Annotated in this window: 49 protein-coding genes and 1 pseudogene (2 of these 50 running past the window's edge); 37 read left to right on the top strand and 13 right to left on the bottom strand. The window is 66.9% G+C overall.

Translation table 11 applies throughout. The annotated features are described in order from the left end of the window. The 4 genes in view from AC5P7F_RS16210 to AC5P7F_RS16195 are tightly spaced (at most 10 nt apart) and all read left to right on the top strand, a layout consistent with a single transcriptional unit that may run on beyond the window. Window positions 1-298, top strand: partial view of a LysR substrate-binding domain-containing protein gene (locus AC5P7F_RS16210; RefSeq protein WP_014647243.1) — the final stretch only. 629 nt of this gene lie to the left of the window's left edge; the window shows 298 of its 927 coding nt (coding positions 630-927); its start codon lies off the left edge, out of view; it ends in the stop codon at window positions 296-298. Beyond that, window positions 295-756 carry a helix-turn-helix domain-containing protein gene (locus tag AC5P7F_RS16205; RefSeq protein ID WP_014647242.1) on the top strand — a complete coding sequence of 154 codons (462 nt, stop codon included), beginning with the start codon at window positions 295-297 and terminating at the stop codon, window positions 754-756. The genes AC5P7F_RS16210 and AC5P7F_RS16205 overlap by 4 nt, the downstream gene beginning before the upstream one ends. A 10-nt stretch (window positions 757-766) precedes the next feature. Continuing rightward, window positions 767-1192: a VOC family protein gene (locus AC5P7F_RS16200; protein WP_164076917.1), complete on the top strand. Its 426-nt coding sequence runs from the start codon at window positions 767-769 to the stop codon at window positions 1190-1192. Beyond that, the gene (locus tag AC5P7F_RS16195; RefSeq protein ID WP_032957563.1) at window positions 1189-1419 is read left to right on the top strand and encodes a hypothetical protein; all 231 of its coding nucleotides are present in this window, start codon (window positions 1189-1191) and stop codon (window positions 1417-1419) included. Before AC5P7F_RS16200 ends, AC5P7F_RS16195 begins: the two co-directional genes overlap by 4 nt. Window positions 1420-1426: 7 nt before the next feature. Here the strand turns inward: AC5P7F_RS16195 and AC5P7F_RS16190 are convergent, their stop codons facing one another. Further along, entirely contained in the window at window positions 1427-2122 is a 696-nt protein-coding gene (locus AC5P7F_RS16190; protein WP_014647239.1) for an HAD family hydrolase, read from the bottom strand. Between the two features lie 179 nt (window positions 2123-2301). Here AC5P7F_RS16190 and AC5P7F_RS16185 point away from each other — a divergent pair, with 179 nt between their 5' ends. Then, a complete protein-coding gene (locus tag AC5P7F_RS16185; protein ID WP_239510464.1) occupies window positions 2302-3159 on the top strand; it encodes a hypothetical protein in 858 nt (285 codons plus the stop codon). Window positions 3160-3177: 18 nt separating this feature from the next. On the opposite strand, the gene AC5P7F_RS16180 is transcribed toward AC5P7F_RS16185, so the two are convergent. Beyond that, window positions 3178-3918 carry a DNA/RNA non-specific endonuclease gene (locus AC5P7F_RS16180; protein WP_164076916.1) on the bottom strand — a complete coding sequence of 247 codons (741 nt, stop codon included), beginning with the start codon at window positions 3916-3918 and terminating at the stop codon, window positions 3178-3180. Between the two features lie 335 nt (window positions 3919-4253). After that, entirely contained in the window at window positions 4254-5267 is a 1014-nt protein-coding gene (locus AC5P7F_RS16175; RefSeq protein WP_495204175.1) for a hypothetical protein, read from the bottom strand. A 160-nt stretch (window positions 5268-5427) separates the two neighbouring features. Between AC5P7F_RS16175 and AC5P7F_RS16170 the strand changes: the two genes are divergently transcribed. Further along, window positions 5428-7002 carry a CocE/NonD family hydrolase gene (locus AC5P7F_RS16170; RefSeq protein ID WP_164076915.1) on the top strand — a complete coding sequence of 525 codons (1575 nt, stop codon included), beginning with the start codon at window positions 5428-5430 and terminating at the stop codon, window positions 7000-7002. 270 nt (window positions 7003-7272) lie between these two features. Next, window positions 7273-7458: pseudogene (locus AC5P7F_RS16165) on the top strand (S41 family peptidase); the annotation flags it as partial. Between the two features lie 45 nt (window positions 7459-7503). Here AC5P7F_RS16165 and AC5P7F_RS16160 read toward each other — a convergent pair. Together AC5P7F_RS16160 and AC5P7F_RS16155 are read right to left on the bottom strand one after the other, a co-directional pair. Beyond that, complete coding sequence (locus AC5P7F_RS16160; RefSeq protein WP_164076914.1) at window positions 7504-9351, bottom strand: hypothetical protein; 1848 nt, start codon at window positions 9349-9351, stop codon at window positions 7504-7506. A 51-nt stretch (window positions 9352-9402) separates the two neighbouring features. Next, a complete protein-coding gene (locus AC5P7F_RS16155; RefSeq protein ID WP_046430775.1) occupies window positions 9403-10404 on the bottom strand; it encodes an NUDIX hydrolase in 1002 nt (333 codons plus the stop codon). Window positions 10405-10887: 483 nt separating this feature from the next. On the opposite strand from AC5P7F_RS16155, the gene AC5P7F_RS16150 reads away from it, so the two are divergent. From AC5P7F_RS16150 to AC5P7F_RS16140, 3 genes are all read left to right on the top strand, one after another. Continuing rightward, window positions 10888-11244, top strand: a complete 357-nt coding sequence (locus tag AC5P7F_RS16150; protein WP_088375214.1) for an excalibur calcium-binding domain-containing protein — start codon at window positions 10888-10890, stop codon at window positions 11242-11244. A 135-nt stretch (window positions 11245-11379) separates the two neighbouring features. Next, complete coding sequence (locus AC5P7F_RS16145) at window positions 11380-12195, top strand: trypsin-like serine protease (protein WP_164076913.1); 816 nt, start codon at window positions 11380-11382, stop codon at window positions 12193-12195. 65 nt (window positions 12196-12260) lie between these two features. Next, on the top strand, window positions 12261-12896 hold the full coding sequence (locus tag AC5P7F_RS16140) for a hypothetical protein (RefSeq protein ID WP_164076912.1): 636 nt from the start codon (window positions 12261-12263) through the stop codon (window positions 12894-12896). Here AC5P7F_RS16140 and AC5P7F_RS16135 read toward each other — a convergent pair. From AC5P7F_RS16135 to msuE, 3 genes are read right to left on the bottom strand one after another with little or no spacing between them, the layout of a single operon-like run. Then, window positions 12853-13887 carry a methionine synthase gene (locus AC5P7F_RS16135; RefSeq protein ID WP_014647229.1) on the bottom strand — a complete coding sequence of 345 codons (1035 nt, stop codon included), beginning with the start codon at window positions 13885-13887 and terminating at the stop codon, window positions 12853-12855. The genes AC5P7F_RS16140 and AC5P7F_RS16135 overlap by 44 nt on opposite strands. 38 nt (window positions 13888-13925) lie before the next feature. Further along, window positions 13926-14903: a DUF1852 domain-containing protein gene (locus tag AC5P7F_RS16130; RefSeq protein ID WP_014647228.1), complete on the bottom strand. Its 978-nt coding sequence runs from the start codon at window positions 14901-14903 to the stop codon at window positions 13926-13928. Between the two features lie 56 nt (window positions 14904-14959). Continuing rightward, complete coding sequence (msuE, locus tag AC5P7F_RS16125) at window positions 14960-15544, bottom strand: FMN reductase (protein ID WP_049439650.1); 585 nt, start codon at window positions 15542-15544, stop codon at window positions 14960-14962. Between the two features lie 176 nt (window positions 15545-15720). On the opposite strand from msuE, the gene AC5P7F_RS16120 reads away from it, so the two are divergent. Further along, complete coding sequence (locus tag AC5P7F_RS16120; protein WP_164076911.1) at window positions 15721-16635, top strand: LysR substrate-binding domain-containing protein; 915 nt, start codon at window positions 15721-15723, stop codon at window positions 16633-16635. Then, complete coding sequence (locus AC5P7F_RS16115; protein WP_164076910.1) at window positions 16635-17504, top strand: methylenetetrahydrofolate reductase; 870 nt, start codon at window positions 16635-16637, stop codon at window positions 17502-17504. The genes AC5P7F_RS16120 and AC5P7F_RS16115 overlap by 1 nt, the downstream gene beginning before the upstream one ends. A gap of 6 nt (window positions 17505-17510) precedes the next feature. On the opposite strand, the gene AC5P7F_RS16110 is transcribed toward AC5P7F_RS16115, so the two are convergent. Beyond that, entirely contained in the window at window positions 17511-17789 is a 279-nt protein-coding gene (locus AC5P7F_RS16110) for a hypothetical protein (RefSeq protein ID WP_032958921.1), read from the bottom strand. Between the two features lie 232 nt (window positions 17790-18021). On the opposite strand from AC5P7F_RS16110, the gene AC5P7F_RS16105 reads away from it, so the two are divergent. From AC5P7F_RS16105 to AC5P7F_RS16095, 3 genes are all read left to right on the top strand, one after another. Next, on the top strand, window positions 18022-18549 hold the full coding sequence (locus AC5P7F_RS16105; protein WP_075076936.1) for a DUF6622 family protein: 528 nt from the start codon (window positions 18022-18024) through the stop codon (window positions 18547-18549). A 129-nt stretch (window positions 18550-18678) separates the two neighbouring features. Next, entirely contained in the window at window positions 18679-19206 is a 528-nt protein-coding gene (locus tag AC5P7F_RS16100; RefSeq protein WP_197602785.1) for a hypothetical protein, read from the top strand. Between the two features lie 10 nt (window positions 19207-19216). Then, entirely contained in the window at window positions 19217-19783 is a 567-nt protein-coding gene (locus AC5P7F_RS16095) for a hypothetical protein (RefSeq protein ID WP_032958916.1), read from the top strand. Between the two features lie 13 nt (window positions 19784-19796). Here the strand turns inward: AC5P7F_RS16095 and AC5P7F_RS16090 are convergent, their stop codons facing one another. After that, complete coding sequence (locus AC5P7F_RS16090; RefSeq protein WP_010485668.1) at window positions 19797-20699, bottom strand: LysR family transcriptional regulator; 903 nt, start codon at window positions 20697-20699, stop codon at window positions 19797-19799. A gap of 109 nt (window positions 20700-20808) precedes the next feature. On the opposite strand from AC5P7F_RS16090, the gene AC5P7F_RS16085 reads away from it, so the two are divergent. The 5 genes from AC5P7F_RS16085 (at window position 20809) to AC5P7F_RS16065 (ending at window position 26237) form a co-directional block, all read left to right on the top strand. Continuing rightward, on the top strand, window positions 20809-21930 hold the full coding sequence (locus AC5P7F_RS16085; protein WP_481462509.1) for a 4-oxalomesaconate tautomerase: 1122 nt from the start codon (window positions 20809-20811) through the stop codon (window positions 21928-21930). 75 nt (window positions 21931-22005) lie between these two features. After that, complete coding sequence (locus AC5P7F_RS16080; protein ID WP_197641378.1) at window positions 22006-23064, top strand: ABC transporter substrate-binding protein; 1059 nt, start codon at window positions 22006-22008, stop codon at window positions 23062-23064. A 13-nt stretch (window positions 23065-23077) separates the two neighbouring features. Further along, window positions 23078-23911, top strand: a complete 834-nt coding sequence (locus AC5P7F_RS16075) for an ABC transporter ATP-binding protein (RefSeq protein WP_481462508.1) — start codon at window positions 23078-23080, stop codon at window positions 23909-23911. Then, on the top strand, window positions 23895-24671 hold the full coding sequence (locus tag AC5P7F_RS16070) for an ABC transporter permease (RefSeq protein ID WP_005409726.1): 777 nt from the start codon (window positions 23895-23897) through the stop codon (window positions 24669-24671). The genes AC5P7F_RS16075 and AC5P7F_RS16070 overlap by 17 nt, the downstream gene beginning before the upstream one ends. Window positions 24672-24803: 132 nt before the next feature. Next, window positions 24804-26237, top strand: coding sequence for an OprO/OprP family phosphate-selective porin (locus AC5P7F_RS16065; protein WP_164076907.1), 1434 nt, complete (start codon window positions 24804-24806; stop codon window positions 26235-26237). Between the two features lie 25 nt (window positions 26238-26262). On the opposite strand, the gene AC5P7F_RS16060 is transcribed toward AC5P7F_RS16065, so the two are convergent. Next, window positions 26263-27510: an SLC13 family permease gene (locus AC5P7F_RS16060; RefSeq protein ID WP_164076906.1), complete on the bottom strand. Its 1248-nt coding sequence runs from the start codon at window positions 27508-27510 to the stop codon at window positions 26263-26265. A gap of 275 nt (window positions 27511-27785) precedes the next feature. Here AC5P7F_RS16060 and AC5P7F_RS16055 point away from each other — a divergent pair, with 275 nt between their 5' ends. From AC5P7F_RS16055 to AC5P7F_RS16010, 10 genes are all read left to right on the top strand, one after another. After that, on the top strand, window positions 27786-28985 hold the full coding sequence (locus AC5P7F_RS16055; protein WP_239510462.1) for a serine hydrolase: 1200 nt from the start codon (window positions 27786-27788) through the stop codon (window positions 28983-28985). A gap of 106 nt (window positions 28986-29091) precedes the next feature. Further along, window positions 29092-29304, top strand: coding sequence for a hypothetical protein (locus tag AC5P7F_RS16050; RefSeq protein WP_046430752.1), 213 nt, complete (start codon window positions 29092-29094; stop codon window positions 29302-29304). Between the two features lie 574 nt (window positions 29305-29878). Continuing rightward, window positions 29879-33007, top strand: a complete 3129-nt coding sequence (locus AC5P7F_RS16045) for a TonB-dependent receptor (protein WP_164076905.1) — start codon at window positions 29879-29881, stop codon at window positions 33005-33007. A gap of 130 nt (window positions 33008-33137) precedes the next feature. Beyond that, window positions 33138-33896, top strand: a complete 759-nt coding sequence (locus AC5P7F_RS16040) for a SapC family protein (RefSeq protein WP_164076904.1) — start codon at window positions 33138-33140, stop codon at window positions 33894-33896. Window positions 33897-33899: 3 nt separating this feature from the next. Beyond that, window positions 33900-34922 (top strand): cupin-like domain-containing protein, encoded by a 1023-nt coding sequence (locus AC5P7F_RS16035; RefSeq protein WP_164076903.1) that lies wholly within the window; start codon window positions 33900-33902, stop codon window positions 34920-34922. An 11-nt stretch (window positions 34923-34933) separates the two neighbouring features. Further along, entirely contained in the window at window positions 34934-36466 is a 1533-nt protein-coding gene (locus AC5P7F_RS16030; protein WP_142234755.1) for a tryptophan halogenase family protein, read from the top strand. Window positions 36467-36629: 163 nt separating this feature from the next. Next, entirely contained in the window at window positions 36630-38123 is a 1494-nt protein-coding gene (gene xylB / locus AC5P7F_RS16025) for a xylulokinase (RefSeq protein WP_164076902.1), read from the top strand. Between the two features lie 43 nt (window positions 38124-38166). Beyond that, window positions 38167-39501 (top strand): xylose isomerase, encoded by a 1335-nt coding sequence (xylA, locus tag AC5P7F_RS16020; RefSeq protein WP_043395866.1) that lies wholly within the window; start codon window positions 38167-38169, stop codon window positions 39499-39501. A 31-nt stretch (window positions 39502-39532) separates the two neighbouring features. After that, a complete protein-coding gene (locus AC5P7F_RS16015; RefSeq protein WP_046430740.1) occupies window positions 39533-40942 on the top strand; it encodes a sugar porter family MFS transporter in 1410 nt (469 codons plus the stop codon). After that, window positions 40939-43497 (top strand): glycoside hydrolase family 3 protein, encoded by a 2559-nt coding sequence (locus AC5P7F_RS16010; protein ID WP_197641300.1) that lies wholly within the window; start codon window positions 40939-40941, stop codon window positions 43495-43497. The genes AC5P7F_RS16015 and AC5P7F_RS16010 overlap by 4 nt, the downstream gene beginning before the upstream one ends. A gap of 67 nt (window positions 43498-43564) precedes the next feature. On the opposite strand, the gene AC5P7F_RS16005 is transcribed toward AC5P7F_RS16010, so the two are convergent. Further along, window positions 43565-44623 (bottom strand): LacI family DNA-binding transcriptional regulator, encoded by a 1059-nt coding sequence (locus AC5P7F_RS16005; RefSeq protein WP_014647205.1) that lies wholly within the window; start codon window positions 44621-44623, stop codon window positions 43565-43567. A gap of 92 nt (window positions 44624-44715) precedes the next feature. On the opposite strand from AC5P7F_RS16005, the gene AC5P7F_RS16000 reads away from it, so the two are divergent. The 7 genes from AC5P7F_RS16000 to AC5P7F_RS15970 are packed head-to-tail and all read left to right on the top strand — an operon-like array spanning window position 44716 to window position 56746. Continuing rightward, entirely contained in the window at window positions 44716-46890 is a 2175-nt protein-coding gene (locus AC5P7F_RS16000) for an alpha-glucuronidase family glycosyl hydrolase (protein WP_164076900.1), read from the top strand. After that, window positions 46887-48875, top strand: coding sequence for a sialate O-acetylesterase (locus AC5P7F_RS15995; RefSeq protein ID WP_164076899.1), 1989 nt, complete (start codon window positions 46887-46889; stop codon window positions 48873-48875). The genes AC5P7F_RS16000 and AC5P7F_RS15995 overlap by 4 nt, the downstream gene beginning before the upstream one ends. A 53-nt stretch (window positions 48876-48928) precedes the next feature. Next, window positions 48929-50623, top strand: a complete 1695-nt coding sequence (locus AC5P7F_RS15990; protein ID WP_126412252.1) for a family 43 glycosylhydrolase — start codon at window positions 48929-48931, stop codon at window positions 50621-50623. Beyond that, window positions 50620-53313 (top strand): glycoside hydrolase family 3 C-terminal domain-containing protein, encoded by a 2694-nt coding sequence (locus AC5P7F_RS15985; RefSeq protein ID WP_164076898.1) that lies wholly within the window; start codon window positions 50620-50622, stop codon window positions 53311-53313. Before AC5P7F_RS15990 ends, AC5P7F_RS15985 begins: the two co-directional genes overlap by 4 nt. A gap of 59 nt (window positions 53314-53372) precedes the next feature. Continuing rightward, on the top strand, window positions 53373-54857 hold the full coding sequence (locus AC5P7F_RS15980; protein ID WP_164076897.1) for an MFS transporter: 1485 nt from the start codon (window positions 53373-53375) through the stop codon (window positions 54855-54857). A gap of 16 nt (window positions 54858-54873) precedes the next feature. Next, a complete protein-coding gene (locus tag AC5P7F_RS15975) occupies window positions 54874-55911 on the top strand; it encodes a glycoside hydrolase family 43 protein (protein ID WP_495204174.1) in 1038 nt (345 codons plus the stop codon). Next, window positions 55901-56746 (top strand): aldose epimerase family protein, encoded by an 846-nt coding sequence (locus tag AC5P7F_RS15970; RefSeq protein ID WP_164076896.1) that lies wholly within the window; start codon window positions 55901-55903, stop codon window positions 56744-56746. Before AC5P7F_RS15975 ends, AC5P7F_RS15970 begins: the two co-directional genes overlap by 11 nt. 113 nt (window positions 56747-56859) lie before the next feature. Here the strand turns inward: AC5P7F_RS15970 and AC5P7F_RS15965 are convergent, their stop codons facing one another. Then, window positions 56860-57345, bottom strand: the 3' portion of a protein-coding gene (locus AC5P7F_RS15965; protein ID WP_164076895.1) for a carbohydrate porin. Its footprint extends 768 nt past the window's final position; 486 of the gene's 1254 nt are visible here — the last part of the coding sequence; its start codon lies beyond the right edge, outside the window — the gene reads right to left on this strand; the stop codon is at window positions 56860-56862.

Here is a 57345-nt window from a genome sequence, read left to right as displayed (position 1 = left end):
GGACCCGGAGAGCTTCGTCACCCCCTTTGCGATGGAGCATCTGGATGTCGGTGCTGCCATTGCCGGGCAGGGCATCGCCATCGGCTCGCCGATCCTGTTCCAGGCCGAACTGGACAGTGGGCGCCTGGTGCAGGCACATCCCGGTGTGGCCAGCGACGGGCGCGGTTTCTGGTTCGTGGCACCGACGGCGCGCAGCCGCAGCACCAAGGTCATCGCATTCGGTGACTGGCTGGGCGAGCAGGCCGCGCAGGCCAGGCGTGCGTCGCGACATCATCTGGCACACGCGGTGACGCCATGAACCAGAGCCCGGAACTGTTGCGGCGCCTGCTGCGTGCCAAGGACCGGATGGACCACGCCAGTCACGAGGACTGGCCGGTGGCCCGCCTGGCCGAGGTCAGTGCGGTATCGCCTGCGCATTTCGCGCGTTCGTTCAAGCAGGCATTCGGCCTGCCGCCGCACCGCTACCTGCTCAGCCGCCGCATCGAACGGGCCGTGGCGATGCTGCGTGACACCGAGCTGCCGGTCACCGAGATCGCCGCGCAGACCGGCTGGAGCAGCCTGGGTACCTTCGGGCGCATCTTCCGTGACATCACCGGCGACAGCCCGGGCAATGTGCGCCAGCGCGAGCGCGCCGGCGAGGCGACGCCGGCCAGCGTGCCGGAATGCCACGCACGTGCCGCGCAGCGACCGGACCTGAACATCGCAGTTTTGGAGAAGCGCCGCCGCGAGGCGGTTGCTAACGTGGATCCCACCTGAGGGAGGTCCCATGACAAACACTGTGAACACGGTCGGCCTGTATGTGCGCGACCAGGATGAGGCGCTCGCGTTCTACGTCGGCACGCTCGGCTTCGAAGTGCATACCGACGTGCGCAATGGCAGCTACCGCTGGCTGACGGTGCGCAGCCCCGGCCAGGACGGATTCCAGCTGGGCCTGTTCGTGCCCGGTCCGCCCACCCACGATGCGGCCACCGCGCAGGCGCTGCAGCAGTTGGTGGCCAAGGGCGCAATGCCGCCGCTGGTGCTCGCAGTGGAAGACTGCCACGCGCGCTACGCGGAATGGCTGGCGCAGGGCGTGGAGTTCACCCAGGCGCCGGTCGAACGCTACGGCGCCATCGATGCGGGGTTCCGCGACCCGTCCGGCAATGGCTGGAAGATGATCGAAGCGCGCTCCGAAGCGAGGCGCCGTCAATGAGCCGCGGTGGCTGGGCGCGGCCCGTACATCGCTGGACCTCGATCGTCTTCACCCTGGCGGTGATCGCCAACTTCGTCGTTCGCGGGCTGGGGCAGGGCGAGCCTGCAGCGTGGATCACCTATTCGCCGTTGCCGCCACTGTTCCTGCAGCTGTTCACCGGCCTGTACCTGTTCGTGCTGCATTACGCCGGGAAACGCCGCGGCGCCGCACTGGGCGCTGCGGGCTGAGGCCGCCTCAGGCGGCTGCGTCGGCGGCGTAGGCCGCCAGCACTGCCGGCAGCTGCTCCATGCGCTGGAAGATCACCTTCGCGCCCGCAGCGCGCAGGGCCTCCGGCGTGCTGTGGTGCGGGCCGCCCTCGCTGAAACCAAACACGGTCGCACCTGCCGCGACGCCGGCGGTGGCGCCGGTCACGGTGTCTTCGATCACCGCGCAGCGCTTCGGGTCCACGCCCAGCGCTGCGGCGGCGGCCAGATAGACATCCGGGTGAGGCTTGGTGTTCGGCATGTCCTGGCCACTGAACACATGGGCACCGAAGGCATCAAGGATGCCGACCTTGCCCAGCTGCAGCTTCACCTTGAACAGGTCGGCACCGGAGGCGCAGGCAATCCGCCCGCCGGTGGCCGCGGCAATCGCACGCACGGCCTCGGGCGCCCCCTGGATCGCCTCTAGGTCCTGCTCCAGCGCACGGTTGCGCTGCTGGCGGAATTCCTCCAGCCATTGCTCGGTGAACGGCTTGCCAGTGCGCTCTGCGATCAGCCCGGCCAGATGAGCCACGGACTGGCCGAGGAAGACCTCGCCCGCCTGCGCCGGGGTCAGCGGCCAGCCGCGTGCGGTCAGCATTTCCGAGAGCACACGGGCCACCAGCGGCTCGGAATCGACCAGTACGCCGTCGCAGTCGAACAGCACGGCATCGAAGGGGAAACGGGACATCTACTACTCCGGGAACAGCCAAAGGGGCGACGTGCCCGCCATTTTCCCATAGCGGGTCGGGCGGGGCACGCGGGCCACAGGAACGCTAGACTGCCAGGTCAGCCCGCCCAGCGCCTGCACGGGAATACGCCTTGAACCGATTGCGATCATTCTTCAGTGCGTACCCCATCCAGTTCGCGATGGCCGCCAAGCTTTACGTGCTCTGCCTGTATCTGCCCGTAGCCCTCCGCCTGGTCGAATTCGGGCCCCGTCTGGGCCCGCCCGAGGCCTCACGTGAAATCGGCTACGCGCTGGCGGAGCTCGGTTTCAGGCTGAGTCTCTTCGCCGGAGCGGCGGTACTGGTGTCGATGCTGCTGTTCGGGCGTCGCGGCGCGCTGCGGATCCGCCACCCGGTGATCGCTTCGATCGCCTTTTTCGGGTTGCTCGTCGTGCTGGATCGCGCCATGCGCATTCCACTGGCGCAGGCGCAGTTTCCCGTCTACAGCGTCGCCGCCATCAGTCTGGGCATGCTTGCACATGCACTGCTCCTCACGCTGCTGGCCTTGGTGCCGGCGCTGCTGATGCAGCGGCGCATCCCTGCCGAGGGCGGGCACCATCACCTCATCAGTGCCAGCATCGCCGGCGCGGTGACGCTGGTGGCCGGCAGCTGCCTGCTTCCCATCCTGGTGGCGCAGCTGCCGGTGGGATTCTCGCCCGGCGAGTTCATCATGCCCGTTGCCGACGGCGCCGCGCAGCTGCAGATTGCGAGCCTGATCCTGCTGGTGGCCTGCGCGCTGGCCACGTTTGCCGGCCTATGGGCCGGCGCGCCGTCGCCGGAACCCGCATCGACGGCGCGCACGATGGTGGTGTCGCTGATCCTGCTTGCCACGGCGCTGCTGATCATCCTGGCCAGCATGGCTTATCTTCTGCGAGCGCTGTCCGCTGGGGCGCCGACGACAGGTCGCGGGCTTGTCGTTGCCACCGTCGTCGGCGCCGCAGTGCAGTTCCTGCTGGCCAGAGTGCTGGCGTCACGATGGCTGCGCGCACAGGCATCGTGACGTTCCTCTGCCCACCGATCAGCCCAGGTCACACCCGGCCGGCTGCGGCCAGGTGGTGGCCGGCAGCATGTTTTTCAGCGAGGCCGGCGCGTTGATCGCCACGTAGCTGGCGCCCAGCAGTTCCTCCAGATCCGCAATCGTCACCAGGTAATTGTCCAGGCTGCCCAGGTTGGCCTCGTTGGGGATGATCCAGCTGATCGCCTTGGCGGTTCCGGTGTTCGGGTCGCGGGTGATGATCGTCTTCCAGAAGAACTCCGGCGTCGGAATGCCATGGCTGGCCAGGAAATAATCGTTGGCGGCATCGCCGTAGACCACGCCACCGTAGACGTCCACCGGCGCGATGTCGCGGTAGCACTCGGCCACGTTCTCGGCCTTCACCCAGATGCCCTGGTTGAAGCTGGACACCTGCGGCACGATGTTGGTCATGTAGTTGGCGCGACGGATGTAGGTCGCGTCGTGATCCATGTGGTTGGACGTGACCAGATGGCCACGGTCATAGCCGGATTTGATGCTGGCGTAGGACGCGGTGCTGGTCTGGCCCAGGCAACCGGCCGGCAGGTCCGGGTCCTTGTAGAAGCTGGACGGCCGTGCGGCCGAACCGGTATCGGCGGTGAGCGTGTACTCGTAGCGGGTGGCACTGTGGATGCTGCAGTCGTAGGTGAGCACGAAGCCGCCCTTGTTGAGGGTGACTACCTGGGCCTGGGCTGCGCCGGCAAAGGCGCTGAGGACGAAGGCAAAGACGAAGCTTGCAAGGCGCATTGCGATTCTCCAGCAAAGAGTTCAGGACGCAGCTGCCCGCCACGACCAGGCCCGGCCTGTGTCATGTGAAGGCGTTGCGGATACGGGTGATGCGGAGTGCAGTAGAGCGAGGCCGCGATGAGGAGGGCCCGGAAGGCCGCGCGGTGTCGCAAGCGTCACAAGCTGTCGTCTTTTGGTCAACGACGAGAACGCGAAGCTGTGACCGGGTGCAAGCACTGGTGATGTGTCAGATCACGCGGTCCGTGGCTGACATGCGTACGTGCTAAGCACCCTGCAGGTGTGAAGTGCATGCTGGACCGCGCATCCTCCGTGGCCCGGTTCCGCACCGATTGGCTCTACAAGGAAGCCTCTTGCCCAGCATCCGGCGCCAGGTAGGCGGCCCTGCTTTGCTCGCTCGAGTCCGCAATGACTGCCTCGCTGAAACCACTTCGGCTCAAGTACAGGCGATTCCACCGATCCAGGGCATCGCCGTCACGCGCCCAACAGGCGTAGCGTGTAATGGTCTCCAGATTGTCGATGGTCGGGTAGCGCTGTGCGATTTCGTCCAGCCCCTGGCGCATCAGCGGCCAATCGGGTGTCGCCGCGCGGAAGTGATCGGCCGAATACGCGGTGGCTGACCAGTACAGCCGTGCGTAGCGCATGGCCCGCTTTTTCTTCGGGATACTGGCCATCGAGCGCCGTGCGAAGGCTTCCATCTTCCGTGCGCTGCCGCCCCAGGCCGGCGTGAAGTGCTGCAGGGCAATGAAGTGCAGCGGCTCGTAGTCGGGGAAGGCCTTCGCTGCACGGTCGACGAGCGTCAGTAGTTCTTCGTCATCCGCGCCCTCGCGCAGCGCGATCAGCACGCTCATCTCGTGCCAGAACGGGTCGCCGCCGGCAACGCCCTCATGCGATTGCAGGTAGGCCTGCGAAGCCGCGTTGTACTCATGGAACTGAGCCCAGTCTTCGGCATTGACGGTGTTGGCGTAACCATTTCCGCGGTAGCTCCAGGCCAGGTTGAGCGGAATCCGTGCAGTCATCAGGTGGGCTGCCGGCGACTTTGGCGCATGCTGAACCCAGCGCGCCGCCCAGGCCGACCAGCGGTTCCAGGCCTCCACCTCCTGCCGCGCCGTGCCGATTGCACGCGACATGCAGAGGTAGAAACGGCCCAGCCGGGATTCGCCGGCGGCGTTGAGCTCGCCCGTGCGGAGGCGCGCGGCCATCGCGTCCAGTGCCGGAAAGTCGTCGTTGGACATCAACTGCGCGATTTCGCTGCAGTCATCCGTGACGTCGGGGTCCCGGGCCGCCACGGCTGAAGGGGCGAACAGACTGGCCACGCTCAAGAGCGTGCCGACGAAGAGCGTCCTGCGCATCGGGGGGGCATCCTTGCATTGATGGGAGCCTGCGGAGGACCGCAGTGCCGCGAAGCATACCAAGGTGCGCTTTGCGCCATGCTGCGTCGCAAGGTGCCAGCCACCATTCGCACTGGTACGGTCCGACCCGTTGCACCACCACCGACGGGGAGAGACGACGATGCGCAAGCTTTTGCTGCTGTTGATCCTGCTGACCGGCCTGGCGCCCACCGCCTGGGCCGCCACGGTCAAGACCACCCATCGCACCATTCCCAGCTGGGATGGCACGCCTCTCGGGGCCTTCGTCATCGAACCGCAGGATGCCGGCAGCGGGCGCTATCCGCTGCTGGTCATGCCCAGCAGCTGGGCGGTGCCCAGCGTGGAGTACGTGGGCGTGGCACAGTCGTTGGCGCAGCGCGGCTATGTGGTCATCAGCTACAGCTCGCGCGGCTTCTGGGAGTCAGGTGGCAGCATCGACATCGCCGGGCCCGCCACGGTCGAGGATGTCAGCGCGCTGATCGACTGGGCGCTGGACAACACCCGCGCCGATCCGGCCAGGATCGGGGTCTCGGGCATCTCCTATGGCGCCGGCACCAGCCTGCTGGCGGCGGCGCGCGATCCCCGCATCAAGGCCGTTGCCGCACTCAGTGGCTGGGCCGACCTGCAGGCGTCGCTGTACAGCCATGACACACCCAGCGCCCAGGGCATCGCCCTGCTGGTGGCGGCGGGCCTGGCGACCGGCCGCCCCGGCGCGGAGCTGGCCACCATCAACCGCAATGTGCTGGTCGGCAATTACCAGGGGGCGGTGGACTCGCTGCTGCCGGTGGCCGCACAGCGCAGCCCGGCCAGCGGCCTTGAAGAGATCAACGCCAACCAGCCGGCGGTATTCCTCGCCAATGCCTTCAATGACAGCCTGTTCCCGCCGGGCCAGCTGGTCGATTTCTTCAACCGCCTGAAGGGGCCCAAGCAGCTGCAGTTGCGCCACGGCGACCATGCCCTCAACGAGGCCTTCGGTGCGTTCGGCATTCCCAATGAGGTCTATGCCGCCGTGGGCGACTGGTTCGACCACTACCTGAAGGGCGTGGACAATGGCATCGATCGCCAGGCAGCGGTGCAGCTGAAGTCGCAGAAGGGCAGCTGGAGCCGCTATCCGGACTGGCAGGCCACCAATGCGGGCGCCGTCAGCTACGGCCTGACCGCACCCTCCGGTTTGCTGCTGCCCACCGGCGGCCTGGCGGAGAACGGTGGCGCTACCGGCTGGAGCTACCGCATCGGCAGCGGGCTGCTGACGGCTGCCAATTCCGGCGTGGTGATGGCCTCCGGTGCACTGCAGATGATCAACCTGCCGCCCGGCGCCTATGTACCGTTCGTCGGCCGCAACGCCGCCGGCGTCTGGCAGGGCCCGATCTACTGGAGCGCACGTCGCCTGGATGGCGCACCGGAAGTGCGGGTGACGGTGACGCCCAGCCGCGCCAATACCACGCTGTATGCCTACCTGTATGCCGAAGACGTGCTGGGCAACGGCCAGCTGGTCAGCCACAAGCCCTACACCCTGCGCGGGGCCACGCCCGGCCAGCCGAAGACAATCGATCTCCGCCTGGAAGCCAGCAGCTGGAACCTCCCGGCCGGCAGCCGCCTGACCCTGGTGGTCGATACCGTGGACCTGCGCTATGCAGGCATCAGCCAGCTGGGCGGTGCGGTGACCTTCAGCTCACCGGCCAACGCGCCTTCGGTGCTGAAGGTGCCCCTGCATTGACGTGGCGCCGCGCCCGTTGCGGCGGGCGCGGCACGACAGACCTGAAAGCTGCCAGCCTGGAACGCAATCCAGTAGAGAGGTGAATCGATGGCGCTCGCATCGTTGCTGGTCGGTGCGGTACTGGCAGCAGGCACCCAAGGCTCTGCCACAGATTGGCCGAGCACGCTGTTGATGGATCTGGAGGCTGCTGACGCGGCCCTGCGCGTCAGCCATCCCGGGGTGGTTGACCCGCACAATCCCGGCTTCGTCGCCCAGATGGACGGCGCCCTCAGTGTCTACATGGATATCAGGCCTCAGCCATTGCCCAGTGGGCTGAGCCGGATTTCGGTGCCCATGAAGGTCTACCGCGGTCGCGGGCGCGGTTCGAACGAGCCCTACGTGCCGGATCGCCGCTACGCGGGGGACATGCGGGACACGCAGGCGCTGGAGGCATGGATCCTGGAGGGCAGGGACTGATCGGACCTGATCGGAACCCGCCGCCCGCGCTGCGCTGATGGAGGATCATTCCCCCTGTGGCAACAGCACCCGGATCATCTCGTGCTGCCTGGACAGATTCGCCCGTTGCACGAAACCCTGGACGATCGAGGCTGCCACCTTGCGCTGGTTGTCCATGTCCAGCAACGGTGCGATGGCCTGCCCGGAACCGTCGGGGCTGTCCCGGAACGGGCAACCGACCGGGCCAGCCGTGGTGAATGTCAGGATCGCCTTGGCCACGCGCGCCGACGGCGAACGCGGCGCATCGAAGATCACCAGCGTTCGCTCGTAACTGATACCCGTCGCACGTACGGTCGAGTGCAGGGAATCCTCGATGGTCATGTGCGCGCCAAGATCCTGGGCAAGCGCATTCAAGCAGTTGGCCGCCGTCGCCCTGCGCAGCGTTGCAGGGTCGGTGCGGATGATCATCGCGCAGTCGACGTCGGAGATCGGTACCTGGGTGACATCCAGGTAGGGGTTCTGTGCCAGCGTCCCGATCAACGCCAGATCGTCGCTGTAGCCACAGGATGCGGCAGATGTCTGCAGGCGTTGCAGCAGCGTTGCGACCCGCTGCGCGACCCACTGCCGCCCCTGCCGCAGGCGATGCGTGTGGGTGGCCGACAGGGCGCCGTGATCGAATCCCGAAGATGACGCCTGCATGCGCATTTTGACCTCACGCATGCAGGCATCGACCTGCTGCATGCAGTCCCTGTCATCGGCGAACACCGGCGCCGCCGAGATGCCATCGATCACCCTGCCGAACGTCGCCAGGTCGCCCTGCTGGTCGCGGTACCAGTCGTGGATGCGCTGCACATTGCGGCGACGCTTCTCCAGCTTGTCCGCACCCGGCCAGCCGGGATAGGCGGCGATCTCGCACAGCATGGTCAGGCCTTCCCACAGGTGGTACTCCATGCTGGGCAGGGGCAGCCGCCAGCGCTCTTCCGCGCCGGCATCCTCGGCAATCACCAGATGGTTGCGGATGATGTCCGACCACACTGTCACGGCCTCCACGGTATCGCGGCGCGGCGTGGTCACATCGATCAGTTCCATCAGGATCGGCCGCGGCGTCACCGGGTCGTCGCCGGCAGGCGCCTTCGGATCCTTCACCCATCGCGCGTGCCAGGTGTAGCCCATGCGGTACAGCACGAACGGCTTGATGCCGTCGTTGAGGATGATGCCGGGTGGCGGCGGAGGGGCAGGTGGCGGCTGCACGGGCAGTGGCGGCTGCGGCGGGGGCAGCACGGACGGGCTTGTCACCGGCGCGGGCGTGCCGATGCCCTTCAATGGCTCGCTGGTGAACAGATGCAGGCCCGCGCGGTCACGCTGGTAGACCTTCCGGAACGTCTGCTGAGTGTCACAGATCACCAGGCACTGCTGGCCGGGCGGCACATGGATGTCCACCGGTGCAAGATCCACCACTTGGCCGGCCAGCGGATTCTGGTTGGGTGGGAAGACGCTGATCTCCAATGCGATATTGAGGCCGGCGCCGAGCATCACCTCGATCACGATGTCCTCCACGCCGCCGTGCAGGGCGTCCTGGGCCGGGATCGGAATCCAGGGATTGATCACCACCTGCGTATCCCAGTCGGACCGGCCGAAATCGAACAGCGTCGGTGGCGGCTGGGCCGGGCGTTCAAGCAGTGCGTCCAGTGCGTTGCCGCCCTTGACGTAGAAGAACATCAGCGGCTCGTCAGGCTTCAGGCTGTAGTCGCGCCGTACCTTGCTGGACAGGCTGCGCAGCTGGTCCTTGATGTCCGACAGGGCCTTGACCACGACCGAGCGGACGTCGGGATACGCCTGCGCGTTGTTGATCTGCGCGGTGAGCTGCTTGCTGATGTGGCGCCGGGCCTCGCGCTCGGGCGTGCTCTCTTTCATGGAGGGGCCTCGCTGGGGTTGCAGGGGATCACACGGGTTCGCGCTGGAGGCTCAGGCGGGTGACAGCAGAGCGGCGATCTCCCGGTACCAGTCGATCTCCTGGCTACCGGGCCTGGCGCTGGCCAGGGCCTCGTCAACCTCCAGTGTTCCTTCGCCCGGAACCTCCACACGTGCCCCGAGGACATTGCGCAGATTGGCCACCGGCACCCGTCCGATGCTCGCCACCTCCCAGTCGGTCACCAGGCAGGACTGGGGGCGCACAGGGCTGCTGGCACTGGCCTGGACGTTGTTCTCGGCCTCCTGCGCCATCCGCAGGAGCTCCTCGGCCGTGGTGCGGAAGCGAACCAGGGAGAAGCTGCCTCCCCCATCCGGAAACAGCCGGGCACGCAGATCGCATGCGGCGCGTCCCTGCCCAAGCCAGATGCCAAGCTCCTCCTCGAACTCGCGGCGCGCGGCGCGCTCCTTGCGTTCGTTGTTCAGGCGGCCGCCGCCGGGCAGGGCCCATTGCCCCGCCTGGTTCACCAGCGCCGGGGGCAGGCCATCCGACCACGCTCCGACTTCCGCCACCAGGCGTTGTGCCAGTATCAACGCAGCGGCCCAGTTCGGCGCACCCCGGGTGGGCGGCGGCAACGCGATGGAGAGCTCCCGCAAGGTCGTACGCGCAGCGCTGAACGGGGGAGGGGTTCTTGCGTCCTCGCGGAACAGGCTCTGCAGAGCGGCCAGCGTCTCCATGGCGATGTCATCGGTTTGCGGATGCGCGCGTTCGGCGCTTTCAAGCGCCCGGTCCAGTGCGTCCATGGTGCGGGGCAGCGTGCGTTCGCCGCGGTAGGCGACTGACCCAGCGGCGCGCCAGGCGCCGGAAAGCAGCTTCTTCACCAGATCCCAGTCCTGCTCTGTGCCACCACCGGACGCGTTGCGGATGGCCAGCACAGCGGCCATCGCCTCGGCAGAAAGTACGACAACGGAATTGCTGCCCCACCAGCTGTTGAGCACCCGTTTGCGGACGACCAGATAGTGGGCTCCATCCCAGACTGCGACGTAGACCTGGTTCATGGTGCACCCCTCCGTTCAACCTGCGTGGAGGGGGCTGGGCGCATTGCCGCTGTGCCAGCGATAGTCCGGGAAAGGCGTGCCATGTCTCGCTCCTGTGGGCTCGAAAAGTGGGGGTTTGGCGGCGTTGCCATCGGGGCGCAGGCCGTGCGTCGCCGCGAATCCACTGTAGGAGCGAGGGGCGAGGGAGGATCGGCGCCAGCCACGATGTATGCGGCGGAACCGACGGAACAGGAGCGCGGGTGCATTGATTTCCCCGCATTGGCGCAGAGCCCGTGGCCGCCCAGGGATCAGCGACTGCCGGCGCCTGCCTCCGGGGCGTGCAGCACGCGCAGCTTCTTCTTGTTGATCTTGCCGACGCTGATCACCTGGCTGTTCCTGAAGCACTACCTGCGTTGAGTGGCAGCCGCTGCAGCGTCAAGCCTGGCGGTCGAGACACCATGCTAGCCTTCCCCTTGGCAGAGGAGTGCCTGACAGGGGGAAGGCATGGACACACGACGCCGCGTTTGCAGCGTATTGACTGCATCCGGCATGCTCGCACTGGCACTGTCCGCCAATGCGCTCGCGCATCCGGGCGGGCTCGACAAGCAGGGGTGCCACACCAACCGGAAAACGGGTGAGTATCACTGTCATCGAGGCGCTCCAGCGGCACCTCGATACGTCGACACTCCGCGCAGCAGTTTCGCCCCCGCGCCCGCGCGCGGTTCCCGGGTGTTTGCCAACTGCGCGGAGGCCCGCGCCGCCGGGGCGGCGCCGGTACGGCGTGGTGATCCGGGCTATGGCCCGCACCTCGATCGCGACAATGATGGCGTGGGCTGCGAACCCTATCGGGGCCGCAGGTAGGGCATGGCCCGCCTGGCTTCAACTCCCGTTTCCCCGCGTTCGTCGGCCATCGCCGGGGATTGGTCGCACGATCTCCCCGTATGGCAGGGCCATGCCCTAGGCTGTTGGGATTGAACTGCTGGGATGCAAGCAACCATGAACCGCTGGATTTTCCTGGTATTGGCCACGCTCCCGTTCGCCGCCGGCGCCGTGGTCATCCGCGATGATGTTGACGATGCCAGGTACCAGATCGACGCATCGGTGTTCCCGGCACTGGCAGACATGCCGGGCGAGGGGCACGGCGTCCTGATCGCGCCGCGCTGGGTGCTTACCGCCGCGCATGCCGCGCCGATGGAAGGGAGGGGCGCCACCATCACCATCAATGGGAACGGCTACGGCGTCGAGCGTGTCTTCCTGCACCCCGGCTACCGGAGGATGCCCGAGGCGCTGGGCAAGGAAGCGATGGCAACCGGGAGCGCGTCGAAAATCCACGCGTTCCTGGCAGCATCGGATGACATTGCACTGATCAGACTTGCCGCACCGGTGGGCGATGTGCCGCCGGTCGCACTCTACCGTGGCGCCGACGAGGTCACGCAGGTTGCCGCCCTGATAGGGAGAGGCGCCACCGGCAATGGTGCGACTGGCCTGGTGCCCGGCGGGCCGCATCGTACGACGCTGCGGCGGGCCTGCAACGCGATCACAGGCGGCAACACGCGCTATCTCTGGTACCGGTTTGATCCGCCTCCGCAGGGCCTTCCCCTTGAAGGCGTGCTCGGCAACGGCGACAGCGGCGGCCCGCTGGTGATCGAGAAAGATGGGGCCTGGCAGCTGGTGGGCCTCGGTTCCTGGATCACCGCCGTACCCGAGCATGCGCTGGAAGCGGGTTTCTATGGGCAGGTGGTCTACAACGTGCGTGTGTCCCGCTACATCGACTGGATCGAAAGCATCATCGAGCGTGACGCGTCACTTTAATTCTTGTTCCCGTAGCCCGGCGGTGCGGAGCAGGCGTAGCGGAAGCAAGCGCGCCTTAACGATTCATGGTCTCGAACAAGCGCACGGTGCGGATCTCAGCCGGTGCGACGGGCGCTCGTATCCTTCCCGGCATGAGTCCTCCCTTCGATCTTCCAGAGTTCATGACGGTCACCCGGCCCTCCGGCTGGGTACGGAGCGGCGAGCGCTGGGACCTGTGGTGGAACGGGCGCTCGGTGGCCAACATCGTGCCGCATGCCGAACTTGGCTTCCGGGTCTACCTGGATGCACGCAGGATGTCCCAGACCAAGGTGGTGGCCGCCACGAATGTGCGGCAGGCCAAGCGCTACGCCGAGCGCTGGTGTGCTGCGCGGCTCTGCCCACAGCTGCGGCTGCGCGAGGCAGTGGCACGCCTGGTGGACGTAGCGCCGGAAACATGCGCTGCGCCGTTGCCCGCGCTTTCGCGGGAACAACGGCAGCAGGCCCGCCGCCTGGCCGAGGCCGGGGCGGGGGAGGTGGTACGGATCAAGCAGGCACTGGCGCCGCGACAGCCCGCGATGAAGACCCGACCGGAAGTGCAGGGGCGGGGTGGAGCCTGGTCGATACCCGGCCAGGCTCCGTCAAACCGACATTCGAACAACAATTCCTCCCCAGCCAGGGTTATGCCGAGAGTTCTTCGCGAACGATCCTCGCTCCCGCGCTGAGTGCGCGCAGCTTGCCCCTGGCCACGTCGCGCGCCAGTGGCGCCATGCCACAGTTGGTGCTCGGGTAGAGCTTGTCGGCGTCCACGAACTGCAGCGCCCTGCGCAGGGTGTTGGCCACGTCCTCCGGGGTTTCCACCGTGGTGGAGGCCACGTCGATGGCACCGACCATCACCTTCTTGCCGCGCACCAGCTCGATCAGGTCGATCGGCACATGGGAGTTGTGGCATTCCAGCGAGATGATGTCGAGGCTGGAGGTCTGCAGCTTCGGGAACGACTCCTCGTACTGGCGCCATTCCGAACCCAGCGTCTGCTTCCAGTCGGTGTTGGCCTTGATGCCGTAGCCGTAGCAGATGTGCACCGCCGTCTCGCACTTCAGCCCTTCGATCGCACGCTCCAGGGCGGCCACGCCCCAGTCGTTCACCTCGTCGAAGAACACATTGAAGGCCGGCTCATCGAACTGGATGATGTCAACGCCGGCGGCCTCCAGTTCCTTCGCTTCCTCATTGAGGATCTTCGCGAACTCCCAGGCCAGCTTTTCGCGGCTCCTGTAGTGCGCGTCGTACAGCGTGTCGATCATCGTCATCGGGCCCGGCAGCGCCCACTTGATCGGCTGCGTGGTCTGGCGGCGCAGGAACTTCGCATCCTCCACGAACACCGGCTTCGGGCGGCTCACCGCGCCAACCACGGTCGGCACGCTGGCGTCGTAGCGGTTGCGGATGCGCACGGTTTCGCGCTTCTCGAAGTCGACGCCGCTGAGATGCTCGATGAAGGTGGTGACGAAATGCTGCCGGGTCTGCTCGCCGTCGCTGACGATATCAATGCCGGCGTGCTGCTGTTCCTGCAGGGACAGGCGAAGGGCGTCCTGCTTGCCTTCAAGCAGCGCTTCGTCCTGCAGCTTCCAGGGTGACCAGAGTGTTTCGGGCTCTGCCAGCCAGGAGGGTTTGGGCAGGCTGCCTGCGGTGGAGGTGGGGAGCAGCGTCTTCGTCGGCATTGTGTCGTGTGTCCTGGGGCGGTTGGTAAATCGATGGATCAGCGGGCGGCCCACTGCTCAAGCACGGCGCGGTACGGCTTGATGAAGTGCTCTTCGGTGAACCTGCCCTGCTTGACCGCCAGCTGGCTGCGCTCTTCGCGGTCGTAGACGATGCGGGTGGAGGAGTAGTCCTGGTGCTTCAGGCTGGGCTGGTAGACCTTGCCGGCCACGGAATTGGCGTTGTAGATCTCCGGGCGGTAGATCTTCTGGAAGGCTTCCATGGTGCTGATGGTGCCGATCAGTTCCAGGTTCGAGTAATCGCCCAGCAGGTCGCCCTGGAAGTAGAACGCCAGCGGCGCGACGCTGCCCGGTGGCATGAAATAGCGCACCTGCAGGCCCATCTTGTCGAAGTACTGGTCGGTGGGGGAGAACTCACCCTGGCGGTATTCCACGCCCAGGATCGGGTGATGGTTCTCGGTGCGGTGGTAGGTCCTGCTGCTGGAAACACTGATGCAGATCACCGGCCCCTTGCTGAAGTTGGCGCGGTAGGCGTCCGAGCGCAGGAAGTGCTGGAACAGCTTGCCGTGCAGGTCGCCAAAGCCCTCCGGAATGCCGAAGGTGTCCTTGCCCTCGTTGCTGGCCGGCAGCACGACGCTGAAGTCGTAGTCGCGCACGTAGGACGAGAAGTTGTTGCCAACGATGCCCTCGCTACGCACGCCGGTCTGCGTATCGACGATGGTCGGCCGCAGCACTTCGATCAACGGGAACGGATCGCTGCCGTCGGCGCCGTCGATGTGCATCTCCACGGTGATGATGTCCAGCTCGACCGCATAGCGGTCCGCATTCGGGTTGTCCCAATGTGCCAGGTCGTTGAAGCGGTTGTTGATCATGCTGATCGTGTTGCGCAGGTTCTCCCGCCGCGACGCGCCACGGGCCAGGTTGGCGAAGTTGGTGGTGATGCGCGTGCCCTCGGCCGGCTGGTAATCCTCGTTGAAGGGGATGTGCGTGATGCTGAAGGTGAAGGTATCGGTCGTCATGGCGGCGTTCCGGGTTGCGGGGTGACATCCAGATGCAGGTCGGCGGCGTCTGGCATTCAAAGCGTTGCGGTGGCCTCTGCGGTAGCGGGAGGCGCGGCGCGATGGGACAGCGCCAGCAGGGGCATCGCCCGCTGCACGGCCAGTCGCGCACGCTGGATCAGTGCGTCGTTGTTCACGCGGCCCTCGGCGAAATCGCGGTCGGTGGCGTAGACGCCCAGGGGCAGGGTGCGGGCCTGGAAGAAGCTGAAGAGCGGGCGCAGCTGGTGGTCGATCACAAGGGCATGGCGCTCGCTGCCGCCGGTGGCGGCCAGCAGGATCGGGGTATCGACCAGCGCATCCTGGTCGATGAAGTCGAAGAAGTGCTTGAACAGGCCGGTGTAGGAGCCGCGGTAGACCGGCGTGGCCACCACCAGGACGTCGGCCTGTTCAACCGCAACCAGCTGCCGCTCCACGGCCTCGGGCAGCTGCGAGCGCCACAGCGCACCGGCCAGCTGCGGTGCCAGCTCACCGAGTTCGATCAGCTGCTGTTCGCTGTGGATGTCTTCGCCGATCAGGTCCAGCAGATGCTCGGCCAGGGCGGCGGCCCTGGAGGGGCGTTGCAGTCCGCCGGAAACGGCGACGATACGGAGGGGGCGGGTCATCTGTTCGCTATCAGCGGGGGAGGGGAGCGCCTTCGGGCATCTGCAGGTGCGCAGCCCCGCAGGCCGGCTGGGTCAGCAGGCTGGCAGGCAACCGAAGGCATGACCCGATCCTAGCCATGCCCTTCCATGACGTAAAATGGTATTACTTCACCAATCCATGAATGAGATTCATCGTCATGTTGGAACGGATCCACCTCAGCATCGTGCAGCAGGTCGAACAGCAGGGCTCGCTCACCGCGGCCGCCGGCGTGCTCAACCTGACCCAGTCGGCGCTCAGCCACAGCATGAAAAAGCTGGAGCAGCAGCTGGGCACCGATGTCTGGCTGCGCGAGGGCCGCAGCCTGCGCCTGACCCAGGCCGGGCAGTACCTGCTGGCGGTCGCCAACCGGGTACTGCCGCAGTTGGACCTGGCCGAGGAGCGGTTGGGCCAGTTCGCGCAGGGCGAGCGCGGCGCGCTGCGCATCGGCATGGAATGCCATCCGTGCTACCAGTGGCTGCTGAAGATCGTCTCTCCCTACCTGGCGGCGTGGCCGGACGTGGATGTGGACGTCAAGCAGAAGTTCCAGTTCGGTGGCATCGGCGCATTGTTCGGTTACGAGATCGACCTGCTGGTCACGCCCGATCCACTGCTGAAGCCGGGCCTGAAGTTCATCCCCGTGTTCGATTACGAGCAGGTGCTGGTGGTGGCCAGCAACCACGCCCTGGCCAAGGTGGACCACGTAAAGCCGCGCCAGCTCGGCCAGGAAGTGCTGATCAGCTACCCGGTGCCGTTCGAGCGCCTGGACATCTACAACCAGTTCCTGCTGCCGGCCGGCATCACCCCGCGGCGCCACAAGGCCATCGAAACCACCGACATCTTGATGCAGATGGTGGCCAGCGGCCGCGGCGTGGCTGCCATGCCGCGCTGGCTGGTGGAGGAGTACGCCACGCGCATGGACGTGGTGCCCGTACGGCTGGGCGCCAAGGGCATCCCCAAGCAGATCTACCTGGGTGCGCGCGAGGCCGATACCGGTATCGACTACCTGCAGGCCTTCATCGAACTGGCCCGCAACAGCTCGCCGCTTGCCGGCAATGCACGCGAGGCGCGCTGATGCCGGCCGGTACCTCAGCGCACGCGGAAGCCTTCATCAACGCTTTTTCACTGGAAGTCAGCGCGAAGGCCATGCCTGCGCTGCGCGCCGAGGCGGATCGGATCCCGCGCGGTACGGTCATCTCCATTCCCTGGCTGGCCAGCGAGGATGACGACGCCCGTCTGGCCGCCGTGCGCACCGTGCGCGCGCTCGGATTCGAGCCGATGCCGCATCTCTCTGCCCGCCGCATCCGGTCAGCCGCATCGCTTGCGCGCTTCCTGGAGCGTGCGGCCGGCGACGCCGGGGTCGCGCGTTGCCTGCTGATCGCGGGCGACCTGGCCACGCCCGCTGGGCCGTTTGCCGACAGTGCTTCGATCATCCAGACCGGTCTTCTGGAGCGCTCCGGGATCAAGGTCGTTGGTATCGGCGGACACCCGGAAGGGCATCCGGTAATGAGCAGTGACGAACGCTGGCAGGCGCTTGAGCGTAAATGCCAGAGCATCGAAGCGCGCGGCATGGCCCCCTTGATCGTCACCCAGTTCGCCTTCGATGCCGATGCCGTGCTGGCCTGGCTGGATGCACTGCGCGCGCGTGGCATCAGCGTCCCGGTGCTGGTCGGCGTGCCGGGCCCGGCCAGCGTCTCTCGCCTGCTGCGCTACGCCGCGATGTGCGGCGTGGGCGCCAGTGCATCGATGCTGGCCCGGTATGGCATCTCGATCGGCCGGCTGCTCGGCACGGCAGGGCCGGAGGTGTTCGTCGATTGCCTGGTGAAGGGGCTGACCCGCGCCCATGGCCAGGTCAGCCCGCATTTCTTCCCGTTCGGCGGTATTGCGCCGTCGCTGGAGTGGGTGGCGCAGTACCGGCGGCGCATTTCCGGCACCGATGGTTGAATCGCCTCAGCCCGGCAGGTCGCACTTCATCTTTCCGTCCACGTAGTAGGGCTTGGGCACGCTCGGGTTCGGGTTGGTCTTCTCGAAGACCACCTCGAACGAGGCGGTGTCGGGCGAGCCCTTGCGCTCGGTACACGCGTCCTGCAGCTTCTTCTTGACCGCAGTGATGCCGGCATCGCGGTTGGCACCCTCGGCACTGTTGGTCAGATTCACGGTCTCTGCCGAGGCCAGCGGGCTCAGCACAAGCAGGCCGCCGGTCAGTATCAGGGTGTGCAGCTTCGTCATGGTTCGTACCTGGCAGGTCTCCAATGAGGCCCCCAGCATAGGGCAGGGCCGTCAACAGCATGTGCCCGGCCTGGCCCGCCCCAGCCGGGTCAGGCCAGGGCGTGCTCGCCACGGCGTAACCGGCGATGGCTGACAGCTGTCACTGGCTGCAACCCGGGCGGAAGCGAATAGTGAGCGCCAAGGCGAGGACACCTCGCCACCACTCAGCCACCACTCACCAGGGGGACCGCTCATGAACATGCTCCAGCAACTCGCCTCGCAGACGCCGATCTGGGTCTGGCTGCTGCTGGCCTTCCTGGTCACCCGTGGCATTGCCGCCATGAAGCCGGCCCAGACCTCGCTGCAGAAGCTGGCGATCGTGCCCGGCCTGTTTGCCGTCTGGGGTGCGTGGTCGATCAGCCATCGTTTCGGCGCGTCGCTGATCGCCTGGAGCGAGTGGCTGGCCGGCATCGCCACGGGGGCCGCGCTTGCCTGGCTGCTGTTGAGTCGATTGAAGCTGACGCTGGACCGCAGCACCGGCAAGCTCTGGCGCAGCGCGGACTTCAGCCTGCTGCCGCTGCTGCTGGTCACCTTCCTGGTGAAGTACGGCTTCGAGGTCGCATTTGCGGTGTCGCCGACGCTGACCGCCAGTGCCGGCTTCAGCGCCGCCTACCTGCTGCTGACCGGCGGGTTCACTGGCGTCTTCGTGGGCAAGTACTGTCGCTACCTGGCCTCGCTGCGGATGGATGCGGCGGGGAAGGGACTGGAAACCGCAGGTTGATTGACCTGGTAGTGCCGGTCGCTGGAGGCTCCGCAGGTCATCGGCAATCGAGTTTGGCGTTACCATCGGAGCGGCTGCACCTCCCGTGAGAGCCCGGGATGGATGGAACCATCTGAGCAGGAATCGATAGTGGAAGCGATATATCCGGTCGGCGTTGCAGGGGGAATGCGGATCATCTGGTTTGCCTGGGTATCAGGTGACCATGATCGGGTGATGTCCAGCAATGGAAGGCCTGTCTGCGATAGCAGCAAGGAAGGGCTGGAGGGTCAGGTTGCCGCGCGCGGCCGAGTCCTGGACTGGGAAGGAGAGTCCGTCATTGACCTCGACTCGCTGATCTCGTCTGTAGATTCAGGGCGGGAGGTCGACCCCGGGGAGGTCGTGGATGCATGGAATTTCATGACGGACCTCTCCAGGGTGATCGACAACGCCCCCAATCAGCTGTTTCATGCCGAGTTGATGAAGACCTATGACATCTTCTTTTCGCAGTGCGAGGTCGCTCAATCGCTTGGTCTGAGATCGATTTCCATTGCAAGGCGCGATCTGGATCGAGCCCTTGTTGTCCTGCGCGACGGAAGGCGAATGGTGCAGGGCATCCAGTTGAACATTGAAAGTCCTATGCCGTCGCCAACCGTCGGGCGCACGCATGAGATCCATTGATCTGTGGACAATGAAACGGAACGCCAGGAAGGCTGGGTTGCGGGTGGTTGGCAACTTTCTGATTGTTTCGTACACGCGCGATGTGATCTCCGGGTTTGCCATGGACCCAGCGCCGTCCTCCATCTATGTATGGACCTTCGCACTTCCGGTCTATGACGGCCTGCCACACCTGCATATGTCTCTCGGCCAGAGGGTCGCTTGCCCGGAAGATCCAAAGGACTTTTTCCGCGGCACGCACGAGGCTCACCTCGCAATGCTCGAAGGGGTGAGAACAGCTGCGGACCTTCTGATGTATGTTGAAGAGGCCGGTTTCGAGGGCGATTACTGCCAATGGGTGAAGTACCTGTCCACCATTCGCCTGGGCGATTTCCCGGCCGCAGACGCTGCACTGAAGAATCTGCTCGCACTGCCGGTGTCCAGCGCGATCCGCGGAAGACTGGACAGGATGCTGGAGGCAATCGGGCGAGGTGGCGAATCAGGCGCGCGGCAGCTTCTGCAGGAATGGTCGATGCAGACGGCCCGATTGATGGGTGGCAGCAGCACATTCGCCTGGAGTCAGGACAGCACAAGCGCGTGAACCGTGCGGTTGCTCACGCCTCCCCACGCCACTGGCTCATCAGCATCTGAAGGAATCGCTCTGCGGTGGGCGAGAGCAGGGCACCCCGTCGGCGGACGATGCCGATCGTGCGCGACACCACCGGGTTGCCGATCGCGCGCGTCACCAGGGTGGGGTGATCCCCGTCCGGCGTGGCCATCTTCGGTAGCACCGACACGCCGATGCCGGCCTCGACCATGCCCAGTGACGTCGACAGGTGCGTCACCTCGTAGTGCCAGCTCAACTTGAGGTTCTCGCGCGCCAGCGCGCCGTCCAGCAGCGTGCGGTTACCGCTGGTGCGATGCACGGTGATCAGCTGGTGCTCGGCCAGATCAGCCCATTCCACTTTGCGCTTGCGGGCCAGCGGATGATCGCGCCGGCAGGCGAGGACGAAGGGGTCCTCGGCCAGCACGTCGAAGTCGAGATTCGGATCGTTGGCGCCCATGAAGTTGATGCCGAACTCGACTTCACCACGTTCCACTGCCTGCAGACCCTCCGTGGCCGGGATATCCAGAATGCGGAAGCGCACGTTCGGGTGTGCTTCGTGGAAACGCGCCATCACGCTGGGCAGGAAGTAGAACGCCGCCGTCGGCAGGCACGCGATGGTCACGGTGGCGCCGCGGGTGTCTTCGCGGCCGCGCAGCGAGAACAGCGAGCCATCGAATTCCTCCAGCATGCGGCGCACCAGTGGCAGCAGGTTCTCGCCGACAGCGGTGGTACTGACGCTGCGCGTGGTGCGCTCCAGCAGCGGCGAACCCACGGCCTGCTCCAGCTTCTGTATCCGTCGGCTGAGCGCCGGCTGGGAGACGTGCAGGATTTCAGCGGCGCGATGGAAGCTGCGTGTCTCCGATACCAGCAGGAACGCGCGTAGATCCAGGATTTCGCAATTGATGCTCATTGGGTATCAATCATCCAAAAATCAGCAATTCACAGATCAATTAGGGTCATGCCAGTATCGAATCACAGAGGGGTCATTCATCCCCTATACGCATCAATCTAGCACACGTATGTCCAACGATCTGCACAGCATTCCCTGCGTGCTCATGCGCGGCGGCACCTCCAAGGGCCCGTTCTTCCTGGCCAGCGACCTGCCGGCGGACACCGCCGAACGGGATCGCCTGCTGCTGGAAGTGATGGGCTCGGGCCATCCGTTGCAGATCGACGGCATCGGCGGTGGCAACGCACTGACCAGCAAGGTGGCGATCATCGACCGCTCGAGCCGGGCGGACGCCGACGTGGACTACCTGTTCGCCCAGGTCCGGGTGGAGCAGCAGGTGGTGGATACCTCGCCCAACTGCGGCAACATGCTGGCGGCCGTCGGCCCGTATGCCATCGAGCGTGGGCTGGTGCAGGCGCAGGATCCGCAGACCGAGGTGCGCATCCACAACGTCAATACCGGCAAGCTGATCATCGCCACGGTGGAAACGCCGGGCGGCACTGTGGCCTACCGCGGTGATACGCGCATTGCCGGCGCGCCGGGCTCAGCCGCGCCGGTCAGGCTGTCCTTCCTTGATGGGGCAGGCGCCCGCACCGGCAAGCTGCTGCCCAGCGGGCATGCGCAGGAAACCATCAATGGCGTGCCGGCCAGCCTGGTGGACTGCGCCATGCCGATGATGCTGGTGCGTGCCGAAGACCTGGGCGTGCGCGGTGATGCCTCGCCCGCCGAACTGAACGCGGACGCGGCGTTCATGCGCCGGCTGGAAGCGCTGCGCATCGAAGCGGGCGCCCGCATGGGCATCGCCGACGCCGGCAACAAGGTCATTCCCAAGCCGGTGCTGCTGTCGGCGCCGCAACAGGGCGGCGATCTGCAGGTGCGCTATTTCATGCCGCACCAATGCCACACCGCACTGGCCATTACCGGTGCGGTCGGCCTGGCCACCGCCGCCGTCACGCCGGGCACGCTGGCCCACACTTTGGTCGGATGCCGGTCCGTTCCCGGCAGCATTACCCTCGAACATCCGAGTGGGGCCCTGGAGGTGGGCCTCAGTCGCGGCTCGGGCGATTCGCCGGTGATTGCCAGCGTGGTCCGCACCGCACGCCGCTTGTTCGAGGGGCGCGTGTACGCGACTTCGCCCGCGCCCGCCACGGCCAGTGCCACCCAAGCCCGCCAATGGACGTCAGCGGCATGATCTGAACCCGGACGGGCCTGCGTAGACGCGCATGCCCGCCATTACAACGTAGATGCTTCACTCCTGGGAGGGATGATGTACAAGCAGTTCTTCTTGGCCGCGCTGTGCGCGGCCGGTCTGGCCGCGGCCGGATGCAGCAACAGCGGGCGCAGCGAAGGCGCATCCGCCGGCGGTGGCGACAATGCACCGGTACGCATCAGCGTCGGCTCCTACAACCTCAACAACCTGCCGTTCTTCATCGCCGACGCCAAGGGGTACTTCAAGGACGTCGGCCTGCAGGTGAAGACCGAGAACTTCGCCCAGGGCGGCTCCAAGGTATTGCAGGCGCTGGTGGCCAATTCCACCGACGTGGCCGTCGGCTTCTACGACCACACCATCCAGATGCAGGCCAAGGGCAAGGACGTGGTGGCCTTCGTACTGCTCTCGCGCAACTCCGGCCTGGTGATGGCCGGCCGCGAGGATGCCACCTTCGATCCGGCGCGCCCGGAGACCATCAAGGGCCAGAAGGTCGGGATCACCGCGCCGGGCTCCTCGTCCGACTTCTTCGTCCGTCACTTCCTCGCCCAGCACGATATTCCGGCCGACAGCATCTCGTTGATCGGCGTCGGCTCGGGCGCCGCAGCGGTGGCCGCGCTGGAGCAGGGCAAGATCGACCTGCTCGTCAACTATGATCCTGCCGCCACCCTGATCACCGAGCGCAAGGTCGGCAGGATCATCGTCGACGCGCGCAGCGACGACGGCGCCCGCCAGGTCTATGGCGGCCTGTACCCGACCTCGGTGATGTACGCCAACCAGAGCTTCCTGGACACGCGACCCGAAGCGGCCGAGAAGATCGCCCGCGCCGAGCAGATGGCCTTGAAGTTCATCGCCGACAACAGTGCTGAAGACATCGTGGCCGCGCTGCCGGACAGCTACGTCTCCGGTGACCGCGCCACCTATGCCCGCGCGGTGGAGAACGCGCGCGCGATCTTCACCCGGGACGGTCACTTCACGCCTGCCGATCTGGAAACACCGCTGAAGGTGCTGCGTGAGTTCAACACGGATGTCGCCAAGGCCGATATCGATCTGTCCCGGACCTATACCAATGCCTTCGTCGAGCGTGCCAACGCTGCGGCGCCGGCTGCCCAACCGTAAGCGGAGGTAAACCATGGCCCTCAATGCCACCGTGCGCCAGTTCAATGGCGCGCCGCAGCTGGAGCCTGCACAGACCATGGTCGCCATCAACAAGGTGACCATGTCCTTCGGCGAATTCACCGCCGTACGCGATGTCGACATCCAGGTGGGTGACGGCGAGTTCCTTGCCATCGTCGGACCCACCGGCTGCGGCAAGAGCACCATCCTCAATTCCGTGGCGGGCCTGCTGAAGCCGTCGTCGGGCCAGGTCAGCATCGATGGCCGTGCCGTCAGCGGCGTGCAGGAGTCGGTCGGCTACCTGTTCCAGCAGGACGCGCTGCTGCCGTGGAAGACCGCGTACCAGAATGTTGAACTCGGCCTGCGCTTCCGTGGTGTGCCCGAGGCCGAACGCAAGGCCAAGGCCGACGCGTGGCTGGCCAAGGTCGGCCTGGCCGGCTTCGAGCATCGCTACCCGCACCAGCTGTCCGGTGGCCAGCGCAAGGGTGTGCAGATGGCCCAGGCGTTGATCGTCGAGCCAAAGGTGATCCTGATGGATGAGCCGCTCTCGGCGCTGGACATCCATACCCGCCACCTCATGCAGAACGAGCTGCTGAGGTTGTGGCAGGAAGACCGGCGCTCGGTGATCCTGATCACCCACGATCTGGAAGAAGCGATCGCCCTGGGCGACCGCGTGGTGGTGCTGTCCTCCGGCCCGGCCAGCCGCGTGGTGCGCAGTTTCGATGTGGATCTGGAACGGCCGAGGAACGTGGCCGAAATCAAGCTGGATGACCGTTTCACCGACCTGTACCGCGACATCTGGGCCTGCCTGCGCGGCGAAGTGGAGAAGAGCTATGCACGCCAAGACTGACAAGTTCATCCAGCTCGCGCTGGTGGTCGCCGTGTTCGGTGGCTGGGAAGGCGGCATCGCGCTGGGCGTGATCGATCCGTTCTTCTTCCCATCGCCAACCGCCATCGTGCAGCAGGCCTGGACCTGGCTGTCCGATACGTCGTTCTATCAGCATGTCTACATCACGCTGACCGAAACCGCGCTGGGCTACATCATCGGCACCGGCCTGGGTGTGGCCGGCGGCGTCTGGCTCGGCCTGAGCCGCCGCTCGGCACGCATCCTCGATCCCTTCATCAAGGGCTTCAACGCGATTCCGCGCGTGGTGCTGGCGCCGATTTTCGTGCTGTGGCTGGGCCTGGGGCTGTGGTCGAAGGTGGCGCTGGCGGTCACGCTGGTGTTCTTCACCACGTTCTTCAATGCCATGCAGGGCGTGCGCGAGGTGAATCCGGTGGTGCTGGCCAATGCCCGCATCCTGGGGGCGAGCCGCAGTGACCTGCTGCGCCATGTCTACTTCCCCGCAGCGGCGAGCTGGATCCTGTCTTCGCTGCGTACTTCGGTCGGCTTTGCCGTGGTCGGTGCGATCATCGGCGAATACCTCGGCGCCTCGGCGGGGCTGGGCTACCTGATCGCGCAGGCAGAAGGCAACTTCAACGCTGTGGGCGTGTTCGCCGGCATCATCATCCTGGCCGCCTTCGTGCTGGTCATCGACGCGCTGCTGGACGTGGTCGAGAACAAGCTGATCACCTGGCGTCCCAACGCCCAGGCACAGGCCACCAGCTGACCCGGACGGGCTGAGCCCGCCTGCCGCGCCGCCGGGCCGATCCGGCGGCGCGCGCTTCCTTCCCCGATCTTCCCCCGCACCACCGCAACGGGCCAGCGCCAGGCCAGGGGGCCGGCTGGCCGGAGAGAGCCCATGAACCATTCCAACGTGCTGCCGCTGGCAGCGCTGTCGGTCGCGCTCGGCCTGCTGTTGGCCAGTGGCCATGCCGACGCACAGTCCACGTCGTCGCTGCCCGCGCCGCTGAGCCAGGCCGAGCTGTCACGCCTGGTGCAGCAGCAGGCACTGCAGATCCAGCAACTGGAAGCACGCCTCCGCGCCGTCGAGGGCGGGCAGGGCAGTGCGAGGGCACCGTCAACGCCGCCCGCGCCTGCGCTGGAAACGCGGGTGGCCGCACTGGAAACCAGCCAGTCCAGGCTGCCGAAGGTCTCCTGGGCCAAGGGTGCACCGGAGTTCAGCAGTGCCGACGGCACGACGGTGTTCCGCCCCCGTGGCCGCCTGTTCGTCGATGCCTCGAGCACCGACGGTTCGGCGGTCGCCGACCGCAACGTTTCGGGTACCGAGATCCGTTCGGTGCGCCTGGGGGCCGAGGGGCGCTACGGCACCCTGGGCTGGGTCGTCGAGGGCGACTTCGCCGACAACGCGGTGGCGTGGAAGTCGGTCTACGCCACGCTGGACCACACGCTGTTCGGCCTGCCGGCCGATCTCACGATCGGCAACCGCTTGAACGATCGCGGTATCGATGGCTCAAGCAGCACGTCCAACACGCCGTTCCAGGAACGCAACGTGGTCGGCACGCTGCTGCTGCCGCAGCGCGGCCTGTTTGGTATCGGGCTCACCGAGCGGGTGTATGGAAGGGGCTGGCATGCCAGCCTGTCGGTGGCCGGCAACGACCTCAACAACGCCGGCACCGACAACGACAGCCAGACCTGGGCCACCCGCGTCCACTGGAATCCGCTGGACACCGCCGACGCCACGGTGCATCTGGGCGCATGGGCCTTCCACGAGAAGATTCCCGCCGGGGCCAGCGGCGTGGTGCGCAGTTCGGCCATCGCGGGGCATTTCAACGATCTGGTCAGGATCACACCGGGCACGCTGGTGGGCGCCGAGCGCAGCACCGCCTACGGCGCGGAACTGGCCGGCTTCTTCGGCCCGGCGTGGGCAACCGGCGAGTGGGGTACGCGAAGCCTGCGCGGGGCCGATGCCAGCGGGCGCTATGATCGCGACCACGAAGCGTGGGCGATCTCGGCCGGCTGGTTCCTGGCGGGCGCGCTGCCGTCCTACTCGGGCAAGGCCGGCACGTGGGGCAAGGTGAAGGTGGCCGATCCGGTGACGCGCGGCGGCAGCGGTGCGTGGGAGCTGAAGGGCCGCTATGAGGACGTGGACTATGCCGAACTGCCCAGTGGTGGTACCGCTCACGCGTGGACACTGGGCGCGAACTGGTACCTCAACGATTTCAGCCGGGTGATGTTCGAAGCCGTGCGTTGGCAGACCCGCCACCGCAGCGGCAGTGCTGCGGGCAGGGATGAAGGCACCACCTTCAATACCCGTCTGCAGCTGGTCTTCTAGGGCCGGGCCGCCGCCTGCATTCTGGTCACAGCAGCAACAACGCAGCGATGAGTGCAGGCGGCATCACCAGCGCGCCGACGCGCAGGAAGCCGAGCGCGCTGACATGCTCGCCCTCGCGGCGCAGCGCCACCAGCCACAGCATCGTGGCCAGCGAGCCGGTCACCGACAGGTTCGGGCCCAGGTCCACGCCGATCAGCAGTACGGCACGGGTCTGTGCGGGCAGTTCAGCCATCTGGCCCAGCGAACCGGCGGCCAGGCCGACCGGCAGGTTGTTGGCTACGTTGCTCAGCAGTGCAGAGGCGCCACCGGCCAGCCAGCTGGCCTGGTGGGGAGAAGCCTGCGCCATGGCCTGCAGCGCGCTTGCCGCAGTCTGGATGACGCCGGTCTGCGCCACCGCCTCCACCAGCACGAACAGACCGGCCACCAGCGGCAGCACGCCCCAGGCGACATGCCGCAGCAGCGGCAGCGGGCTATGGCGCTGGCGTATCACCACGACCGCCACGCTCAGCGCGCCGGCGCAGAACGTGGCCAGGCCCAGCGGTCCGTTCAGCGCGGACGTCACCAGCAGTACGCTGCCGGTGAACAGCACGCCCAATGCACTCAGTCGGCCACCCTCGGTCAGCGGGCGATGTTCCGGTGCGGCGACCAGCGGCTGCGCGATTTCGCGCCGGTGTACCCAGCGCAGCACCAGGTAGGTGGCACCGATCGCCGCCGCCGACGGCAGCGCGAACTGCGCCAGCCACTGCAGCAGTGGCGGCATGTGCTGGCCGTACACCACCAGGTTGGCCGGGTTGGAGATGGGCAGCACGAAGCTGGCCGCATTGGCAATGAAGGCGCAGACGAACAGGTAGGGCAGGGGATTGGCGCGCGCCGCCTTGCAGGCCGCGTAGACCGCCGGTGTCAGCACCACGGCCGTTGCATCGTTGGACAGGAACACCGTCACCAGCGTGCCGACCAGGAACACCAGGTCGAACAGGCGTCGCCCCGATCCGCCCGCATGCCGCACCGCGTACAACGCCAGCCAATCGAACAGGCCTTCGCGCCGCGCCAGTTCGGCCAGCACCATCATGCCGACCAGGAACAGGTAGACGTCGCGGCCTTCGGCTACCGCGCCCCATGCGGTCTGCAGCGATACCGCGCCCAGCAGCGGCAACAGGGCGGCAGCGCCCAGCGCCCACACATACTCGGGGATGCGGAAGGGACGGAACAGCAGGCCGATGGTGGCAACGGCGACCGCTGCCCAGATCACGAGGGGGGAATGGGGGGCAAGCATGGAGTGGGGGCTTCAGCGGCACCGGCAGCGACCCCGGCGCAGGTGCTCCTGGCGCACGCGATCAGCGGATGGGCGGCCGCTGCAATCATCGCAGGTTCCGGGATCGCCGCATCATACCGTGCGCACTGGCATGGCGACTGCTGGGGGGCCGGGCGGGTTAGTGACGAACCCGGCGTCCAGTGCGGATGGGCAATCAAGCGCGGCATGACTTCAGGCACTGCGGTGTGACTACATGTGTAGTCACACTGCACGCACACTCACTGGAAGAGAACGCAATGCCAACGTCCTGCTGGTTGTCCTGCGCCCTGGCCCTCGTGATCGGCATCGCGGGGCCCACCCATGCGACGCCGCCTGCCGACGCCCTCGCCACGATCGAGCGCAACGCGCGTGCTTCGCATACCGATGCGGTGCTCGTGATGCACGACCGGGACACGCTGCTTGAGCTGAAGCCCGCCCCAGCGCAGGAATCCGTGCACCTGATGTCGGCAACCAAGTCCGTCGTCGCGCTGGGCATTGCGTTGCTGCTGGACGAAGGAAAGCTGGCTTCGATCGACGTACCGGTCAGCCAGATCTATCCGGAATGGAAACAGGGCAGGAAGAGCCGCATCACCGTGCGCATGCTGCTGGACCACACCTCGGGCCTGCAGAACGTGGCCAACGCGGGCGCCGAACTGGAAGGGGCCCCGGACCTGGTCAAACTGGCACTGGCAGCCGAGCTGAGTGACGACCCGGGCGCCGTGTTTTCCTACAACAACAAGGCCACCAACCTGCTGCCCGGCATTGTCGAGCGCCTGGCGGGCGAGCCGCTGGATGCCTACCTGGATGCGCGCCTGTTCAAGCCGCTGGGCATTGCCCACCACGCCTGGATGAAGGATGAGGCAGGCACTCCGCTGGGAATGGCGGGCCTGTCCCTGCGTGCCGCCGATCTTGCCGCCATCGGGCAACTGTTGCTGGATGGAGGCGTGGCGCCGGATGGCAAACGACTGTTGAGTGAACGGTCAGTGGCATTGATCACTGCTGAAAGTGCCCGTTCGCCTGACGTGGGCCTGTTGTGGTGGCGGATACCAGCGTGGGAACGCTATCAGCTCAAACCCCGGCTGGATGACCTGCTGGCCGGGCACGGCGTTGACGATGACGTGCGCCGCGCCGTGCAGGCCAGCGCGGGGCGCACGTTCGACAGCCGGGGGCAGTTGATCGCATTCCTCACCGAACGGTTGGGTGCGGACGGGCCGCAGCGTTACGCCAGCCAGATCGCCGCGCGCGGCCTGAAGCTCGCCGATCTCTACGACATCACACGGGGACCGGTCGTCGGCTTTGCCGCCAACGGCTACCTGGGCCAATACCTGATGATCGTTCCGGAACAACGCGTCGTCGCAGTGCGCCTGATCCATCGGCGCGAGAGCCACCGCGCCCCACAGGACGACTACGCGTCCTTCTTCGCCGATGTCCTGCAATTGGCGCGGGCACTGCAGTAGGTGCTGCCGTCATCATGTCCACGCGCTCTGAACAACTTCCTGGAGCCTTCTTCACTGTCGTGCCGCCTAAGGTGGGATGACCCCTTGGCCGCCGGGATACTGAAGCATGTTTGATTACCAGGACTGGACCTTCCACGCCAATGGGCGCACGGTGGTGGCGCGCGTGGCGCTGGACGGCGACGGGGGCGGCACCATCAACCGATACCAGCTGATGCCCGGGCCGGCGCAGTCGGGGCTGTGCATCAAGGTCGCCTCCCAGGACGAGGCCGCGCAGAAACTGGAGGCCGAAGTGATGAAGCTGCTGGGACCGGAGTGGTAGCCCCTGCGTAGCGCCACGGTGAGCGGCTCATCTGCTCCGTCCACGATCACGGCGTTGGCGGCGAAAACGGCGGAGCCGGACGGAACGAGTACGGCGAGCCGACTGCGGCGGCGATGCGCTGGAGAGCGTTCACGGTGCGTTCCTTTCTGGATGACCCGCAGGCGCGGGCATCTTTCCTGCGGCGGGTGAGCGGTGACCGGATGCAGCGGCAGCCCGGTCATCGGTAGCGGGGTGATTCCAGCGCCGCTACGCGCGCTGCCGATTTGCTGCGCTGCATGGTGACAAGCGCGAACCCGGGTGATTACTCTCCGCTGCAACGCGATGGTAGCGCTACCAGTCGGACGGGGATCCAGGGTCCAGGGGCTGCCTTCTTTGCCGCGTGTTTGTCCTGGCAGGCTTGAAAAGCAAGTGTAAGTCGCGGCGTGCTCCAGCAGCCGTGCTGTTCGGTTTGGAATGCGGGCCACGCCCGTGCGTGCCCCTGGGAGGGGGCGGTACATCCATTCGATCGTATGTCAGAGGGGACTTTCATGAGCACTTGCAGTTTCCGTGGCACCCCGGGCCCGAGGTCCGGTTCATGAGCCGCGCGTTGGCGAAGTTCCGGTCCCGGGCCATGTTCACCTTCGTGGGTGGCGCCCTGGTCATCAATCCTGCGTTTGCGCAGGACGCAGCACCGGCGACCGGGCAGCAGCCGCAGAGCCAGTCGCAGCCGACCCAGCTCGATGCAGTGCAGGTCACGGGCATACGCAACAGCCTGAGCCAGGCCATGGACATCAAGCGCGACTCGGCGGGCGTGGTCGACGCGATCAGCGCCGAGGACATCGGCAAGTTCCCCGATACCAATCTTGCCGAGTCGTTGCAGCGCATCACCGGCATCTCCATCGAGCGCCGTGACGGCGAGGGCGCGCAGGTGACCGCGCGTGGCTTTGGTCCGCAGTTCAACATGGTCACGCTCAATGGTCGCCAGATGCCCGGCGCCGATGCATTCGGTGCCTCCGGGCAGGTGGCCATCGGCGGTGTCGACGGCGGCACTCGCGCCTTCAATTTCGCGCAGCTGGCCGCCGAGGCCATCAATGGCATCGAGGTCTACAAGACCAGCCAGGCACAGGTGCCCAGCGGTGGCATCGGCGCGACGATCAACATCCTGACCTCGCGCCCGCTCGACCACGCCGGCATCGTGGCCAATGCCGGGGCAAAGCTGGTCTCCGACCAGAGCCAGCCGTTCGACAACGACCTGACGCCGGAGCTGTCGGGCATCTTCAGTTACAGCAATCCGGAAAAGACCTTTGGCGTCAGCCTCAGCGCGAGCCAGCAGAAGCGCAAGGGCGGCTCGGTGCAGGCCACGGAGAACTACTGGAACGTGCAGCCCTGGACGGGGTCGATGCCGGGCAACCCGACCGTGGTGAACGCCCCGGCCGTCGGCCAGCTCTATGCGCGGCCCAACGACCTGCGCTACGCGTTCTCCGAATTCGAGCGCGAGCGAGTCAATGGGCAGGCCGTGCTGCAGTTCGCACCGACGGACAGCCTGACCCTGACGATGGATTACACCTACTCGACCAACGAGATCACCGAGAATCGTGGCGAGCAGGGCATGTGGCTGCAGAACAGCAACTACACCAATGTCCAGTTCGACACCTCCGGTGCGGTCGCCACCCCGGTCTACATCCGCGAGATCGCCGGCACCAAGGACTTCGGGCTGGAACAGCAGCGCAGCATGCAGGAGTACAAGCTGGGCTCGCTGGGCTTCAACGCGGTCTGGAATGTCAGCGACCGTTTCAAGCTCAGCTTCGATGCGCACAATTCGAAGAATGAAAGCCGCCCCAATGACCCACTGACCGGCGGCGGCTCCATCTTCATGAGCATTGCCGGCACCAACAACTGCACCCGTGGCCCGCATTGCGGTGGCTCCTGGGTACAGGAGTTGAACTTCAACAATGGCCTGCCGGTCGGCACCCAGGTCTGGTATCCCAGTACTGCCGATGCGATCGCCGGGACCAATGGCGTGGTCAACCCGGGCTTCCAGGAAGGCGAGATCGGCACCCAGGTGCTGCGCGTCAACGCGCAGACCCAGATCAGCAAGATCAAGCAGGCGCGTGTCGACGGCGAATGGAACTTCGACCACGGCCGCTTCCAGTTCGGCGTGGATACGAACAAGTCCACCACCCACCGCATCCAGGCCGCCGAGGCCTATTCGACACTGGGCGACTGGGGCGTGGCCAACGTGGACCGGGATACCGCCGCCGGCCTGATGGACCTGCTGCAGCCGGTCAGCATCGTCGGCCTGTTCGATGACTACAGTGCCAACAGCTGGCCGGCCTGGCGCGGCAATGCCGGGCAGCTCGCGCAATGGGCGTCGCGCGAGTACGGCGTCGGCCTGGGCGTGGATCCGCAACGCGCAGCCGACAACTTCGTGGAAGAGAAGACCAAGGCGGCGTACTTCCAGGTGGAGCTGGACGGGGAGCTGGGCGGCATGCGCACCAATACCCGCCTGGGCGTGCGCTATGAAACCACCGACGTGGTGTCGACCTCGGTCATTGCCGTTCCCGAGTCCATCGAGTGGCAGGCCAACAACGATTTCCGCATCGTGCTGTCCGACGAGCAGCAGCCCTTCACCGAGAAGGCCAGGTACAGCTACATCCTGCCCAACCTTGATTTCAGCATCGACCTCACCGAGGAACTGAAGGGCCGCGTTTCGTTCGGCAAGAGCATTGCCCGAGCGCCGTACGGCAACCTGTATGCAGGGCCCGGTGCCCAGCAGCCGTTCGGCTCGGTGCTGATCGATCCCTCGTCGCGCGCCAGCGGCAATTCGCAGAACCCGAGCTTGAAGCCGCTGGAATCGGACAACCTCGACCTGGGGCTGGAGTGGTACTTCGCCGACGCCAGCTATGTGTCATTGACCTACTGGAACAAGTCGGTCAGCAACTTCATCGGCAACACGGTCGTCCAGGAAAGCCTGTACGGCCTCACCGACCCGACCTCCGGGCCGGATGCGCGGGCGGCGTTGGACTTCCTGACCAGCGGCGCCTGCGTGGCCCAGGTCGGGCCGGCCAATGCGGCCGCCTGCTCAGCCAACGACACCTCGCTGTTCACCGCACTGGCGCTGCTGCGCAACAATCCAGCTGGCCTGGGCGCCTACAACGGCACCGATGCGCAGGTACTGGCCACCGAAGCGGCCTACGATCTGTATGGGCAGGCCAACGACCCGCTGTACCAGTTCAACGTCAATCGCCCGATCAACCAGAACAAGTCCAAGCTGCATGGCTGGGAACTGGGCGGCCAGTACTTCTTCGGTGACACCGGCTTCGGCGTGCTGGCCAACTACACCGTGGTCAAAGGTGATGTCGGCTACAACAATGGCGGCGATCCGGGTATCGACCAGTTCTCGCTCACCGGCCTGAGCGACACTGCCAACGCCATGCTGATGTACGAGAAGTACGGGTGGTCGGTGCGCCTGGCATGGAACTGGCGCGACCAGTACCTGATCCTGGCCAACCAGGGTTCCAGCCGCAATCCGTACTACGTGGAGCCGTACGAGCAGTGGGATCTCAGCGTCAACTACGCGCTGGATGACCACTGGTCCTTCAGCCTGGAGGCGATCAACCTGACCGGCGAGGATGTGCGGTGGCGCTCGCGCACCTCGCAGATGATCGTCAAGCTGGCAGACCAGAGCCCGCGCTACATGCTGGGCGTCCGTTACAAGTTCTGAGCCTGGTTGCCGATGCGCCCGGCACGGTACCGCTGCCCGCCAGCGGTGCCGTGCCGGGACGGTGTCGCCGCACCTGCCGCGCCTGCGCTACCCTGCTGGCCAGCCACCCCGCACTGGACTGGATACCTCGATGGCCCGCTATGAAATGCTCAACAACATCGCGCATCGGGACCTGAAGGTCGCCATCGGATTCGGGCCGCAGTTCGGCGATGCGGTGGGCATGGTGCCGGCCTATCCCAGCGAGTTCGCCGAACTGCAGCGCGAATATCCGATCTTCCTGCGCCGGGAGGCCGGGACCGGGGCGTGGCAGTCGGTGGCCCTGCTGGGTTTCGAGCAGCACGAGAACCTGTACCTGCAGGACGGACGCTGGAATGCCTCCTACCTGCCCGGCGCGGCCGCAAAAGGGCCGTTCCTGATCGGCTTCCAGGAGCACTACGTGGACGGCCTGCTCACCCAGGACGCGGTGATGCACGTCGACCTGGACCATCCGCGTGTCACCTCCGGCGCCGGTGAGCCGGTGTTCCTGCCGCAGGGTGGAAACACGCCTTACCTGGACCACATCGCCGGCGTGCTGCGCGGCATCCACGAGGGCAGTGCCTTTGCGGCCAGTATGTTCACAATGCTCGACGACTGTGGGCTCATCCAGCCGGTCACGCTTGATGTGCAGCTCGCGCCGCATCACCGCGTGGGCGTGAGCGGATTGCACGGCATCGACCGCGAGCGACTGGCGGCGCTGGACAGTTCACGCCTGGCGGCGTTGAACCGCGCCGGTTACCTGGAAGGTGCGTACCTGATGCTTGCGTCGCTGCATAACATGCGCCGCCTGATCGCCGAGAAGCAGCGCCGTCTCCGCGTCCAGGACGGCACCGCGCAGGCGGTCAGGAACTGACCGGTGCAAGCCCGCCTGCCGATACGGAGCCTGGAAGGCATCGATCCTGCTGCCTTGCCATTGGCCGCCCTGGTGGAGGCCGGTGAGCCGGTCGTACTGCGCGGCATCGCCAGCGGTTGGCCACTGGTCCAGGCCGGACTGGGTGGCGTGCGTGACGCGATGGCGTACCTGTGCAGCGTCGATGCGGGTGCGCCCATCCAGTACTCGTTCGGCGGCGCCGAGATCGTGGGCCGCCCGTTCTACAGCGCGGACTTCACCCGGCTGAATTTCGAAGTGCGGCGTGGCGTGCTCGCCCAGGTGCTGGAAGAGATCGCCGCGGCGCTGCATGCGCCGCGGCCGCCAACCTATTACGTCGCCTCGCTGCCGATCACGCGGGCACTGCTGCCGGCATTCGCGCAGGCCAACGACGCCGGGCTGGCGAAGCAGGGCATCGATGCCGCCGCCAGCATCTGGATCGGCAACCGGGTGACGGCCTCGTGCCATTTCGACACACCCGACAACCTCGCCTGCTGTGCGGTGGGGCAGCGCGAGTTCACGCTGTTCCCGCCCGCCCAGGTCGACAACCTGTATCCGGGCCCGCTCGATCCCACGCCGGGCGGACAGGTGGTCAGCGTGGTGGACTTCGAGCGCCCCGACTTCGATCGGCATCCACGCTTCCGCGAGGCGCTGGCGCATGCACGCGGGGCGGTACTTGGGCCCGGCGATGCGATCTTCATTCCCAGCATGTGGTGGCACCATGTACGCAGCCTGGAACCGTTCAACGTGCTGGTGAACTACTGGTGGCGAAGCTCGCCGGCCTGGCTGGGGTCGCCGCTGGCGGCGCTGCAGCACGCGATGTGGTCCGTGCGCGACCTGCCAGCGCGTGAGAAGCAGGCCTGGGAAGGGCTCTTCCGTTACTACGTATTCGGCCCCGGCGAGCGCGCCGGTCAGCACCTGCCTGAGACGGCGCGCGGGGATCTGGCACCGTTCGACGAGCAGCGCGCCCGCCGCATGCGCGCGATGCTGCTGGGCAGGCTCAACCGTTGAGAGAGGGCACCGTGTTGGATACCCAGAGCACGCCTGCAGGGCGCATCCGCAAGGTGGTCATTGCCGGTGGCGGTACGGCGGGATGGCTGGCCGGCTGCGCGCTGGCGCATCAGTTCCGTGACCAGCTGCAGATCACGCTGGTCGAGTCCGAGCAGATCGGCACGGTCGGCGTCGGTGAGTCCACCGTGCCGCCGATCCGCACCTTCCATCGCTTCCTGCAGATTGACGAGCAGGAGTTCCTGCGCGCGGTGGCCGGCACCTTCAAGCTGTCGATCTCGTTCGAGAACTGGCGCCTGCCGGGGGATCGCTTCTTCCATCCGTTCGGCACCATCGGCCACGGCACCTGGGCGGCACCCTTCCATCACTTCTGGCTGGACAGCCTGCGCCGCGGCATGCCCTCGGAGCTGGGCGACTTCAGCCTGGAGAGCATCGCATCGCATGGCGACCGCTTCTCGCTGCACACCCAGCCGCAGGCCAGCTATGCGTATCATTTCGATGCCAGCCTGTATGCGCGGTTCCTGCGCCGCAGGGCCGAGGCCCACGGCCTGCGCCGGATCGAAGGCAGGATCGCCCAGGTCAGGCAGCACGCGCACGACGGTTCGGTGCAGGCGCTGGTACTGGACGACGGCCAGGTGATCGAGGGCGACCTGTTCATCGACTGCACCGGCTTCCGTGGCCTGCTGATCGAGCAGACGCTGGGCACCGGCTACGAGGACTGGCACGAATGGCTGCCGTGCGACCGCGCCGTGGCGGTGCAGACCGAAGCGGTGGCGCCGCCGGTGCCCTATACCCGGGCGATCGCCCACGAAGCGGGGTGGCGCTGGCACATCGCGCTGCAGCACCGCGTTGGCTGCGGGCTGGTGTATGACAGCCGCCACCTGTCCGATGACGAGGCCGCAGCGAAGCTGCTGCGCGATGCCGGGGCTCCACCTTTGCGCGATCCATGGAAGGTGCCGTTCCGCAGCGGGCGCCGGCTGAAGGCCTGGAACAGGAACGTGGTGTCGCTCGGGCTGGCCAGCGGCTTCATCGAACCGCTGGAGTCGACCAGCATCCATCTGACGATCAGCGCGGTAGTGCGCCTGATCCAGCTGTTCCCGTTCGACGGCATCAGTGCGTCGCTGGTGAAGCTGTACAACGATGTCAGCTGCCAGGAAATGGAGCACGTGCGCGACTTCATCATCCTGCACTACCACGCAACCCAGCGCACCGAACCGATGTGGAAGGCGTGTCGCGAAATGCGCGTGCCCGAATCGCTGCAGCAGCGGCTGAGCGCGTGGCGCGAGCGTGCACATGCGTGGCAGGACCCCGGCGAGGTTTTCCGCGTGGAATCCTGGACCAGCGTGCTGCTCGGGCAGGGCATCGCGCCCGGTCCCGCCCACCCGCTGGCGCGGGCCGTGAGCGACGCCGATCTGCGCACCCTGTTGAAGGGCATCCAGCAGCCCGTGCAGCAGGCTGCCGCGCAGATGCCGGCGCAGGCGGAGTTCATCGCGCAGTACTGCAGGTCCGGCGTGGACGTGTGGCGTTCGACGGCAGCAAGCGCGTAACAGGGTTTTGCGTTGCAGCACGCTTTTTCCGCTGCAGCTGGTTACAGTGCGGCAACACCGCTGGCGATGACGCGCGCGGTGGCAACGAGGGGGCCGGACACCACGCCCCCTTTTTGAGTCCACGGAATGTTAGCGCTACCTTTTTTGATCGGAGGCGGTTTCGATGGGTCTGGTTGCAGGGATCGATGCAGGGACGCAGAGCCTGAAGGTGCTGGTCTATGACCCGCGGACGCAGGTGGTGGTGGCCTCGGCCAGCGTGCCGCTCGCGCTGGACAGCGGTGCCGACGGCAGCCGTGAACAGGCGCCTGCCGACTGGGTGTCGGCCCTGCGCGACTGCTTTGCCAGGATCGACCCCTCGCTGCGCGCTCGCATCGTCGCACTGGCGGTATCGGGGCAGCAGCATGGGTTCGTGCCGGTTGATGATGCCGGCGAGGTACTGGCGCCGGCCAAGCTGTGGTGCGACACCAGCACCTCGGCCGAATGCATCCAGATCATGGACGCCGTGGGCGGGTTCCAACGGACCATCGCGCTGGCGGGCAACCCGATCCTGGCCGGCTACGCAGCGTCCAAGCTGCCCTGGACCCGGATCCACCGTGCCGACGCCTATGCGCGGCTGGCGACCATCCTGCTGCCACACGACTACCTGAATTTCGTGTTGACCGGGCAGCGGTTCTGCGAGCTTGGCGATGCGTCCGGAACCGGCTGGCTGGACGTGCGCACACGCACCTGGTCGCAGGAACTGCTGCGCGCCACCGATCCTGATCGTGATCTTGCCGCCTGCCTGCCGCCGATCGCAGCACCCGATGCCCTGTTTGATATCGCGCCGAGGGCCGCGGCCGCGCTCGGGCTTGCAGCGGCGGTGAAGGTGGCCGTTGGCGGCGGCGACAACATGATGGCGGCGATCGGCACCGGCTGCGTCACGGAAGGTCGGCTGGCGATGAGCCTGGGAACCTCCGGAACGCTGTTTGCGTATTCCGGCTCGCCAATGATCGATCCGGACGGCGCGTGGGCGGCGTTCTGCTCGTCCACCGGTGGCTGGCTGCCGCTGATCTGCACCATGAACTGCACCGTAGCCACCGAACGCGTGGCCAGCGCCTTCGGTTTCAGCACCCGCGACGGCGATGCGCACCTCCACGCGACGCCGCCGGGCGCAGGGGGGGTGGTGATGCTGCCGTTCCTCAATGGCGAACGTACCCCCGACCTGCCGCTCGGCAAGGGCGTGCTGGCAGGCCTGGACATCGCCAATTTCACCCCGGCGCACCTCTACCGCGCCGCCATGGAGGGCGCGACCTACAGCCTGAAGTACGGCTACGACGCCTTCGTCCGCGCGGGCATGCAGTTCGATCGCATCGTGCTCACCGGCGGCGGCAGCAACAGCGCGGCCTGGCGTCAGCTGGTGGCTGATGTGTTCGGCCTGCCGGTGGACGTCCCGGTGCAGGCCGAAGGCGCGGCGTTTGGTGCGGCACTGCAGGCGCTGTGGGCGCTCGCCCGGGCGCAGGGAGACGCCACCTCGATCAGCGACATCACCGCGCGCCACGTCACCGTCGATCCGGCGCTGTCCGCACGGCCGGATCCGGCCCGCAGCGCTGCCTATGCACGGGCCTACGCACGCTTCCTCAGCCATCTTGATGCCATCACGCCGCTGCAGCGCGGCTGATGGCTCCTCCACGACACCTCGTACAACGACAGGAGCACGCACCATGAGCACGCAGCCCTTCATCGGCGCCAAGGAGTACTTCCCCGGCGTCGGCCGCATTCCGTTCGAGGGCAAGGGCTCGGACAATCCGCTTGCCTTCAAGGTCTACGATGCAAACCGGGTCATCGGTGGCAAGACCATGCAGGAGCATCTGCGCTTCGCCGTGTGCTACTGGCACACCTTCTGCAATGCCGGGCACGATCCGTTCGGCCCGGGTACCCGGCAGTTCCCGTGGGAGGCAGCCTCGCCACTGGCCACGGCCGAAGCGAAGGTGGACGCGGCGTTCGAGTTCTTCACCAAGCTGGGCGTGCCGTACTGGTGCTTCCACGATATCGACCTGGCGCCGGATGCCGACGACATCGGCCAGTACCAGAAGAACCTCTCGCACATGGTGGCCCTGGCCAAGGCGCGCCAGGAAGCCACCGGCGTCAAGCTGCTGTGGGGCACGGCCAACCTGTTCTCGCACCCGCGTTACATGAACGGCGCATCGACCAACCCCGACTTCGCGGTGGTCGCGCGCGCAGCGGTGCAGGTCAAGGCCGCGCTGGAGGCCACGGTCGAACTCGGCGGCGAGCACTACGTGTTCTGGGGCGGACGCGAAGGTTATGCGTCGCTGGCCAATACCCAGATGAAGCGCGAGATCGAACATTTCGCGCGCTTCCTCACCATGGCCCGCGACTACGGCCGCAGCATCGGCCTGAAGGGCAACTTCCTGATCGAGCCCAAGCCGATGGAGCCGATGAAGCACCAGTATGACTTCGACAGTGCCACGGTGGTGGGGTTCCTGAAGGAGCATGGGCTGGACAAGGACTTCAAGCTCAACATCGAAGCCAACCACGCCACGTTGTCCGGGCACACCTTCGAGCACGACCTGCAGGTTGCGTCCGACCATGGCCTGCTCGGCAGCATTGATGCCAATCGCGGCAACGCGCAGAACGGCTGGGACACCGACCAGTTCCCCAGCGATCTGTACGACACGGTGGGTGCGATGCTGGTCGTGCTGCGTCAGGGCGGGCTGGAGGGCGGGTTGAACTTCGATGCCAAAGTGCGCCGTGAGTCGACCGACCTTGAGGATCTGTTCATTGCCCATATCGGCGGCATGGATGCGTTCGCACGCGGGCTGGAGGTTGCCCATGCACTGCTGACCGAGTCGCCCTGGGAGCAATGGCGCAAGGAGCGCTACGCGAGTTTCGACAGCGGCGCCGGCCAGGAGTTCGAGCGTGGCACGCTCAGCCTGCCGGACCTGGCGGGCCTGGCCGCCCGCCTCGGCGAACCGCACCAGGCCAGCGGCAAGCAGGAGCGTTACGAAAACCTGCTCAACCAGTACCTGCTGCGCTGAGCGCGGCAACGGTGCACTCGAGGGGACGGGAATGAACCAGGCAGCAGGCAGCGGTGAGAACACCCGGCTGATCGTACTGATCAGCGTGGTAGCGACGATTGGCGGTTTTCTGTTCGGCTTCGACAGCGGCGTGATCAACGGCACCCAGGACGGCCTGCACCAGGCGTTCCGGTCCGGTGAATGGATGCAGGGGTTCGAGATCGCGTCGATGCTGCTGGGCTGTGCGGTGGGCGCGTTCAGTGCCGGCCGCCTGGCCGACCGCCTCGGCCGTCGCAACGTGCTGATCCTGTCGGCGGTGATGTTCCTGCTGTCGGCACTCGGTGCCGGGGCGGCGGCCTCGTCGGGCTGGTTCATTGCGGCGCGGGTGGTGGGTGGGTTCGCGGTAGGCGCGGCGAGCGTGATCTCGCCGGCCTACATTGCCGAGGTCGCTCCGGCCCGCTATCGCGGCCGCCTGGCCACGGTGCAGCAGATCGCGATCATCACCGGGCTCACCGCTGCCTTCCTGTCCAACTACCTGCTGGCGGCCGCAGCGGGCGCGTCGACCGAGCCGCTGTGGGCCGGGCAGGCTGCCTGGCGCTGGATGTTCTGGATGCAGGCCGCGCCATCGCTGGTGTTCCTGCTGCTGTTGCTGACCATTCCTGAGAGCCCGCGCTACCTGGTGGTGAAGCGGCGCAAGGACGACGCGCTGCGCGTGCTCACCCGGCTGCTCGGCAACGACAAGGCCCGCGCCACGCTCGAAGAGATCGATGCCTCGCTGTCCAACGACCACCATCGCCCGCGCCTGTCCGATCTGAAGAGCCGGGCGACCGGGCGGATCCGCCCGATTGTGTGGGTCGGCGTCGGACTGGCCTGCTTCCAGCAGCTGGTCGGCATCAACGTGGTGTTCTACTACGGCGCCGTGCTGTGGCAGGCGGTCGGCTTTTCCGAAAACGACGCGCTGCTGATCAACGTGCTGTCCGGCGCGCTGAGCATCGGCGCCTGCGTGGTCACGGTGCTGCTGATCGACCGGATCGGCCGCAAGCCCCTGCTTTGGTTCGGCTCGGCCGGGATGTCGCTGTCGCTTGCACTGGTGGTGGTCGCGTTTGCAAGTGGTTCACTGGCCGACGGGCATCTGCAGCTACCCGGGCGCATGGGCACGCTGGCGCTGGTGGCGGCCAATGCCTATGTCGTGTTCTTCAACCTGTCGTGGGGGCCGGTGATGTGGGTGATGCTGGGCGAGATGTTCCCGAACCAGATCCGCGGTTCGGCACTGGCGGTCGCCGGCGCAGCGCAATGGACCTCCAACTTCGTGGTCACGGTGACGTTCCCGATGCTGCTGGCCGCGGCAGGGCTGGCGGCCACCTACGGCATCTACCTGGTGGCGGCGATCATCTCGGTGATTTTCGTGGTCCGGCATGTGCACGAGACCAAGGGCAAGGAACTGGAGCAGATGGAAGGATGAGCGCCATGACATCGCAGACCTCCTTATCCCGCAGCGGCGTGCTGGTCGCCGTGCTGACGCTGGCGTTGCTGGGCTGCCACGGCCAGGACCGGCCCGCCGCCACTGCGGGAGCCGCCAGCGACCCGTGGCCGCAGGTCACCTGGCCACTGGCCGCGGATCCTGCGCTGGAGAAGCGGATCACGGACCTGATGGCAGGCATGACGGTGGAGGAAAAGGTCGGCCAGCTCGTGCAGGGCGACATTGCCAGCCTCACCCCCGAGGACGTGCGGCGCTACCGCCTTGGTTCGATCCTGGCCGGTGGCAATTCCGACCCCGGTGGCCGCTACGATGCGTCGCCAGCCGAGTGGCTGGCGCTGGCAGACGCCTTCTACGACGCCTCCATGGACACGTCGAAAGGCGGCAAGGCCATTCCGCTGCTGTTCGGCATCGATGCCGTGCATGGGCAGAGCAACATCGTTGGCGCCACGTTGTTCCCGCACAACATCGGGCTGGGCGCCACGCGCAATCCGGAGCTGCTGCGGCAGATCGGTGGCATCACCGCGCTGGAAACCCGCGTCACCGGCATGGAGTGGACGTTCGCACCGACCGTTGCGGTACCCCAGGATGATCGCTGGGGCCGCAGCTACGAGGGCTACTCGGAATCGCCCGAGGTGGTGGCCAGCTATGCCGGCGCCATGGTGGAGGGATTGCAGGGCAGGGTGGGAACACCGGAGTTCCTCGATGGCCGCCATGTGATCGCCTCGGTGAAGCACTTTCTCGGTGATGGCGGCACCACCGACGGCAAGGACCAGGGCGACACCCGCATCAGTGAGCCGGACCTGGTACGCATCCACGCCGCCGGATACCCGCCGGCCATCGCCGCCGGCGCGCAGACCGCGATGGCATCGTTCAACAGCGTCAACGGTGAAAAGATGCACGGGCACCGGCACTACCTCACCGATGTGCTCAAGGGACGCATGAACTTCGGTGGCTTCGTGGTGGGCGACTGGAATGGTCATGGCCAGGTCAAGGGCTGCACCACCACGGACTGCCCGGCCACGATCAACGCGGGCCTGGACATGGCGATGGCCTCGGACAGCTGGAAAGGCTTCTACGAGACGACGCTGGCTGCGGTGAAGGACGGCCGGATAACGCCGCAGCGCCTGGACGATGCGGTGCGCCGGATACTGCGGGTCAAGTTCCGCCTGGGGTTGTTCGAGGCCGGCAGGCCGTCCACGCGGGCCGTTGGCGGCCAGTTCGCACTGATCGGCGCGCCGGCACATCGCGCGGTGGCCCGGCAGGCCGTGCGCGAATCGCTGGTCCTGCTGAAGAACCAGAACGGCGTCCTGCCGCTGTCGCCGAAGCAGCGGATCCTCGTGGCCGGCGACGGCGCCAACGATGTCGGCAAGCAGGCCGGTGGCTGGACGCTCAACTGGCAGGGCACCGGCACCACGCGCAAGGACTTCCGCAATGCGGACTCCATCTACGAGGGCATCGCGCGCCAGGCCAGGGCGGCCGGTGGTGAAGCCGTGCTTGCCGTTGACGGTCGCTATGCAGTGAAACCCGACGTGGCGGTGGTGGTGTTTGGCGAAGACCCCTATGCCGAGTTCCAGGGGGACCGCCCCACCTTGGCCTACAAGCCGGGCAACGAAACGGATCTGGCGCTGCTCAAGCGGCTCAAGGCCGATGGCATACCGGTCGTCGCGGTCTTCCTGAGCGGGCGGCCGCTCTGGGTGAACCGGGAAATCAATGCCGCCGATGCCTTCGTGGCCGCGTGGCTGCCGGGCTCGGAAGGCGCCGGCATTGCCGATGTACTGCTGCGCGGAAGCGATGGCCGGGTGCAGCACGATTTCAAGGGCAAGCTCAGTTTCAGCTGGCCGCGCACCGCCACCCAGTACGCCAACAACGTCGGCCAGAAGGACTACGATCCGTTGTTTGCGTTCGGCTTCGGCCTGACCTACGCCGACAACGGCGACCTGGCCGCGCTGCCGGAGGCATCGGGCGTGACCGGCAACGAGGGCGCGACCGGCGTGTTCTTCGCGCGCGGTGATGCAGGCCCCGGCATGGCGCTGCGCCTTGAGCAGGCCGCAGGCCAGGGCCTGACCGTGACCCGCGTGCCGGACGCATTGCCCGATGATCGGCTGAAGATCACCGGCGTGGATCATCTGGTGCAGGAGGATGGGCGACGCCTGGCCTGGTCGGGCAAGGGCGAGGCCGTTGCTGCACTGCAGTCGCACACGGCGCTGGACCTGCAGCGCGAATCCAACGGTGACCTGATGCTGCTGACCACGCTGCGCGTGGACGCTGCGCCGGAGGGTGAGGCGTGGCTGTCGGTCGGTTGCGGCGTGGGCTGCTCGGCACGCATCGCCATCGGGCCGTCGCTGGCGGCGCTTCCACAAGGCCAGTGGAAGCGCGTTGGCGTGCCGCTGAAGTGCCTGGCCAAGGCGGGTGCAAAGCTGGACGCGATCGACCGACCGTGGTCGGTGGTGACGGCCGATGCGATGACGATCTCCGTGTCACGCGTCGCGCTGGGCGCACTGAACGAAGCCGAGGTCGCCCTTGGATGCGGCGCATGATTGCTGCCGGCCTGACCGGCACCCTGCCGCCTACTGCGCAGGCGCAGGCATGAGGGCGGGGCCTTCGCTACCGGCGCGTAGGCGGTGCGGCTACCGAACCGCGTGCGATCAGCCGATGCGGCATCACATGTTCGCGCAGCACCGTTGCGTCCCCCGCAGGACGGCGGATGGTGCGCAGCAGGATGTCGATGGCCGCGTTGGCCATCGAGGCGATGGGCTGGTGGATCGTGGTCAGTTCCGGCCACACGGTGGTGGCGGCCGAGGTGTCATCGAAACCCACCACCGACAGGTCGCGTGGCACTTCCAGCCCGCGCCGATGCGCCACGGAGATGGCGGCGGCGCCCATGTCGTCGTTGCTGGCGAAAATCGCGGTCGGTGGCCGGCGCTGGGACAGCAGCTTCTCGGCCGCGGCCAGGCCGGACCGGTAGGTGTAGTCACCGTGCTGGACCAGGCCGGGCTCCACCGCCAGCCCGGCCTCGCGCAGGGCGGTGACGAAGCCGTCGTAGCGGAGCGCACTTGCGCTCAGGTCATCGCGCCCACGGATGAAACCGATGCGGGTGTGTCCCTGCCGGAGCAGGTGATCGGTCATTTCCCTGCCCGCACTGAAATCATCGATGCGGACGCAGGACAGGGCCTCGCTCAGGCGACCCGATGCGATGGCCACCACCGGAATGCCAGCCTTGACCAGTTCGCTTACGGCGGCCTGCGATTCGCACAGCGGCGGCGGCAGGATCACCCCGTCGACGCGTCCGGCGAGCGCACGCGCCGCCCTGCGTTCGGATTCGGCATCCAGGTTGTCCCAGTAGTCGATGACCAGCTGGATGGCGGAACTGGAGGCGACGCGCAGCAGGCCCACCAGCAGTTCGCGCAGGTAGGCGCCGCTGGGGTTGGTGTAGATCAGCGCAATGCGCGTGTGCTGTGCAGCGGCCAGCGAACTGGCGGCAAGATTGGGCGTATAGCCCAGCTCACGCACGGCGCGCAGCACGCGCTCGCGGGTGACGTCGCGCACCTTGCCCTGGTTGATTACCCGCGACACGGTCATCGGCGAAACGCCGGCAAGGGCCGCAACCTCGTCGATCGTCACGCCTGCGGTTCTGCGGCGAACCGATTTCTTCGGCTTGTCCAATGCACGATCCCTTTGTTCTTGGTGGCGCTGCCGTGCGGGTGCGAAGGACGATGATGCGCTGCCCCGGGCCCGGACGTAGTCTACAAAGGCGCATGTTAACGCCGTTGTTGCGCGCTGTCGGCACGCACCTGTGGGCCCTCCTCGTGCTGCTGGCCTGTGTTGGCGGGGCACGGGCGGAGGATGGCTATGCGCTGTGGATGCGCTACCAGCCGGTTGCCGCAACGGTCGCTGCCGATTACCGGCGGCAACTGGCCGAAGTGGTGGCCCCGGATCGCACGCCAATGCAGCGCGCCACCCGCGACGAGCTTGCGCGCAGCCTCCCTGGATTGCTGGGAGCGGCGCCGCCAATGCGAACGGCAATCAGTACCGAGCGTGCCCTGGTGCTGGGCACGCCGCAATCTTCGACACTCGTCGCCGCGTACGGCAACGAGATCGCCACGTTGGGCAACGAGGGGTTCCTGATCCGGCGGGTCCGGATCGAGGCGCGCGACGTGCTGCTTGTGGCGGCACGCCAGGATGTCGGCGTGCTGTATGGCATGTTCCATCTGCTGCGGTTGATGCAGCGTGGCACCCCACTGCAGGCGCTGGATGTGCGTGAGTCGCCGCAGGTCGCACTGCGTGTGCTCAACCATTGGGACAACCTGGATCGTTACGTCGAGCGTGGCTATGCAGGCAGCTCGCTGTGGGACTGGCAGACGTTGCCGCAGTGGCGTGAGCCGCGCTACACCGACTACGCCCGTGCCAACGCCTCGCTCGGCATCAACGGCACCGTCCTCAACAACGTCAATGCCAGTGCGCTGAGCCTGTCGCCGGCCTATCTGGCCAAGGCCGCCGCGCTGGCCGACCTGTTCCGGCCCTATGGCATCCGGGTCTACCTGAGCGCGCGCTTCAGTGCGCCGATCGAGCTTGGCGGCCTGGCAACGGCTGATCCGCTGGATCCGGCTGTGCGGCGCTGGTGGCGCGACAAGGTCGATGAGATCCATGCGCGCATTCCGGATTTTGGCGGTTTCCTGGTCAAGGCGAACTCGGAGGGGCAACCCGGCCCGCAGGATTACGGTCGTTCCCATGCCGACGGCGCCAACCTGCTGGCCGAGGCACTGGCGCCCTACAACGGCGTAGTGATGTGGCGCGCCTTCGTGTACTCGCACCAGGTTCCCGAAGATCGCGCCAAGCAGGCGTACAGCGAGTTTGTCGGGCTGGACGGTGCCTTCCGCCCCAACGTGATCGTGCAGGTGAAGAACGGTCCCATCGACTTCCAGCCGCGCGAGCCGTTCCATCCGCTGTTCGGCGCCATGCCACGCACGCCGCTGATGATGGAACTGCAGATCACCAAGGAGTACCTGGGTTTTGCGACGCACCTGGTGTACCTGGGAACGCTTTACGAAGAAGTGCTGCAGGCCGACACCCATGCACGTGGCGAGGGCTCCACGGTCGCCCGCGTGGTCGACGGCTCGTTGGAAGGTCATGCACTGACCGGCATCGCCGGCGTTGCGAACATTGGCGTAGACCGCACCTGGAGCGGCTCGCATTTCGACCAGGCCAACTGGTACGCGTTCGGGCGACTGGCATGGAATCCGCAGCAGTCCGCGCGCGGCATTGCCGAGGACTGGGCCGCGCTGACCTTCTCGCCCGACCCGCAGGTGACCGGCCCGATCGTGCGGATGATGATGGACTCGCGCGAGGCGGCAGTGGACTACATGACGCCGCTTGGGTTGCATCACCTCATGGCACGCGGCCATCACTACGGTCCCGGCCCCTGGGTGGACGGCGGCCCGCGTGCGGACTGGACGTCGGTCTACTACCACCGTGCAGACCGCAACGGCATCGGTTTTGACCGCAGCGCAAGCGGAAGCAACGCCGTGGGGCAGTACTTCCCGCCGGTTGCCGGGGTTTATGGCGATCCGGCGCGGGTGCCCGAGTCGCTGCTGCTGTGGTTCCATCACGTGCCGTGGGACCGCCGCATGCGCTCGGGCAGGACGCTGTGGGACGAACTGGTCGGGCGCTATTCGCGGGGTGTGCGCCAGGTGCAGTCGATGCAGGCGACCTGGGCGGGCCTGCGCGATCGGATCGATCCGCAGCGGCACCAGCAGGTGGCGGCGTTCCTGCAGATCCAGCGCGAGGAAGCGCAGTGGTGGCGCGATGCCAGTGTGGCGTACTTCCAGTCAGTCAGCGGCCGACCGCTGCCGGCGGGAGAACGGCCACCGCCACAGCCGTTGTCGTACTACCAGGCGTTGCAGTTTCCTTTCGCACCCGGAGATGGGCGATGAACCGGTTCGGATGGTCCGCGCGCGCGGCGGCGTTGATGGTGCTGGCGTGGCTTGCCGCACCGGTGGCGGCCGGCGAAACGACGGGTTTGCTGCACCCGCTGTTCCAGGACCATGCGGTCCTGCAGCGCGACCGGCCGATCACCGTCTGGGGCCAGGCAAGCCCTGGGCAGGCGGTATCGGCCACCTTCGCGGGCCAGGCGGTGGCCACACAGGCCGATAGGGCAGGCCGCTGGCAGGCCATGTTCCCCGCCATCGCCGCAGGCGGCCCGTACACCCTCGAGGCAACCGCCGGGACCCGGCGTGAGACGGCGCGGGATCTTCTGGTCGGCGACGTCTGGTTGTGCGCGGGGCAGTCGAACATGGAGCTGCCGGTCTGGCGCTCGCTCAACGCAGCCAGCGAGATCGCCTCGGCCACGCTGCCACGGATCCGGCTGTTCAGCGTGCCGAAGGACGCGGCCGTGCAGGCGCAGGAGAGCTTCAAGGGTGACCCTGGATGGACGCGGGCAACGCCCGATTCGGTGCGCGGTTTCTCTGCAGCCTGCTTCTATTTCGCCCGCGAACTGCAGCGCACGGTTGCCGTACCGATGGGGCTGATCCAGGCAGCGTGGGGCGGCTCGCGGATCGAGGCCTGGACCAGTACCGATGCCCTGCGCGGGCAAGGTGGCATGGACGAGGCCCTCGATATTCTCGCGCGCTCTGCCCGTGATCCGCTGGAGGCACGCGCAGCCTGGGGCCGCCACTGGCAGCACTGGTGGGAGACGCGCGAAGGGGCGCTGCCGGGCGACGCACCTTGGCGCGCGGATACCGATGACCGCGCATGGTCGCACGCACCGGCCACACTGGGCGCATGGGAGCGGTGGAACGAGCCCGCGCTTGCCGATTACAACGGCATGGTCTGGTATCGCACGCAGGTGGTGCTGAGCGCTGAACAGGCTGCACGCGGCGCGACCCTGGAGCTGGCATCGGCCGACGAGGTGGACGTGACCTGGGTGAACGGGGTCGCCGTCGGCAGCCAGTACGGCGCCGGCCAGCGGCGCTATCCGTTGCCGAGTGGCCTGTTGAAGGCGGGATCCAACAGCATTGCGGTCAACGTGCTGGACACCTACGGCGAAGGCGGCCTGGCCGGCCCCTCAACGGCATACGGCCTGCAGTTCGACAACGGCGAGCGCGTGGCACTGCAGGGCCTCTGGAAATACCGGGTGGCGGCGGGCCAGCAGGCGCCGCCTTTCGCGCCATGGCAGGCCGCCACCGGGCTGTCGACGCTGTACAACGGGATGATCGCACCGCTCGGGGGCTTCGGGCTGCGCGGCATGCTCTGGTATCAAGGTGAATCGAACACCAGCGATGGTGCGGCGTATGCGATGCGGTTGCGTGCGCTGCGCGAGGACTGGCGGCGGCAGTTCGGTGCGCGCACGCCACTGCTGCTGGTGCAGCTGGCCGGCTACGGCCAGCCGCCGGTTGTGCCCGCCGCCAGCGGTTGGGCGCAGGTGCGTGAGGCGCAGCGGCGCGTCGCCGCCGAGGATGCGCGGAGCGGGCTCGCCATTGCCATCGACATCGGCGACGCCTACGACATCCATCCGCCGAACAAGCAGGAGCTCGGGCGCCGCCTGGCGCGCGTGGCGCGCCACGTGGTGTACGGCAAGCAGGACGTGGCGCCGTCGGGTCCGCGAGCGGTAACGGCCGTGCGGACGCCCGCTGGCGTGGCCATTGCGTTCGAGGATGTCGAAGGCGTGCTCACCGCGACCGGCGCGCTGCGTCCGATTGGTTTTGAACTGTGCGGGACCAGGGGTGATACCCGCCACTGCGACTACGGCGACGCCGAACTGGATGGGCGCCGGATCCTGCTGCGCGGCCCGCTGTCGACGCACGCAACGCATGTCCGCTATTGCTGGGCCGATGGCCCGGTGTGCACGCTACGCGACCGCAGCGGGGCACCGGCAGGCCCGTTCGAACTTCCCATTGCCGAAGCCGAGACGCGACGATGATGACGTTGTCCAAGCAGTCCCCTCCGGTCCGCGACAGGGCCGGCCTGAGGTCGATGGCGCGCCACCTGCTGGCGGCGGCACTCCTGCTGTCGGCCGCAACCAGCCCGGCCAGCGCGCCGCCGGACGCACCGCCGGTGTACTTCGACTGGTTCGAATACCGCGGCAACGACGCGGCCTTCGACACGCCGCTGCCGGCCGGCCACTACCGCAATCCGGTGCTGGCCGGCTTCCATGCCGATCCCAGCATCGTGAGCGCGAACGGCCGGTTCTACCTGGTCAATTCCAGCTTCACCTATTTCCCGGGCATTCCGGTGTTCGAGAGTGCCGACCTGGTTCACTGGAAGCAGATCGGCAACGTGATCGACCGCGCCACGCAGCTGGATTTCGACGGACTGAGCGTCTCGCGCGGCATCTTCGCGCCCACCATCGAATACCACGATGGGGTCTTCTACGTGGTGACCACGGCCACCGACAGTGGCGGCAACTTCATTGCCACCGCGCGCGACCCGGCCGGTCCGTGGTCCGATCCGCACTGGCTGCCCGGCATCGATGGCATCGATCCATCACTGTTCTTCGATGACGACGGCAAGGTGTACCTGGTCAACAACGATGCACCGCCCGGCCCGCCGCGCTACGACGGGCACCGCGCCATCTGGATGCAGCAGATCGATCTGGCTGCCTTCAAGCCGGTCGGGCCGCGCCGGGTGCTGGTCGACGCGGGCGTGGAGCCGGCGAAGAACCCGATCTGGATCGAAGGACCCCACATCTACAAGCGCCAGGGCTGGTATTACCTGTCCGATGCCGAAGGCGGCACCGGGCCGCAGCACTCCCAGGTGGTGCTGCGCAGCCGCACCGTGTGGGGCCCGTATGACCCCTACGCGGGCAATCCGATCCTGACCCAGCGCGAGCTGCCCGACGACCGACCGCTACCGATCACCAATGCCGGCCATGCCGACCTGGTCGAAGGCCCGGACGGTTCGTGGTGGGCGGTGTTCCTGGCCAGCCGCAACTATCAGACGCGGCACTACAACACCGGGCGCGAGACCTATCTGCTGCCGGTGCGCTGGCAGGACGGCTGGCCACGGATCCTGCCGGCCGACCAGCCCATCCCCTACGTGGTCAAGGCGCCGTCGTGGATGCAGGGCGAGGCATCCCAGGCCCCCTCGACCGGCAACTTCGTCGAGCGCGACAACTTCGATGGACCGAGGCTCGATCGCCAGTGGCTGCGCGTGCGGGTGCCCAAGCACGCCTGGGCCGACCTGGCCACGCGCCCGGGAATGCTGGCCGTGCACCCGCTTGCCGAGGATCTGGACACGCTGCGCAATCCCGCGTTCCTTGGCCGACGCCAGCAGCACCTGCGCTTCGAGGCGAGCGCCGCGATGAGCCGGCCGGGGCCTGGCGTGGCGGCCGGCCTGGCGGCGTTCCAGAGCGAGGCGTACTGGTACTTCCTTGGCGTTCGCAGCCTTCCGGACGAGCGACTTTCGCTCTTCCTGGAAGTTCGTGATGGCGGTGGCAGTACGCGCATCGTGGCGACCCGCGAGGTGCGGGCACCGGACGCGTTGCGCCTGAAGATCGACGGCAACGAGGGCGACTACGCGTTCTCGTTCGATACCGGCGACGGGCAGGGCTGGCAACTGCTTGCAGGCAAGGTGGATGGCACCGTTCTGAGCACGGACCGGGCGGGCGGCTTCGTAGGCGCACTGCTGGGTCCCTTCGCGCGCGATGAGCGCACCGGGAGAAGCAAATGAGGCTGTCGCTGTCGTCCAACGCCCGTCGCCGCACGTTGCGCCGCGGGCTCACTGTGTTCGTTCTGACCTGCATCGCGGCGGCCGCATCCGCAGCCGCGCCGCGGCCCTGGCTGGACGTTTCGGCCAGCTTCGAGCAACGGGCTGCCTCACTCGTCGCGCAGATGACGCTGGAAGAGAAAGCCGCGCAGATGCAGAACGCCGCGCCGGCAATCGAGCGCCTGGGTGTGCCCGCCTACGACTGGTGGAATGAGGGACTGCATGGCGTGGCACGGGCAGGGCAGGCCACGGTCTTTCCGCAGGCGATCGGCCTGGCCGCGACCTTCGATGTGCCGTTGATGGGGCAGGTGGCCACGACGATCAGCGATGAGGCCCGCGCAAAGCACCACCAGTTCCTCCGCGAAGGCGCGCACGGCCGTTACCAGGGGCTGACCTTCTGGTCGCCGAACGTCAACGTCTTCCGCGATCCGCGCTGGGGCCGCGGACAGGAAACCTATGGCGAGGACCCGTACCTCACCGCGCGCATGGGCGTGGCCTTCGTACGTGGCCTGCAGGGCGACGACCCCGTCTACCGCAAGCTGGACGCCACCGCCAAGCATCTGGCCGTGCACAGCGGGCCGGAGGCCGACCGCCATCACTTCGATGCACGGCCCAGCCGGCGCGACCTGTATGACACCTACCTGCCGGCGTTCGAGGCGCTGGTCAAGGAGGGCGACGTCGATGCTGTGATGGGCGCCTACAACCGCGTGTACGGCGAGTCCGCCAGTGCCAGCCGTTTCCTGCTGCGCGATGTGCTGCGACGCGACTGGGGCTTCAAGGGCTACGTGGTCTCGGACTGCTGGGCCATCGTCGACATCTGGAAGCACCACCATATCGTGACCACGCGCGAAGCCGCTGCGGCGCTGGCGGTCAGGAATGGCACCGAGCTGGAATGCGGCCAGGAGTACGCCACGCTTCCGTCGGCCGTGCGTCAGGGTCTGATCAGCGAAGCGGAGATCGACGATGCGGTGACCCGTCTGTTCACCGCACGGATGCGCCTGGGCATGTTCGACCCGCCGGAGCGGGTGCGCTGGGCGCGCATTCCGGCCTCGGTGAACCAGGCCCCGGCCCATGATGCGCTGGCGCTCAAGGCCGCGCAGGCGTCGCTGGTGCTGCTGAAGAACGACGGCATCCTGCCGCTGTCACGCGACATCAAGCGCATTGCCGTGGTCGGACCCACTGCCGACGACACCATGGCGCTGCTCGGCAACTACTTCGGCACACCGGCCGCGCCGGTCACGATCCTGCAGGGCATACGCGAGGCGGCCAAGGGCGTCGAGGTTCGCTATGCCCGCGGCGTGGACCTGGTGGAGGGCCGCGACGATCCCGGTGCCACGCCGTTGATCGAGCCGACCTTCCTGCGGCCTTCCGCGGACTCGCCCGAGCGTGGCCTGCGTGGCGAGTACTTCCGCACGCCCGACCTGTCCGGTACGCCGGCCCTGGTGCGTACCGACGCGCAGATCGGCTTCCGCTGGGACCGCGGCTCGCCGACCGACAACCTGCTGGCACGCGGCGAAGCGGCACCGGGGCAGGGGATCCCGAACGACCGCTTCAGCATCCGCTGGAGCGGCCAACTGCTGCCACCCGTGTCCGGCCGCTACCGGCTGGAGGTGGCCGGCGATGATGGCTACCGCCTGTACCTGGACGGGAAGCGCGTGATCGATCACTGGGTGAACACAGATCGCCTGCATGCCGAGGGCATCGAACTGGAGCTGCAGGCCGGGCGTGCCTACGCGCTGACGCTGGAGTACTACGACGACGAGCGCGATGCCGGCGTGCGCCTGGGCTGGCGCATGCCCGGCGCCAAGGCGCCGTTCGATGAAGCGCTCGATGCCGCACGCGAAGCCGATGTGGTGGTGTTCGTCGGTGGCCTTACCGGCGATGTCGAAGGCGAGGAAATGACGGTCAACTATCCAGGCTTTGCCGGTGGCGACCGTACCGACCTGCGGTTGCCCGCGCCGCAGCGCACCCTGCTGGAGGCCCTGCACGCTACCGGCAAGCCGGTGGTGATGGTGCTCACCGGCGGCTCGGCCATTGCCGTGGACTGGGCGCAGTCGCATCTGCCGGCGATCCTGATGAGCTGGTACCCCGGGCAGCGCGGCGGCACCGCCGTCGGCCAGGCGCTGTTCGGCGACGTCAATCCCGCCGGCCGGTTGCCAGTGACGTTCTACAAGGCCAGCGAAGCGTTGCCGGCATTCGACGACTACGCCATGGAGGGCCGCACCTATCGCTACTTCCGCGGCACGCCACTTTATCCGTTCGGTCACGGCCTGTCGTATACGCGGTTCGACTATGGAACGCTCCGCCTCGATGCAGCCAGGCTCCGGGCCGATGGCCGCCTGGGCGTTGCGGTCGATGTGACCAACGCAGGCACGCGCAGCGGTGACGAAGTGGTGCAGCTGTACGTGCGGCGCGAGCACGCTGGCAGCGGCGATGCCGTGCAGGAGCTGCGTGGCTTCCAGCGGATCCATCTGGCCCCGGGCGAACACCGCACGGTGACGTTCACCCTGGAGGCAGCGCAGGCCCTGCGCCACTATGACGAAGCGCGCGCCGCGTATGAGGTGCGGCCCGGTGCCTACGAGGTCAGGGTGGGGGCGTCCAGTGCCGATGCACGCGCGCAGGGCAGGTTCACGGTGGTGTCCGCGCATGACTGATCGCTCTCGCCGGCATCGATTTCCCTCCGCCCAGATCCCTTTTCCAGGACGTCCGCTGCATGGCAAGCACTGAACACGCGCTATCGGTACGCGAGAAGCTCGGCTACAGCCTGGGCGATCTCGCCGCCAACCTGATCTTCCAGACCCTGATCACCTACCTGGCCTTCTTCTACACCGACGTCTACCGCCTGCCGGCCGCGACCGCGGCCACGATCATCTTCGTGGTGGGCCTGCTGGGTGCGTTCGTGTTCACGCCGTTGATCGGCATCGCGGCTGACCGGACGACCACCCGTTGGGGCCGCTTCCGGCCGTGGATCCTGTGGACGGCCATTCCTTTTGGCGTACTGTCCCTGCTGGCGTTCAGCACGCCGGACCTGGGCGAGCGCGGAAAGGTGATCTATGCACTGGCCACCTACGCGCTGCTGGCGTGCGTGTACGCAGCGAACAACCTGCCGTACTCGGCGCTGAGCGGCGTGCTGACCGGCAGCATGGCCCAGCGCAACAGCCTTTCGGCCTACCGCTTCGTGGCCGTGATGATCGCGCAGTTCATCATCCAGGTGCTGCTGATGCCGCTGGTGCTGATCCTGGGTGACGGCGACCGGGTGCGCGGCTTCGAGCAGGTCATGACCGCATTCGCCATCATCGGCACGGCGTTCTTCCTGATCACGTTCGCCACCACCCGCGAACGCATCGTGCCGACGCGTGAACAGACCGGCGGCATAGTGCAGGACCTGTCGGACCTGCTGCACAACCGCCCGTGGCAGGTGATGCTGGCCCTGACCGTGCTGGTGTTCATCAACCTGGCATTGAAAGGCGGTACCTACATCTACTACTTCCAGTACTACATGAGTGAAGCGGCGCTGGCCGGCTTCCTTGAAAACTCGGGGTTCAACGGCCTGGTCAGCGCGTTGAATGCTGCGCTGGCCAGCGCCGGCTTCGCGGCGTTCACCTGGCCGAAGGACGCGGCCACCTCGGCGTTCAGCCTGTTCAACGCGTGCGGCATCCTCTGCATGATCCTGGGTATCGGCGCATCGCGACGGTTGGCGGACCGCTTCGGCAAGCGCGACGTCTTCGGTGGCGCCCTGTTTGTCTCGACCCTGTTCCTGCTTGCCTTCTACCTGTTTCCACCCACGGCGGTGGCGGTGGCGTTCGGCGCCTTCATGCTGCATGGCTTCTGCTACGGCATCACCATCCCGTTGCTGTGGGCGATGATCGCCGACGTCGCGGACTACTCGGAGTGGAAGAACCATCGGCGGGCAACCGCGATCATCTTCTCGGCGATGCTGTGCGGGCTGAAGATCGGCCTCAGCGTGGGCGGCGCGCTGGTCGCCGCGATCCTCGCCCACTACGGCTACCAGGCCGGCCTGGCGCAGCAGCCTGAGGCCGTGGTGCAGGGCATCCGCCTGACCGTAAGCGTCTACTGCTCCCTTCCTTTCCTGCTCGCCGTGGCGCTGCTGGTCTTCTACAGGATCGACAAGCGCACCGAAACCCGCATCGAGCAGGACCTCCACCTGCGTCGCCGTTCCGCCGACGCCTCCGTGTAACTCCAAGATGACGACCATGATCGACCTCTCTGCCGGCGAAGACGGCCAGGCCAGCGAAGCCCGTCTTGCGCAGCTCACCGCGCACGCCATTTCGCAACCGCTGGTGACCCACATCTATACCGCCGACCCTTCGGCGCATGTGTTCGAGGGGCGCCTGTACATCTATCCGTCGCACGACATCGACGGCGGCCAGCCATTCGACGACGAAGGTGGCCACTTCGGCATGCAGGATTATCATGTGCTGAAGATGGATACGCCCGACGGCACGGCCGTCGATTGCGGCATGGCGTTGCATGTGCGCGACGTTCCCTGGGCCCGGAAACAGATGTGGGCCCCCGATGCCGCCTGCCGTGATGGCCGCTACTACCTCTACTTCCCGGCCAAGGATGCCGAGGGCCGGTTCCGCATCGGCGTGGCGATCGGTGCGCGGCCGGAGGGCCCGTTCGTGCCCCAGCCGGAGCCGATCAAGGGTGCGTACTCGATCGACCCGGCCGTGTTCGAAGACGAGGATGGCAGCCACTACCTGTACTTCGGCGGCATATGGGGCGGGCAGCTGCAGAAATATCGTGACAACCAGTACAGCGAGGCCCACGAGGAGCCCGAGGGCAGCGCACCGGCGCTGGGCCCGCGCGTGGGCCGCCTGGATGCCGGCATGACCGAGCTGGCCGAACCCACCCGCGAAGTGCAGATCCTGGATGAGCATGGCCAGCCGCTGCGCGCGGACGACCATGCGCGCCGCTTCTTCGAAGGTCCGTGGCTGCACAGGTACCAGGGTCGCTACTACCTGTCGTACTCCACTGGCAACACCCACCAGCTGTGCTACGCCGTCGGCGACAGCCCGTATGGACCGTTCACCTACGCTGGCGTGATCCTCACCCCCGTGGTCGGTTGGACCACCCACCACTCCATCTGCCAGTTCGAAGGACAGTGGTACCTGTTCTATCACGATGCACTGATGTCCGGCGGCATCACCCACCTGCGCTCGGCCAAGTGCACGCCGCTGCACATGGAGCCGGACGGAAGCATCCGCACGATCAACCCGTATGGGGCCTGAGCGGATGCTGCCGGTGGATGATGCGCTGGCTCCGCTGCCAGCCGGCGAGCTGCACTGGCTGAGGTGCGGCGAACTGGAGGTTGCGTTCGCCGCAGGGGCGGGCGGGCGCGTGGCGCACCTGCGCTACCAGGGCGTGGAATGGCTGGTGGATGCGCAGCAGGCAGGCCCGGCGGCGATCGCGTGGGGCTGCTACCCGATGGTGCCGTGGGCCGGGCGCATCCGCCGTGGACAGTTCCATTTTGACGGCAGGCCGCATCGGCTGCCGCTCAACTTCGACGGGCACGCCATCCATGGGGTGGGTTTCTCGCGACCCTGGCGGATCGACCGCTTGGACGCGGCGGCAGCCCGGTTGTCGCTGGAGCTGCCGAGCGACGGCTACTGGCCTTTCGGTGGCGCTGCCGTGCTGGACCTGCAGTTGCAGGCTCACAGCCTGCAGATGAACCTCGCGGTCCAGGCCGGCGGCCAGGCGATGCCGGCGGTGCTGGGCTGGCACCCCTGGTTCCGGAAGCCGGAACGACTGCTTTTTAGTCCTCGCTCGATGTATCCGCGGGACAGGGAAGGTATTGCCACGCTGCCCCGCGTGGAGCCCACCACCGGCCCCTGGGATGACTGCTTCATCGCCGACGGTGACGTCACGCTGATACGCGAAGGCCAGCACCTGCGGCTGAGGTCGGACCACGACCACTGGGTGGTCTACGATGGTACGCCGCACGCCACCTGTGTCGAGCCGCAGAGCGGCCCGCCAGATGGCTACACCCTGGCACCGCACCGGCTGGAGCCCGGCCAGCGCCTCGCGTTGACATTCGAACTGGCGTGGGCGGCGGACAGCACCTGAAACCCCGGCCAGGGCCGACGATCACCCGGGTGCCGGGCGGTCGGTACGCCGCCTGGACCGGCCGTGGACCCGGTGCCTGACACGGGCCGCGCCCCAGGACCACCTGACATTTCCTACAGGTTCCAGTCGATCCGCATGCCCGCGATCAGCGCATCCGGCAGGTCGTGCTGGCGTGCGGGCTCATTGAACTGGTCGGGGTGCACGATGTAGTGCAGGTTCGGTGCAACACGAAGCTGCGGGGTGAGCTGGATGCCGTAGCTCAGCTCCATCATCACCTGGCTCCCGTGCGGGGTGCCGCTGCCACCGGCTGCGGCGCGGGCGAGGTGCAGGTCTTCCAGCGCGATGCTGCTGTACTTCTGCTGGGTCACGACGAAAGCGATGCTGTCCTGCGGCCGCCGGGCGAACGTGCCTTTCTGCACCAGCCCGGCCTGCAGGAAATGATCCTCGATCAACTGGCCGGAGGTGCCCTTGAGCGCCGCACCGAAAAGGGTCAGGCCGCGGCCGGCACCATCACTGGTGAGTTGCTGCTCGAAGCGGGCGAACGCACCGGAGCGACCGTGACGCGTCGCGTACTCCTGGCCACTGAGCAGCGCGGGAAT

Source organism: Stenotrophomonas sp. YJH_SMC_105-26 (assembly GCF_059368915.1).
Note: the sequence above shows the minus strand (reverse complement) of the source record. Positions and strands in the feature narration are given on the sequence as shown.

Excerpts from the sequence above, each read along its gene's own strand:
- AC5P7F_RS16205 (WP_014647242.1), top strand. The coding sequence starts at position 295 with ATGAACCAGAGCCCGGAACTGTTGCGGCGCCTGCTGCGTGCCAAGGAC.
- AC5P7F_RS16200 (WP_164076917.1), top strand. The coding sequence starts at position 767 with ATGACAAACACTGTGAACACGGTCGGCCTGTATGTGCGCGACCAGGAT.
- AC5P7F_RS16195 (WP_032957563.1), top strand. The coding sequence starts at position 1,189 with ATGAGCCGCGGTGGCTGGGCGCGGCCCGTACATCGCTGGACCTCGATC.
- AC5P7F_RS16190 (WP_014647239.1), bottom strand. The coding sequence starts at position 2,122 with ATGTCCCGTTTCCCCTTCGATGCCGTGCTGTTCGACTGCGACGGCGTA.
- AC5P7F_RS16185 (WP_239510464.1), top strand. The coding sequence starts at position 2,302 with ATGGCCGCCAAGCTTTACGTGCTCTGCCTGTATCTGCCCGTAGCCCTC.
- AC5P7F_RS16180 (WP_164076916.1), bottom strand. The coding sequence starts at position 3,918 with ATGCGCCTTGCAAGCTTCGTCTTTGCCTTCGTCCTCAGCGCCTTTGCC.
- AC5P7F_RS16175 (WP_495204175.1), bottom strand. The coding sequence starts at position 5,267 with ATGCGCAGGACGCTCTTCGTCGGCACGCTCTTGAGCGTGGCCAGTCTG.
- AC5P7F_RS16170 (WP_164076915.1), top strand. The coding sequence starts at position 5,428 with ATGCGCAAGCTTTTGCTGCTGTTGATCCTGCTGACCGGCCTGGCGCCC.
- AC5P7F_RS16160 (WP_164076914.1), bottom strand. The coding sequence starts at position 9,351 with ATGAAAGAGAGCACGCCCGAGCGCGAGGCCCGGCGCCACATCAGCAAG.
- AC5P7F_RS16155 (WP_046430775.1), bottom strand. The coding sequence starts at position 10,404 with ATGAACCAGGTCTACGTCGCAGTCTGGGATGGAGCCCACTATCTGGTC.
- AC5P7F_RS16150 (WP_088375214.1), top strand. The coding sequence starts at position 10,888 with ATGGACACACGACGCCGCGTTTGCAGCGTATTGACTGCATCCGGCATG.
- AC5P7F_RS16145 (WP_164076913.1), top strand. The coding sequence starts at position 11,380 with ATGAACCGCTGGATTTTCCTGGTATTGGCCACGCTCCCGTTCGCCGCC.
- AC5P7F_RS16140 (WP_164076912.1), top strand. The coding sequence starts at position 12,261 with ATGGTCTCGAACAAGCGCACGGTGCGGATCTCAGCCGGTGCGACGGGC.
- AC5P7F_RS16135 (WP_014647229.1), bottom strand. The coding sequence starts at position 13,887 with ATGCCGACGAAGACGCTGCTCCCCACCTCCACCGCAGGCAGCCTGCCC.
- AC5P7F_RS16130 (WP_014647228.1), bottom strand. The coding sequence starts at position 14,903 with ATGACGACCGATACCTTCACCTTCAGCATCACGCACATCCCCTTCAAC.
- msuE (WP_049439650.1), bottom strand. The coding sequence starts at position 15,544 with ATGACCCGCCCCCTCCGTATCGTCGCCGTTTCCGGCGGACTGCAACGC.
- AC5P7F_RS16120 (WP_164076911.1), top strand. The coding sequence starts at position 15,721 with ATGTTGGAACGGATCCACCTCAGCATCGTGCAGCAGGTCGAACAGCAG.
- AC5P7F_RS16115 (WP_164076910.1), top strand. The coding sequence starts at position 16,635 with ATGCCGGCCGGTACCTCAGCGCACGCGGAAGCCTTCATCAACGCTTTT.
- AC5P7F_RS16110 (WP_032958921.1), bottom strand. The coding sequence starts at position 17,789 with ATGACGAAGCTGCACACCCTGATACTGACCGGCGGCCTGCTTGTGCTG.
- AC5P7F_RS16105 (WP_075076936.1), top strand. The coding sequence starts at position 18,022 with ATGAACATGCTCCAGCAACTCGCCTCGCAGACGCCGATCTGGGTCTGG.
- AC5P7F_RS16095 (WP_032958916.1), top strand. The coding sequence starts at position 19,217 with ATGAAACGGAACGCCAGGAAGGCTGGGTTGCGGGTGGTTGGCAACTTT.
- AC5P7F_RS16090 (WP_010485668.1), bottom strand. The coding sequence starts at position 20,699 with ATGAGCATCAATTGCGAAATCCTGGATCTACGCGCGTTCCTGCTGGTA.
- AC5P7F_RS16085 (WP_481462509.1), top strand. The coding sequence starts at position 20,809 with ATGTCCAACGATCTGCACAGCATTCCCTGCGTGCTCATGCGCGGCGGC.
- AC5P7F_RS16080 (WP_197641378.1), top strand. The coding sequence starts at position 22,006 with ATGTACAAGCAGTTCTTCTTGGCCGCGCTGTGCGCGGCCGGTCTGGCC.
- AC5P7F_RS16075 (WP_481462508.1), top strand. The coding sequence starts at position 23,078 with ATGGCCCTCAATGCCACCGTGCGCCAGTTCAATGGCGCGCCGCAGCTG.
- AC5P7F_RS16070 (WP_005409726.1), top strand. The coding sequence starts at position 23,895 with ATGCACGCCAAGACTGACAAGTTCATCCAGCTCGCGCTGGTGGTCGCC.
- AC5P7F_RS16065 (WP_164076907.1), top strand. The coding sequence starts at position 24,804 with ATGAACCATTCCAACGTGCTGCCGCTGGCAGCGCTGTCGGTCGCGCTC.
- AC5P7F_RS16060 (WP_164076906.1), bottom strand. The coding sequence starts at position 27,510 with ATGCTTGCCCCCCATTCCCCCCTCGTGATCTGGGCAGCGGTCGCCGTT.
- AC5P7F_RS16055 (WP_239510462.1), top strand. The coding sequence starts at position 27,786 with ATGCCAACGTCCTGCTGGTTGTCCTGCGCCCTGGCCCTCGTGATCGGC.
- AC5P7F_RS16050 (WP_046430752.1), top strand. The coding sequence starts at position 29,092 with ATGTTTGATTACCAGGACTGGACCTTCCACGCCAATGGGCGCACGGTG.
- AC5P7F_RS16045 (WP_164076905.1), top strand. The coding sequence starts at position 29,879 with ATGAGCCGCGCGTTGGCGAAGTTCCGGTCCCGGGCCATGTTCACCTTC.
- AC5P7F_RS16040 (WP_164076904.1), top strand. The coding sequence starts at position 33,138 with ATGGCCCGCTATGAAATGCTCAACAACATCGCGCATCGGGACCTGAAG.
- xylB (WP_164076902.1), top strand. The coding sequence starts at position 36,630 with ATGGGTCTGGTTGCAGGGATCGATGCAGGGACGCAGAGCCTGAAGGTG.
- xylA (WP_043395866.1), top strand. The coding sequence starts at position 38,167 with ATGAGCACGCAGCCCTTCATCGGCGCCAAGGAGTACTTCCCCGGCGTC.
- AC5P7F_RS16015 (WP_046430740.1), top strand. The coding sequence starts at position 39,533 with ATGAACCAGGCAGCAGGCAGCGGTGAGAACACCCGGCTGATCGTACTG.
- AC5P7F_RS16010 (WP_197641300.1), top strand. The coding sequence starts at position 40,939 with ATGAGCGCCATGACATCGCAGACCTCCTTATCCCGCAGCGGCGTGCTG.
- AC5P7F_RS16000 (WP_164076900.1), top strand. The coding sequence starts at position 44,716 with ATGTTAACGCCGTTGTTGCGCGCTGTCGGCACGCACCTGTGGGCCCTC.
- AC5P7F_RS15995 (WP_164076899.1), top strand. The coding sequence starts at position 46,887 with ATGAACCGGTTCGGATGGTCCGCGCGCGCGGCGGCGTTGATGGTGCTG.
- AC5P7F_RS15990 (WP_126412252.1), top strand. The coding sequence starts at position 48,929 with ATGGCGCGCCACCTGCTGGCGGCGGCACTCCTGCTGTCGGCCGCAACC.
- AC5P7F_RS15985 (WP_164076898.1), top strand. The coding sequence starts at position 50,620 with ATGAGGCTGTCGCTGTCGTCCAACGCCCGTCGCCGCACGTTGCGCCGC.
- AC5P7F_RS15980 (WP_164076897.1), top strand. The coding sequence starts at position 53,373 with ATGGCAAGCACTGAACACGCGCTATCGGTACGCGAGAAGCTCGGCTAC.
- AC5P7F_RS15975 (WP_495204174.1), top strand. The coding sequence starts at position 54,874 with ATGATCGACCTCTCTGCCGGCGAAGACGGCCAGGCCAGCGAAGCCCGT.
- AC5P7F_RS15970 (WP_164076896.1), top strand. The coding sequence starts at position 55,901 with ATGGGGCCTGAGCGGATGCTGCCGGTGGATGATGCGCTGGCTCCGCTG.